General features: G+C 49.4%; 52 protein-coding genes and 2 pseudogenes (2 of these 54 running past the window's edge). 15 read left to right on the forward strand and 39 right to left on the reverse strand.

Annotation, left to right across the window (positions count from 1 at the left end; genetic code table 11):
- Positions 1-618, forward strand: partial view of an ROK family transcriptional regulator gene (locus LC508_RS11535; RefSeq protein ID WP_033141279.1) — the 3' portion only. 513 nt of this gene lie to the left of the window's left edge; the window shows 618 of its 1,131 coding nt (coding positions 514-1,131); its start codon lies beyond the left edge, outside the window; it ends in the stop codon at positions 616-618.
- Between the two features lie 44 nt (positions 619-662).
- Here the strand turns inward: LC508_RS11535 and LC508_RS11540 are convergent, their stop codons facing one another.
- Entirely contained in the window at positions 663-2,471 is a 1,809-nt protein-coding gene (locus tag LC508_RS11540) for a sensor domain-containing diguanylate cyclase (RefSeq protein ID WP_052099432.1), read from the reverse strand.
- A gap of 135 nt (positions 2,472-2,606) precedes the next feature.
- On the opposite strand from LC508_RS11540, the gene LC508_RS11545 reads away from it, so the two are divergent.
- Positions 2,607-3,668, forward strand: coding sequence for an endonuclease/exonuclease/phosphatase family protein (locus LC508_RS11545; RefSeq protein WP_033141280.1), 1,062 nt, complete (start codon positions 2,607-2,609; stop codon positions 3,666-3,668).
- A gap of 68 nt (positions 3,669-3,736) precedes the next feature.
- On the forward strand, positions 3,737-4,060 hold the full coding sequence (locus LC508_RS11550; RefSeq protein ID WP_052099434.1) for a hypothetical protein: 324 nt from the start codon (positions 3,737-3,739) through the stop codon (positions 4,058-4,060).
- 83 nt (positions 4,061-4,143) lie between these two features.
- Here the strand turns inward: LC508_RS11550 and LC508_RS11555 are convergent, their stop codons facing one another.
- The 8 genes from LC508_RS11555 to LC508_RS11590 all read right to left on the reverse strand — a co-directional run bounded on the left by LC508_RS11555 (position 4,144) and on the right by LC508_RS11590 (position 12,480).
- A complete protein-coding gene (locus tag LC508_RS11555; protein WP_054351848.1) occupies positions 4,144-5,073 on the reverse strand; it encodes a TDT family transporter in 930 nt (309 codons plus the stop codon).
- Positions 5,066-6,310, reverse strand: coding sequence for an NAD(P)/FAD-dependent oxidoreductase (locus tag LC508_RS11560; RefSeq protein ID WP_103731720.1), 1,245 nt, complete (start codon positions 6,308-6,310; stop codon positions 5,066-5,068). Before LC508_RS11560 ends, LC508_RS11555 begins: the two co-directional genes overlap by 8 nt.
- 3 nt (positions 6,311-6,313) lie before the next feature.
- Positions 6,314-6,736 carry a 4Fe-4S dicluster domain-containing protein gene (locus LC508_RS11565; protein WP_033141283.1) on the reverse strand — a complete coding sequence of 141 codons (423 nt, stop codon included), beginning with the start codon at positions 6,734-6,736 and terminating at the stop codon, positions 6,314-6,316.
- A gap of 12 nt (positions 6,737-6,748) precedes the next feature.
- The gene (locus tag LC508_RS11570; RefSeq protein ID WP_103731721.1) at positions 6,749-8,821 is read right to left on the reverse strand and encodes a molybdopterin oxidoreductase family protein; all 2,073 of its coding nucleotides are present in this window, start codon (positions 8,819-8,821) and stop codon (positions 6,749-6,751) included.
- Between the two features lie 110 nt (positions 8,822-8,931).
- The gene (locus tag LC508_RS11575; protein ID WP_081960307.1) at positions 8,932-9,618 is read right to left on the reverse strand and encodes a Crp/Fnr family transcriptional regulator; all 687 of its coding nucleotides are present in this window, start codon (positions 9,616-9,618) and stop codon (positions 8,932-8,934) included.
- Positions 9,619-9,701: 83 nt separating this feature from the next.
- Complete coding sequence (locus LC508_RS11580) at positions 9,702-10,016, reverse strand: hypothetical protein (RefSeq protein ID WP_146051683.1); 315 nt, start codon at positions 10,014-10,016, stop codon at positions 9,702-9,704.
- A 146-nt stretch (positions 10,017-10,162) separates the two neighbouring features.
- Positions 10,163-11,665 carry an FGGY-family carbohydrate kinase gene (locus LC508_RS11585; protein WP_103731723.1) on the reverse strand — a complete coding sequence of 501 codons (1,503 nt, stop codon included), beginning with the start codon at positions 11,663-11,665 and terminating at the stop codon, positions 10,163-10,165.
- A gap of 38 nt (positions 11,666-11,703) precedes the next feature.
- A complete protein-coding gene (locus LC508_RS11590) occupies positions 11,704-12,480 on the reverse strand; it encodes an SDR family oxidoreductase (RefSeq protein WP_103731724.1) in 777 nt (258 codons plus the stop codon).
- 289 nt (positions 12,481-12,769) lie between these two features.
- Between LC508_RS11590 and LC508_RS11595 the strand changes: the two genes are divergently transcribed.
- Positions 12,770-13,891: an ROK family transcriptional regulator gene (locus tag LC508_RS11595; protein WP_103731998.1), complete on the forward strand. Its 1,122-nt coding sequence runs from the start codon at positions 12,770-12,772 to the stop codon at positions 13,889-13,891.
- Between the two features lie 49 nt (positions 13,892-13,940).
- Here LC508_RS11595 and LC508_RS11600 read toward each other — a convergent pair whose 3' ends face one another.
- Entirely contained in the window at positions 13,941-14,882 is a 942-nt protein-coding gene (locus LC508_RS11600; RefSeq protein WP_033141289.1) for a DUF1848 domain-containing protein, read from the reverse strand.
- A gap of 174 nt (positions 14,883-15,056) precedes the next feature.
- Here LC508_RS11600 and LC508_RS11605 point away from each other — a divergent pair, with 174 nt between their 5' ends.
- Positions 15,057-17,000 (forward strand): right-handed parallel beta-helix repeat-containing protein, encoded by a 1,944-nt coding sequence (locus LC508_RS11605; RefSeq protein ID WP_054351845.1) that lies wholly within the window; start codon positions 15,057-15,059, stop codon positions 16,998-17,000.
- Positions 17,001-17,066: 66 nt separating this feature from the next.
- Here LC508_RS11605 and LC508_RS11610 read toward each other — a convergent pair whose 3' ends face one another.
- From LC508_RS11610 to LC508_RS11625, 4 genes are all read right to left on the reverse strand, one after another.
- Positions 17,067-19,769 (reverse strand): EAL domain-containing protein, encoded by a 2,703-nt coding sequence (locus LC508_RS11610; protein WP_033141292.1) that lies wholly within the window; start codon positions 19,767-19,769, stop codon positions 17,067-17,069.
- A 115-nt stretch (positions 19,770-19,884) separates the two neighbouring features.
- Entirely contained in the window at positions 19,885-20,679 is a 795-nt protein-coding gene (locus tag LC508_RS11615) for an EcsC family protein (RefSeq protein WP_033141293.1), read from the reverse strand.
- A gap of 36 nt (positions 20,680-20,715) precedes the next feature.
- Positions 20,716-22,815: an ATP-dependent helicase gene (locus LC508_RS11620; RefSeq protein ID WP_033141322.1), complete on the reverse strand. Its 2,100-nt coding sequence runs from the start codon at positions 22,813-22,815 to the stop codon at positions 20,716-20,718.
- A gap of 107 nt (positions 22,816-22,922) precedes the next feature.
- Positions 22,923-25,592 carry a DEAD/DEAH box helicase gene (locus LC508_RS11625; RefSeq protein ID WP_118594021.1) on the reverse strand — a complete coding sequence of 890 codons (2,670 nt, stop codon included), beginning with the start codon at positions 25,590-25,592 and terminating at the stop codon, positions 22,923-22,925.
- 422 nt (positions 25,593-26,014) lie between these two features.
- Here LC508_RS11625 and LC508_RS11630 point away from each other — a divergent pair, with 422 nt between their 5' ends.
- From LC508_RS11630 to LC508_RS11640, 3 genes are read left to right on the forward strand one after another with little or no spacing between them, the layout of a single operon-like run.
- The gene (locus LC508_RS11630; RefSeq protein ID WP_225305369.1) at positions 26,015-26,533 is read left to right on the forward strand and encodes a TetR-like C-terminal domain-containing protein; all 519 of its coding nucleotides are present in this window, start codon (positions 26,015-26,017) and stop codon (positions 26,531-26,533) included.
- Positions 26,517-27,209 carry an ABC transporter ATP-binding protein gene (locus LC508_RS11635; RefSeq protein ID WP_033141296.1) on the forward strand — a complete coding sequence of 231 codons (693 nt, stop codon included), beginning with the start codon at positions 26,517-26,519 and terminating at the stop codon, positions 27,207-27,209. Before LC508_RS11630 ends, LC508_RS11635 begins: the two co-directional genes overlap by 17 nt.
- 4 nt (positions 27,210-27,213) lie before the next feature.
- Entirely contained in the window at positions 27,214-28,368 is a 1,155-nt protein-coding gene (locus LC508_RS11640) for an ABC transporter permease (RefSeq protein ID WP_054351843.1), read from the forward strand.
- Here LC508_RS11640 and LC508_RS28575 read toward each other — a convergent pair.
- A pseudogene (locus tag LC508_RS28575) lies at positions 28,311-28,448 on the reverse strand (DUF6783 domain-containing protein); the annotation flags it as partial. The gene LC508_RS11640 and the pseudogene LC508_RS28575 overlap by 58 nt on opposite strands.
- On the opposite strand from LC508_RS28575, the pseudogene LC508_RS28580 reads away from it, so the two are divergent.
- The 4 genes and pseudogenes from LC508_RS28580 to LC508_RS11655 all read left to right on the forward strand — a co-directional run bounded on the left by LC508_RS28580 (position 28,386) and on the right by LC508_RS11655 (position 30,819).
- Positions 28,386-28,568: pseudogene (locus LC508_RS28580) on the forward strand (DUF6783 domain-containing protein). The pseudogenes LC508_RS28575 and LC508_RS28580 overlap by 63 nt on opposite strands.
- A gap of 39 nt (positions 28,569-28,607) precedes the next feature.
- A complete protein-coding gene (locus LC508_RS11645; RefSeq protein WP_054351842.1) occupies positions 28,608-29,414 on the forward strand; it encodes an MBL fold metallo-hydrolase in 807 nt (268 codons plus the stop codon).
- A 15-nt stretch (positions 29,415-29,429) separates the two neighbouring features.
- On the forward strand, positions 29,430-30,245 hold the full coding sequence (locus LC508_RS11650) for a MerR family transcriptional regulator (RefSeq protein ID WP_103732051.1): 816 nt from the start codon (positions 29,430-29,432) through the stop codon (positions 30,243-30,245).
- A 97-nt stretch (positions 30,246-30,342) separates the two neighbouring features.
- Positions 30,343-30,819, forward strand: a complete 477-nt coding sequence (locus tag LC508_RS11655) for an SAM-dependent methyltransferase (protein WP_054351841.1) — start codon at positions 30,343-30,345, stop codon at positions 30,817-30,819.
- A 387-nt stretch (positions 30,820-31,206) separates the two neighbouring features.
- Here LC508_RS11655 and LC508_RS11660 read toward each other — a convergent pair whose 3' ends face one another.
- From LC508_RS11660 to LC508_RS11675, 4 genes are all read right to left on the reverse strand, one after another.
- Complete coding sequence (locus tag LC508_RS11660) at positions 31,207-31,641, reverse strand: RbsD/FucU family protein (protein WP_103732050.1); 435 nt, start codon at positions 31,639-31,641, stop codon at positions 31,207-31,209.
- A gap of 120 nt (positions 31,642-31,761) precedes the next feature.
- The gene (locus LC508_RS11665) at positions 31,762-32,457 is read right to left on the reverse strand and encodes a class II aldolase/adducin family protein (protein WP_054351840.1); all 696 of its coding nucleotides are present in this window, start codon (positions 32,455-32,457) and stop codon (positions 31,762-31,764) included.
- A gap of 21 nt (positions 32,458-32,478) precedes the next feature.
- Positions 32,479-33,975, reverse strand: a complete 1,497-nt coding sequence (locus tag LC508_RS11670; protein WP_103732052.1) for a rhamnulokinase — start codon at positions 33,973-33,975, stop codon at positions 32,479-32,481.
- A gap of 14 nt (positions 33,976-33,989) precedes the next feature.
- On the reverse strand, positions 33,990-35,783 hold the full coding sequence (locus LC508_RS11675) for an L-fucose isomerase (RefSeq protein WP_103732049.1): 1,794 nt from the start codon (positions 35,781-35,783) through the stop codon (positions 33,990-33,992).
- A 140-nt stretch (positions 35,784-35,923) separates the two neighbouring features.
- On the opposite strand from LC508_RS11675, the gene LC508_RS11680 reads away from it, so the two are divergent.
- Complete coding sequence (locus LC508_RS11680; protein ID WP_054351839.1) at positions 35,924-36,781, forward strand: AraC family transcriptional regulator; 858 nt, start codon at positions 35,924-35,926, stop codon at positions 36,779-36,781.
- A 34-nt stretch (positions 36,782-36,815) separates the two neighbouring features.
- On the opposite strand, the gene LC508_RS11685 is transcribed toward LC508_RS11680, so the two are convergent.
- The 5 genes from LC508_RS11685 to LC508_RS11705 all read right to left on the reverse strand — a co-directional run bounded on the left by LC508_RS11685 (position 36,816) and on the right by LC508_RS11705 (position 41,507).
- The gene (locus tag LC508_RS11685; protein ID WP_054351838.1) at positions 36,816-38,330 is read right to left on the reverse strand and encodes an AMP-dependent synthetase/ligase; all 1,515 of its coding nucleotides are present in this window, start codon (positions 38,328-38,330) and stop codon (positions 36,816-36,818) included.
- Between the two features lie 15 nt (positions 38,331-38,345).
- Complete coding sequence (locus LC508_RS11690; RefSeq protein WP_033141307.1) at positions 38,346-38,573, reverse strand: acyl carrier protein; 228 nt, start codon at positions 38,571-38,573, stop codon at positions 38,346-38,348.
- Positions 38,574-38,595: 22 nt separating this feature from the next.
- Entirely contained in the window at positions 38,596-39,996 is a 1,401-nt protein-coding gene (locus LC508_RS11695; RefSeq protein WP_103732048.1) for a condensation domain-containing protein, read from the reverse strand.
- Positions 39,997-40,016: 20 nt separating this feature from the next.
- Positions 40,017-41,036, reverse strand: a complete 1,020-nt coding sequence (locus LC508_RS11700; RefSeq protein WP_103732047.1) for an alpha/beta hydrolase — start codon at positions 41,034-41,036, stop codon at positions 40,017-40,019.
- A 69-nt stretch (positions 41,037-41,105) separates the two neighbouring features.
- Positions 41,106-41,507 (reverse strand): SCP2 sterol-binding domain-containing protein, encoded by a 402-nt coding sequence (locus LC508_RS11705; RefSeq protein ID WP_118594020.1) that lies wholly within the window; start codon positions 41,505-41,507, stop codon positions 41,106-41,108.
- 146 nt (positions 41,508-41,653) lie between these two features.
- Here LC508_RS11705 and LC508_RS11710 point away from each other — a divergent pair, with 146 nt between their 5' ends.
- On the forward strand, positions 41,654-42,265 hold the full coding sequence (locus tag LC508_RS11710) for a TetR/AcrR family transcriptional regulator (RefSeq protein ID WP_033141310.1): 612 nt from the start codon (positions 41,654-41,656) through the stop codon (positions 42,263-42,265).
- 78 nt (positions 42,266-42,343) lie between these two features.
- Here LC508_RS11710 and LC508_RS11715 read toward each other — a convergent pair whose 3' ends face one another.
- The 4 genes from LC508_RS11715 to iolG all read right to left on the reverse strand — a co-directional run bounded on the left by LC508_RS11715 (position 42,344) and on the right by iolG (position 46,371).
- On the reverse strand, positions 42,344-43,057 hold the full coding sequence (locus LC508_RS11715) for a class I SAM-dependent methyltransferase (RefSeq protein ID WP_103731508.1): 714 nt from the start codon (positions 43,055-43,057) through the stop codon (positions 42,344-42,346).
- A gap of 116 nt (positions 43,058-43,173) precedes the next feature.
- On the reverse strand, positions 43,174-44,532 hold the full coding sequence (locus tag LC508_RS11720) for an MFS transporter (protein ID WP_103731507.1): 1,359 nt from the start codon (positions 44,530-44,532) through the stop codon (positions 43,174-43,176).
- 37 nt (positions 44,533-44,569) lie between these two features.
- The gene (locus LC508_RS11725) at positions 44,570-45,358 is read right to left on the reverse strand and encodes a hydroxypyruvate isomerase family protein (RefSeq protein ID WP_103731506.1); all 789 of its coding nucleotides are present in this window, start codon (positions 45,356-45,358) and stop codon (positions 44,570-44,572) included.
- Positions 45,355-46,371, reverse strand: coding sequence for an inositol 2-dehydrogenase (gene iolG, locus LC508_RS11730; RefSeq protein WP_103731505.1), 1,017 nt, complete (start codon positions 46,369-46,371; stop codon positions 45,355-45,357). The genes LC508_RS11725 and iolG overlap by 4 nt, the downstream gene beginning before the upstream one ends.
- A gap of 413 nt (positions 46,372-46,784) precedes the next feature.
- On the opposite strand from iolG, the gene LC508_RS11735 reads away from it, so the two are divergent.
- A complete protein-coding gene (locus LC508_RS11735) occupies positions 46,785-47,828 on the forward strand; it encodes a LacI family DNA-binding transcriptional regulator (RefSeq protein ID WP_225305370.1) in 1,044 nt (347 codons plus the stop codon).
- A gap of 146 nt (positions 47,829-47,974) precedes the next feature.
- On the opposite strand, the gene LC508_RS11740 is transcribed toward LC508_RS11735, so the two are convergent.
- The 11 genes from LC508_RS11740 to LC508_RS11790 form a co-directional block, all read right to left on the reverse strand.
- Entirely contained in the window at positions 47,975-49,321 is a 1,347-nt protein-coding gene (locus tag LC508_RS11740) for an MATE family efflux transporter (RefSeq protein ID WP_103731504.1), read from the reverse strand.
- Positions 49,322-49,566: 245 nt separating this feature from the next.
- Positions 49,567-50,691, reverse strand: a complete 1,125-nt coding sequence (locus LC508_RS11745) for a Gfo/Idh/MocA family protein (protein WP_103731503.1) — start codon at positions 50,689-50,691, stop codon at positions 49,567-49,569.
- Between the two features lie 28 nt (positions 50,692-50,719).
- Positions 50,720-51,553 carry a carbohydrate ABC transporter permease gene (locus tag LC508_RS11750; protein WP_033139032.1) on the reverse strand — a complete coding sequence of 278 codons (834 nt, stop codon included), beginning with the start codon at positions 51,551-51,553 and terminating at the stop codon, positions 50,720-50,722.
- Complete coding sequence (locus LC508_RS11755) at positions 51,553-52,440, reverse strand: carbohydrate ABC transporter permease (RefSeq protein WP_033139031.1); 888 nt, start codon at positions 52,438-52,440, stop codon at positions 51,553-51,555. The genes LC508_RS11750 and LC508_RS11755 overlap by 1 nt, the downstream gene beginning before the upstream one ends.
- A gap of 81 nt (positions 52,441-52,521) precedes the next feature.
- Positions 52,522-53,811 (reverse strand): ABC transporter substrate-binding protein, encoded by a 1,290-nt coding sequence (locus LC508_RS11760; protein WP_390426022.1) that lies wholly within the window; start codon positions 53,809-53,811, stop codon positions 52,522-52,524.
- A 189-nt stretch (positions 53,812-54,000) separates the two neighbouring features.
- Positions 54,001-54,858 carry an AraC family transcriptional regulator gene (locus LC508_RS11765; protein WP_081960094.1) on the reverse strand — a complete coding sequence of 286 codons (858 nt, stop codon included), beginning with the start codon at positions 54,856-54,858 and terminating at the stop codon, positions 54,001-54,003.
- A gap of 115 nt (positions 54,859-54,973) precedes the next feature.
- Complete coding sequence (locus LC508_RS11770; protein WP_103731502.1) at positions 54,974-55,426, reverse strand: YhcH/YjgK/YiaL family protein; 453 nt, start codon at positions 55,424-55,426, stop codon at positions 54,974-54,976.
- Between the two features lie 21 nt (positions 55,427-55,447).
- Positions 55,448-56,158 carry an SGNH/GDSL hydrolase family protein gene (locus tag LC508_RS11775; RefSeq protein ID WP_103731501.1) on the reverse strand — a complete coding sequence of 237 codons (711 nt, stop codon included), beginning with the start codon at positions 56,156-56,158 and terminating at the stop codon, positions 55,448-55,450.
- Positions 56,159-56,388: 230 nt separating this feature from the next.
- Positions 56,389-56,586 carry a hypothetical protein gene (locus tag LC508_RS11780; RefSeq protein ID WP_054351834.1) on the reverse strand — a complete coding sequence of 66 codons (198 nt, stop codon included), beginning with the start codon at positions 56,584-56,586 and terminating at the stop codon, positions 56,389-56,391.
- A gap of 11 nt (positions 56,587-56,597) precedes the next feature.
- Complete coding sequence (locus LC508_RS11785; protein WP_033139026.1) at positions 56,598-56,939, reverse strand: hydrogenase maturation nickel metallochaperone HypA; 342 nt, start codon at positions 56,937-56,939, stop codon at positions 56,598-56,600.
- A gap of 4 nt (positions 56,940-56,943) precedes the next feature.
- Positions 56,944-57,671: the end of an FAD-dependent oxidoreductase gene (locus LC508_RS11790; RefSeq protein ID WP_103731510.1), read on the reverse strand. Its footprint extends 1,960 nt past the window's final position; 728 of the gene's 2,688 nt are visible here — the last part of the coding sequence; its start codon lies off the right edge, out of view; its stop codon occupies positions 56,944-56,946.

A 57,671-nucleotide genomic window follows, 5' to 3' on the forward strand; every position in this document is an offset into this window, starting at 1 on the left:
ATGAAGCTCTCTGACTTCTCCCGCTATATCCCATACCCCTGCCGTCTGGAACACGACTCCAAGGCTGCCGCCTATCTGGAGACCTGGCATCAGGAAAAATTCCGGGATTCCATTGTAGTTCTTCTGAACCAAAACCTGGGCGGCGCGGTCATTATAAACGGAAAGGTCCACACAGGCCTTGGCATGCACAGCGGGTCCATTGAACACATGTGCATTCAGGCTGACGGCCCGCTCTGTTACTGCGGGGAACACGGCTGTCTGGAAACCTACTGTTCCGCGGACAGTCTGGAACGGGCGGCGCAGACGGATATCCCCTCCTTTTTCCGGGAGCTGCGCCGTGGAAATTCCGCGTTTGCAGACATATGGGAGGACTATCTGGACCACCTGGCCTTTGCCCTCTGCAACCTGAACGTTATACTTGACTGCCGCATCATCATCAGCGGCTACCTGGCTCCTTATATTACAGGGGAAGATGTGGTGCAACTTACCAAACGCATACAGGACAGCTCCCCGTACAGTCTCCCGGATGATTTTATCTTTTTGAGCACCCACGGACAGCTTGCTCCGCCGGTCGGCGCAGCACTTTCTTATATCGATCAGTTTCTGCAGACAATTTAAGGGTATGGGAACCGCATTCCTGCGCGGTTTCCATACCCTTTCCACTATTCCTCATAAAAACAGACCTGGTTCTTGCCTCTTTTCTTCGCCTCGTATAAAGCCTTATCTGACTTCCGGTACAGAACCGGCTGTGTGATACCGTCCTTCGGAACAGAGGCCACGCCTATACTGACAGACAGCTTACATCCGCTGAATTCTTTTGGCAGGCTGCTTTGGAAATTATCCATGAGCTGTTCTGCTTTTCTGCTTATCTTCTGGCGTTCATTAACATTTTTCATAAACACCACAAACTCATCGCCGCCCAGACGCCCGATAAAGTCATCGCCCCGGAAGGTATTTTTCAGACAGGCTGCGAAAAGCTGCAGCACTTTATCTCCGTTTGGATGACCGAAGGTATCATTCACATTCTTAAAATTATCCAGATCCATGATCATGAACGCTCCTGCGCTGCCGCTCTCCGCTATGACACTCTCCACTTCCTGTTCCAGAGCTCTTTTATTCTTCAGCCCTGTCAGCGGGTCCCTGCTGGCACTCTGCACAGCCTCCGAGAGCTGCTGCATCTGACGGCTGATATCAATAAAGGCGCACTGCACCACCAGAGCCCCCTCCTGCATCTGCACATCAAAATTTCCATAGGCCCATTTGCGCTGTCCGTCCCTGCACAGAATCAAAAATTCTCTGGAGATAAGTCCCTCTTTCAGCTTCAAAAACCATTCCCTGTCCTCCTCCTCTAAAACGGGCTGCAGGAATCTGCCGTATCTCTCCTCATAATCCTCCATAGTGTATTCCATAAACTGATAAAACCCGTCATTGGAATCCAGTATAGACAACTTATCGTCCAGACGGAAACGCACGATTGCACTGGGCACTGTCCGGTAAATGGAGCGGATATTCTCATATGCCCGTCTGATCTGTCTGTGGTTCTTGCGCCGGCCGTTCAGCATTCCGAATGCCATAAGCCCCAGCACCAGAAGAATGAACACGCAGTAAAAGGCTGTGCCGTCAATGACGTTCCGCGTCTTGACATCCACCACATTACACGGAACCACCAGCAGCAGATACCAGTCATTGATCCCTGTGGCAGTGTATTCCAGTATAAAATCCTCACCGCTTTTCTGATAGCGTATGTATCCGTTCTCTCCCTTCTGCATGTTGTCCGCAAATTTTTCCAGGTCCGGGGCGGTAAAATCCCTGCTGATCACATGCTTCAGATCCTCCAGCACATTCTGCCTGGCGTCCCCTTTGGCTGAGTGCACCAGGACCTCGCCTTTGGAGTCCGTGATATAATTGTACCCTTCCCCGTTGAAATAGCGAATGGACATGAGATGCTCCAGCTCATCCATGGTATACTGCCCGAGCACAAGCCCCTGTATCTCCCCGTCCCGGTAAATGGGCACACTGATGACCATGGTACGGCTGCTTCCGTCCTCAGCCACATAGCTCTCCACCGAGCTTTGGCCCTGAAGGGCCTTTTGAAAATACGCACGGTCCTTTACCAGGATCTGCTGTTCCATGCCGTTATAATACATGATGCCGTCCAAATCCACCACGGCAAGCCTTGTAAAGCGTGTAATGCCTGACTTCTGTTCCAGAATATCCAGGACCCTCTGAGAATGGATTGATGTTTTCTGGCCGCCTATGGAGTCTGAGATTCCTTCCAGATACAGATAGTCGTTGTCGACCCTCTCATTGATCAGCTTGATGCTCTGCTGGGCAAGCTCCTGCGCATAGGCGTTCGTCTCTTTTTCCAGAATGTCATGAATGTAAGTACCGTAATAAAAAGAGGCGCCGATAATGACCCCCACCGTCAGGATAAGGAGGCCGGCTGTTATCCATCTTTTTTTCTTCTGCATAACATTCCTTCTTCCCGATTATTACTTATATTATATATGACTCCGGTGTGCTCGTCAATTGAACAAAGAAACTCCTTTACAGTCTCCCGCACTGTCGATTATAATGGGAATATAGCTAAAAAGAGGAGGGATTTTATGAGTAAGGCAAAAACTGTTTTAAAAGGCTTCGGTATCCTGCTGCTTATACTTGCCGGTATTTTACTGCTTCTGCTGGTTTATCTGACTGTGCGGGAATATCGTCCGAAGGCGGAGGAATCCCTGGAGGGAAATTATAAGGACGGTGCGTTCATTTCTCTGCGCAGCCCCTTCTCAGTCATGAGCTACAATACGGGATATGCCGGCCTCAGCAAAGACGAGGACTTCTTCATGGACGGCGGTACGAAAGTAAAACCCGCTTCCAAAGCCCTGGTGGAAGAAAATATGGAAGGCATCACAAAGGTACTGCAGGATAATCCGGCTGACGCATACTTTTTACAGGAAGTGGATATAGACTCCACCCGCTCATACCATATAGATGAGCGCAGCGCTTACAGCAAAGCCCTTGAAAAAAACAGCTTCTTCGCGTATAACTTCAAATGCGATTATGTTCCTTATCCCCTCCCTCCCATTGGACATGTGGAGAGCGGGCTTGTAACGCTGACTGACAACTATGTGGCCGGTGCCAGCAGGATTTCCCTTCCGGAATCCTTCTCCTGGCCTATCAAGACCTGCAATCTGAAGCGCTGTCTTCTTGTCACCCGGTTTCCGCTTCAGGATTCGGAAAAAGAACTGGTGCTCATCAACTTCCACCTGGAAGCTTACGACAGCGGCGAGGGCAAAATCGCTCAGAGCAAAATGCTGGCGGACATTCTGGAAGCAGAATACGAAAAAGGGAACTATGTGATCGCCGGCGGTGATTTTAACCAGACCTTTGAGGGTGTGGACAAATATCCTGTCACCAATAAGGAAGACTGGGCGCCGGGCGTGATCGGAACCGATGACCTGCCGGATCACTTTTCCTTTGCCATTGATGACACCTATCCCACCTGCCGTCTTCTGAACGCCCCGTACACCGGTTCCTATGACACCTCACAGGTCTATGTCATCGACGGATTTATCGTGTCAGACAATCTGGCCGTCAGAAATGTGAACGTCATTGATGTGGGATTTGAACATACAGACCACCAGCCGGTGCGCCTGGAGGTGGCGTTTAAGTAGGAATACTGTTTTCCCGGCCTTTTGCATAGAGTATCTATAGAGGATATTCTGTGAAAAGGAGTATTTACATGAGGGAAATCAGCCATATCACACTGAAAAACCAGGGAGATTTCATTGTCCGTCCGGGCTTTGTCTACGTGGACGGCAAAGGCAGCCGTATCTGTGAGAAGGGACATATGATGGTAGCAGCGGGCAGTTCTGCCACCATCAGCCTGAAGGATCACGGGATACCGGAGGGCTCCTGTATCACCTTCTACGCGGAAGTTCCCCAGGGACCGGACCGGGAGGCTCATCAGATTTTTGTGTACGCGGAGGATTGCGGGAACACAGCCCATTACGTCATAAGCGGTACGGCAGCAAACAGTACACTGGGATTTCTGAAAGAAGTCTGAGGTATGTATCCTTAAAACATAAAAACAACGCCGGATACTCATGTATTTCCTACTGGTATCCGGCGTTGTTTTTCACTTATTTTCTATTTTGCCTCTGTCTTTATCAGCATCATAAAGAAACGGAGCAGTACATAACCGATGATCATGGTTGTGAGAAATGTCTGAAAGCCTGCAAGCTGGTTCACGGCACTGCCCAGTCCCTCCTGTCCCTGCGCGGTGAGAAACGCCCCCATTTTTGCGGAAGCCACGATTCCGATAGCCATGGGGAAGGTCATGCCCGCATAGCCCGGTGCAAAGGGAAAGGAAAAGAATTTCGGCAGCTTTATGACAATGAAAACCAGGGACGCAAGCACGCAGAGGTACAGAAGTGTTACCAGAATCCTGTTGGGGTCATCCAGCACATTCAGCACACTCACGACGCAGAGGCTGCAGGGCGCAAGCAGAACCGCCATGGTGTGATAGACTGCCGGTTTTACTTCCACCTTCATAAGCCTCCAGATCATGAAGGGCACCAGGATCACATAGATGGCGATTCCGTAATATGTGACCACGGTCAGTATCCCTTTGGCATTCATGGCTCCCCCTGTCACACAGCTCACCATAATACCATTGTATGTAACAAACCAGCTTGGCACAAAGGTGTTGATGTCGCGTTTCATGACCATATTTCGGACTGTAAACACGATCAAATGTACCGTATGGATGGCAAGGCCTGCGGCCCAGATGAACTTTCCGCCTGCAAATCCCAGTTCATAGAAATAACTTCCCAGTATCATGGTGACCATGGAAAATCCTGCGTAGAGGCTTGCCGGCACTACGTTCTTGTACTCCTCCAGGCATGTTTTGGGAAACCGTATGATCTTGACAATATAACAGACCATGACGATCAGGGCTGTCCACATCATAAAATGCCGCAGCCAGCTATAGCCGAATCCCGCATATACGTTGCTGAGAGTCAGTGCGCCTACAAATGTGGGCAGTATGGGCACAGGTAATTTTTCCAGTCTATTCATCTTTTATGTCCTCCTGATAATAGTATTCAAAGTTGTCACCCACATGGAAAAAGTCAGAGTAATCAATTTCAAAAATAGGTTTTTTCACCCTGGACACATCAATTCTCCTGGCTATGAGCTGCTGGAGTACTCCGCTGTAGGATAAATCCCCCTGGATGATAGCTCCCAATATCCGCCCGTTCTTGTGGATGATCTTCTTATATCCGTCTTTTCCCTCCTGTGTCTCCACCAGCTCCGTCTCATCCTGCGGTTCTGCCTGTCCCAGAGACATGGTGGGTATCCCGAAAAAATTCATGGTGGACTTGCTGGCAAAGAAGTCTGTCATCTTCCGCTTCCCACCTGCCATATTGCTGCCGGCAATAATGCCCTCCTTGACAGCTACAGGCCAGATAGGTGCCCTGCCGGATACATCCCCGGCCCCGTAGATCCCCGGCACGTTCGTCTCACCGGATTCGTCAAAGAGAAGGCCGAACCGGTCTGTCTCCACCTGACATTCCTCCAGAAACTCCACATTAGCCCGCACACCGGCTGTCACAATGAGGAGATCACAGGGGATTCTGCTGCCGTCTGACAAAAGCAGCTCCTTAACATTTCCCTCCCTGTCACAGAACAGCTCCTGCACACCGGTGCCGTAATACTGCCTGACTCCCTTTTCGCTCATGGCAGCCTCGTAGACGGCAGCGGCTTTTTTGTCAAGCTGTCTGCACAGCAGATGGTCTGCCAGTTCCACGACCACGGGCTTTACGTCATTTTCCAGCAGGCCCGAAACCGTATCCAGGCCTACAAGCCCGGCACCCATGACTACCACATGCTCTGTCCTTGGCAGGGCCTCTTTGATCCTGTCAATATCACACAGGTTCCTGAAGCCGATGACATTTCCCGCTTCCCTCATACCCTTTACAGGGGGGATAAAGGTGTGGGAGCCTGTGGCAATGAGAAGCCTGTCAAATCCTACACGCTCTCCGTCTGCCAGCAAAACGGTGCGCTCTTCACAGTTAACGGAAACCGCCTCCCTGCCTTTCATAAACCGGACCCTGTATTTTTCCGTAAAATCAGGCTCTGTGAAATCAAGCTGCTGTACTGTCCTTATATTTCCCAGATAATGGTGGAGGATACACCTGGAATAAATGATCTCATCCCTGGAGATCATGAGGATCTCCCCGTCCTCGTCCACTCTGCGGATCTCTTTTGCCGCATTGACACCGGCTGCGGAGGAACCCAGAATCACATATTTCATAGCCTACACCTCCTCAAATGTAATCGCCTGCATGGGACATTTCTCCACACACATAGGGGCGCCTTTTTTATCACTGCTTCTGTGCACACACATGTTGCACTTCATGATCTCCTTGTGCTTGTGGCTGTCACTTTTCAAAATGCCGAAGGGACATGACATGATGCACATATAGCAGCTTGCACAGCGGTCCTTGTCGTATTCCACATATCCTGTCTCGGGATTCTTGCTCATGGCTCCTGTCATGCAGGTATAAACACACTCCGGCCGTTCGCAGTGCCGGCAGAATATGGGAGCCGGTTTTGTCTCACTGTCAATCACCACGCGGTTTCTGGAATCCCCGCTGTCCGTCTCATGGCTGACCACGCAGGCGGTGACACAGGTCAGGCAGCCGATACATTTGCTGCGGTCTATTTTAATCCGATACATCTTCGTTCCCCCTTATCTTTTTTCAAAGCGGACAGCCGCTGATTTGTAGGATGGTTCTTTGGAATAGGAATCATATATGGATGGCGTGAGCTTATTGCACTCAATATAATGAATGGGCGCGTACAGCTCGTCTTCCCTGACATGGTCCGTGATCTTCACAGCGAACTCAGCGTTCTGTCCATTGGCGGAATACACACAGATTCTGTCATTTTCTTTTACACCGTGATGCTTTGCAGTGGCGGGATGCATGTAGAGATATGCCTTTTTCAGAGAGACATCTTCCACAAACTTCACTTCCTTTGTCCTGCTCTGAGTATGCCACTGGCCCACAGAGCCACGCCCGGTGTTGAACACATATGGGAATTCCTCTGTTGTGGGCATAGGGTTTTCTATGGGTGTTTCAAATATAAACTGCGCTTTTTTGGACGGTGTAAAGAATCTGCCGTCTTCATAAAGCCTTCTCTGGTCCTCTTTCAGGGTTTCCCCTTCCCGGAACGGCCACTGGATTCCATGGGAATTCTCAAGTCCCTCCCATGTCACCCCTGTAATGTCGCAGGGCATTCCCCTGGAACATTCCCGCATAAGTGCAAAGCAGTCCTTTGGCGTCTCCCATCCCTTCAAAAGTTCTCCCATGCCCAGGGCTTTTCCCACTCCGAGGATGGCTTCGTAGTCGGATATTTCATTTTCCTCCCTTGGAAGCACCTGCCGCATAGCGGAGAGCCTGCGTTCCAGATTGATATAGGTTCCCTCTTTCTTCATGCCGGATACCACAGGGAAGAATACCGTGGCGCCCTCAGCGCTTTCAATGGTGTCATAGATATCCTGCACCACATAGAGCTCCAGCTTCTTCACAGCTTCGGCAAAAGTTTCATTGTTGGTCCAGCTATGTCTTGGGTTGGTGCAGAGGATCCACAGTCCCTTGATCTCTCCTGCATTGATCCCCTCGATGATCTGGTTATAGGTCTTCGTGGGCTTTTCCGCCAACACGCTCTCCTCCACACCCAGCGCCTCCGCCACCCTTGCTCTTCTGGCAGGATTGGTGAAGTCACCGCCTGCATAGAGTACAGCGGTGTTGCTGTAGGAACGGGAACCCATGGCATTGCACTGGCCTGTAATGGAGTTGGCACCTGTTCCGGGACGCCCGATATTTCCTGTCATCAAAGCCAGGTTGATGACAGCCTGGGCTGTACGGACAGCCTCATACCCCTGATTCACGCCCATGGTCCACCAGAATGAAACACGCTTTCCTGTGTGGATCAGCTCCACAAGCTCCAGGATCTGCCCCTCGGAAAGGCCCGTCTTCTCCGCAGCCCCGCTCAAAGTATAGTCTTTTACAAATGCCTTGAATTCCCGGAACTTTTCCGTGTGCGCTTCTATGTATTTCTTATCAATATAATCTTTCTCGATCAGAAGATTGGCAATGGCATAATACAGGTACAGATCGCTCTTGTGCTTCAGGCCGTACCAGTAATCCGCGTTTCTCGCACTCTCTGATTTTCTCGGGTCAATGACGATCAGCTTCTTGTTGTGGTTGTCCTTGATCTTCCCCCACACGATGGGATGTGTCACCACCGGGTTGGCTCCTATGAGGATGATGGTGTCGGACAGCTCCAGGTCCTTCAGCGTATATCCGGGAGCGTCAAAACCGTAGCTCTGTTTATGTGCAACCACTGCTGTGGCCATACAGAGACGGGTATTGCCGTCCACGTTTGTCTTCAGATAGTTGCGCATCACATGGCCGAACAGTGCGAATTCCTCCATGGTAAGCTGTCCGGTGCTGATGCCTGCCACGCTCTCCGTTCCGTATTTTGCCTGGAGCTCTTTGAGCTTGTCAGCTACATACTGAAAGCCCTCCTCCCAGGGCACTTCCTTCATGGTCCCGTCCGCCTGTCTGATCTTCGGCAGAGGAGACGGCTTTTTCACTGTGAGCTGCTTGTCCAGAGACAGCCCTTTGATACAGCAGAATCCGTCATTGACCGGATAGCCTTTTGTGGGGACAACCTTCATAATCCTGTTGTCCTCCACATAAAAATCCAGATTACAGTCTATGGCACAGTAATTGCAGGTGGATTGTATTTTCTTCATGACTTCCTCCTATTTTCCTGAAATATCACGATTTCTTCCGTGTTTTCTTCTATTTAAAAGGATAACTCCACACATACAAAAAAACCGTGACAAAAATCACGGTTTTCTGCTTATTCTTTGAAGTAACTGTTTAATGCATCCGGTTCCGGTATCACAAAGGTATTCTTATCATAACGGACAAGGTCCTGTTCCACCAGAACTTTGAGCTGGCGGGAGGCTGTCTCCCTTTTCGTCCCCAGCATATCCGCAAGCTGGGTCACCGTCAGTTTCAGACAGATGCGGACACCGTCCTTCTCCCTCTTCCCATAGTCGCGGGCCAGTTTCCACAGCTTGGCTGCCATCTTCTTTTCCCCTCTGGTGGCATTGGTGGTGTTCTTTAACTGGCGGTACAGTCTGCGGACCTTATGGGACTGGGAGGAAAACAGAAAGCGCATGAGCCTTGCGTCTGTCTCCATCAGTGCCAGAAGCTGCTTTCTGGGGACTGCCAGTATCAGGGCCTCCTCCATGATCTCGCAGCTCACAGGCTCCGGCAGGTCCTGAAGGATCTCCTCATTTAACAGGCTTCCCCTTCCCAGAACGAAAATCACCTTTTTTTCGCCCATGGCATTCATCTTATATAACGCGGCAGTGCCGCTCACTACGGCATATACTGTGACAATCTCTTCTCTCTCCCGATACAGGTGCTGCCCCTTTTTCATCCGCAGCAGCACACTGTAGCGTGCCAGATGTTCCAGGCTGGACTGCCGTATGTCATCTGCTCCGAAAATGATTCCCAGTGATTCTTCTGTATCCGTCACCCTCACGCTCCCATCTTCATATATTCCCGGTCTTTCCCAGCCGCTGCTGACATTATACCGTAATAAGTGACGAATATCTACATTTAATTGCAGGATGTATGTAAAGACGTCAATTCTATATATAGGTTATAAAAATATCCGATTCCCACAAACAGCATCAGTAAAACTCCCAGAAACAGCATGAGATAATACTGGTTTTCACTCCGCATAACGCTCAGCTTGTAATTCATGCACCAGGTCTTCACAAACTCTGTGCTTCCCAGCAGGAGAAGGGCTGCCTGTATAGCAGGAAACACAAAGATCTGGGTATCTCCCTTCAGCATAAAAAACGCAGGAACACTGAGGACCAGTGTCACGGCAAAAATCACCCATGCCTTTTTATTATTCAGAAATATCATATCACATTCTCCTTTTGCTTTTCTTTCCCGCATCTTATGACTCTTTTGGAAGAATGTCAATATCATACTCACAATATCAGGCTTTTCCTGCACGAAATACATTTCCCCCACAGGCTCTAGCCGGCGTTCAGGGAACGTCTTCTTCTCTATTCTGCCAGTTTTGTCAGCTTCTTCATGTCTGTTTTCAAATTCCGGTAGACAGAGTGGTACAGCTCAAAATACTCATTATATTTTTCATGGTTCTTCTCATCCGGCATGATCTTTTCATCCAGCACCTGCCACTCTTTCACCTTTTCATAGGAAAGAATGCCGGTGCCGATGCCTGCCAGGATCACATCCCCCATGTTCGCCTCCACATCCTGCTTGGGGCAGACCACAGGATAACCGGTCACATCCGCGAAAATGTGTCTCCAAACCCGGGACTTTGTGACCCCTCCGGCCAGGAGAATATACTCGCCCAAATCCTCCCCGGTGGCTTCCATGGCGTCCCTCAGAGAATAGGCAACCGCCTCTAAAAATGCCCGGTACAGATGCCCTTTCGTATGTGCCAGGGAAAGTCCCACAATGGTGCCCTTGGCGTCAGAATCCCAGACCGGACTTCTCTCTCCCATGAAATAAGGAAGGACCACAAGTCCCTCACTGCCCGCCGGGATTTTCTCCGCCATGGCATTCAGCACATCATAGGAATTATTCTCTTCCCCGCCAAACGTATTCCGGAACCATTTTACAATGGCCCCCGCTGTGGCTCCCCCGGCAAAATAATAGGAGAGCTTTTTGGCATCGTACAGATACGGCCACACGATAAGCCCGTTCCCTTTTACGGGTTTATCAGAAATCAAAGCCGCGCACATGGATGTCCCGATGGCCGCTGCGTAGATGCCGGATTCCAGCACACCCAGGCCGATATTGGCAGCGCCGCAGTCAATGCCCCCTGCAATGACCGGCATTCCCTCCATAAGTCCCAGGCTCTCTGCCGCCTCCTTTGTCAGGCCGCCTGCAATATCCGTGGATTCCACCAGCTTTGCAGGCATTTTCTCCATGGGGATTCCCATGGCCTCCATCATTTCCTCTGACCAGGTTCTGGTGCGCATATCGAATATGCCGCCGATATTGCCCGCAGAAGAATAGTCAATGACGATTTCTCCTGTCAGATGGTAGATCACATAATCATTGGGCGGAAGAAAAAGCTTTGTCCTCTCCCAGTTTTCATGCTCATGGTTCTTGATCCAGAGCATCTTCGTGTAGCCGTAGTATGGGTCAGCGCCGTTCTGGGTGATCTCCAGAAGCTTTTCTTCCCCAATATGGGAAAGTACCCAGTCGCTTTCCTCCTGTGCCCTCCTGTCCATCCAAATCAGACAGGGGCGCACCGGCCGCATTTCCTCATCCAGAGGGATTCCGGAACCGCCGTAGAGCCCGCTGACAGCCAGGCCCCTTATGTCCTCTTTCGCGATGCCTGATTTCAGCACGGTTTCCCTGATAGAACTGCGGGCCGCTTCAAGCCACACATCCGGCCACTGCTCTGCCCATAAAGGGCGCGGTGTCAGCACATCGTACTCCACCAGATGCTTTGCGATTAAATTCCCCTCTGTGTCCATTAAAATGGTCTTTGTACCGGATGTGCCGATATCTGTACCTAATAAATATTCCATTCCTGTTCTCCTTCAGCAGACATTTTTTCAGGTGTTTTTTAGAAACAGGTGAACGCTCCGTCCACAATAAAATCAGAACCTGTGGTAAAGCTGCTGGTATCTCCTGCCAGATAGACGGCGATGGACTGCAGCTCTTCCGGACGGCCCATACGGCCCATAGGAGCCATGGCATTCCACTGTTCAATCAGGGGTTTCAGGCTGGGGGAGTTGAGGGTCAGCTCTGTTCCCATGTATCCCGGGCTGATGCAGTTTACTCTCACGCCGCGTTTTGCGAACTCAATGGCCATGGATTTTGTAAGCTGGATCACACCGGCCTTGGAGGCATTGTAGGAGCACTGGGGCTGCGGTACATTTACAATGTGGGCTGACATGGAGGCTGTGTTGATGATGGAGCCGTATCCCTGTTTCAGCATCTGCTTTGCCGCTGCCTGGGCGGTTAAGAATACGCCGCTCAGATTGATATCAATCACTTTCTTCCACTGCTCGTAGGTCATCTCCTCACAGGGGATATTCATGCAGATGCCTGCGTTGCAGAACGCTGCGTCCAGCTTGCCGAATGTGTTCACGATCTCTTCCATCATGGCATTTACTTCCTCCGGCTTTGTGACATCCGTCTTGATGGCAATGGTCTTCACGCCGTTTTCCTCAGCAATGCTACCTGCTGTCTTCTCTGCCTCCTCAATATCCACGTCCACGATTGCCACATCACTGCCGGCCTCTGCAAGGGCGATTGCGATCTGTTTCCCGATACCTCTGGCGCCTCCTGTTACGAAAGATACTTTCCCGTCCAGTCTCATTTTCTCGATAATTCCCATGTTTTTTTCTCCTTTTCAAAGTGGATTTGTTTTTGTGATTCTATTTTGTAAAATCATTTTGTAAAATCTATTTATATAATAATCCCCGGATATCAATTCGTCAATATGTATAACTATCCAAATATGGATGGGGATTTTTATGAATTTCTACCAAAGGTGTTTGCCGGCTGTTTGTGCTATACTCTATTGTATAAAGTTTTTTTATAAATATCCTTTACAAATCTCCGGGCCAATGTGTCTGCCGGGTCGGAATCATGGTATAGATTTTCACAGAGAAAGGAAAAGAAACATGGGAAATATTACATTGACGGATATAAAGAAAAACAATTATTCTTTAATTTACAACCTGCTGTATGAGCAGGAAAAGCTCTCCAAGCAGGAGATTGCCAACCAGCTTCATCTCAGCCTGCCCACGGTCACACAGAATCTGGTTGCTCTGGAGGATGCCGGCCTGATTGAAAAGGGAGGACAGTTTGCATCCCAGGTGGGGAGAAAAGCCGTTGCCTACACACTCTGCCTGCAGGCAGGGATCGGAATCGGTGTGGAGATTTTAAAGAAGCAGATTCGGATTCTGGCCGTTGACTTGAAGGGGCAGATCTGCGGATGTATGGAATATGAGTTATTGTACAGAAATGATGATGCCTACTATAAAGAGATCGCCGGATATGTCAGCACCTTTATTGAGGACAGCGGATTTACGAAGAAACAGATTCTGGGTATCGGCTTTGCTGTACAGGGTCTGACAACAGCCGACGGACAGGAGATCATCTTTGGCAAGACCCTGGGTTATACAGGGCTTAAGATCACTGCCCTTTCCGGATACCTTCCATATCCCTGTATGTTCCTGCACGATGCCAAATGTGCCGCTGCCACAGAGCTGTGGAACCGCAGGGATCTGACCGACGCCATTTATCTCTCCATCGGCAAGCATCTGGGCGGTGCGGTGATCATCGGCGGACAGACCGTGATGGGAAAACAGGACCACGGCGGCGCGGTGGAGCATATGACCCTGATTCCCGGCGGCAGGCAGTGCTACTGCGGCAAATCCGGCTGCATGGAGACATACTGTTCTGTCAATGCTCTGCTTTTGGAGGATGAGAGCCTGGAAGAATTCTTTGACGGACTCAGGAATGGAAAGGAAGAGAACAAGGTACGTTTTGAGGAGTATCTGGAGAATCTTTCCACGGCGGTAAATAACCTGCATATGGTGATGGACTGCGATGTGATCCTCGGCGGGCATATGGCGCCTTATCTGACAGAGGAGGATCTGGCTGCGCTCCATAAAAAAGTGAAGGAAAAATCCGCGTTTCCGGATGAGGCGGATTTTATCTTTTTGTCCGAGGCCGCAAGGGATTCGGTGCCGGTGGGGGCAGCGCTTGCATATGTGAAAGGGTTTTTAGAAGAGATTTAGATAGATAAAACACCAGTTTTTCGCTGCCGATCTGTGGCACGGCCGCAGCCTAAATAAGAATCCAGCTCTCCTGCATCCTCTTCAGGGACTTGACCTTCCGCTCTGTCACTTTATCCTCCGGCAGTATCTCACTGCACAGGATAGGGGATTCTGCCGTGTATCTCCTTCGCCCGGCTGCGGCGGCCCGGCTGCTTTGGTTGGCATAGCAGTACAGGCATCCGTGGGGACAGGTATCATAGGCACCGATATCTATACTCTCCACACAGCCGCATTCGCTTCTCTGGTTTTTGTCTTTTTTCACATCCAGGCTGCAGCCGCACAGACGCCGGATCAGTTCCCCGTCCACACAGCTTCCGTGGGCGATCCCGTATTTCTGCAGGTCTGCTTTTTCCGCGCAGGTCACGATCTCCATACCGTGAACATGGGCAGTGCGGGCCAGCTCCCCGGCGAATCTGCCCAGGCTTTCCTCCTCCAAATTCTCACATTCCAGCATTTCCAGGTTCTTTTTTATCTTCGGATAGTAGTCAAGAAAACTGATCACCACCCGCTCTGTATAACCCTCCAGCGCCTCTGCGATTCCGGAAAATGCCCGCAGATGATATTGCGGTGTATAGCGGGCATTAAAGAAAACCGGGTCATAGCGCCACACCACCCGTTCTGCCCCTATAGTCTCTGCCAGTGTTTGGAACGCGGGAATCAAAACCTGTTTCTTATCCGGCAGCCCGGGCTCCACATCCCTTCCGTACCCGGTCAGAGTAAACTGAAAATAATACATATACGGATCAAGAAGCGGCAGCTTCTCAAACATAGGGACCGGATTCTTGGTCCAGAACACAATACAGTCCACCACCTCCGGCTTAAGGGATATCCTGCTCACCTGATGAAAGTTAAAAGGATTGCGGACACAGGCATATCCCTCCTCAATCCTTTTAAAAAACCAGTCCCGGTAATAGGCCGGTATATCTGTCCTTCGGCTCACACTCAATATCATTCACGCCACCTCTTTTTCGAAAATATGTTCGTTTTTCTGATTATACACCTTTTTTTCACCGGACACAACTGTGACACAAATTTCAAGGAAAATCCCCCAAAATTCGTCTTGTCCCTTCCCTCCCCATTGTCTATACTTATAGACATGAAAAGGTTTATGACAGGAGGAAAAATCATGAACAGAGAATACCATGTAGCCGTCACCGGCTCTGACTATGCAAAGGGGACGAAAGAGGATCCCTTCCGAACCATACAAAGGGCAGCCAAAGCCGCCGAGACAGGAGACAAAGTCATTGTACATGAGGGCGAGTACCGGGAATGGGTCAAGCCGGAACACAGCGGCTACAGCGACATCAGCCGTATTGTATACGAGGCAGCCGAGGGAGAAAAGGTCGTGATAAAAGGCTCCGAACGGATCCAAAACTGGGAGAATACAGAGGGGACCGTTTGGAAAGCAGTGATTCCAAACACTGTTTTCGGTGACTACAATCCCTACAAAGAGCCGCTCTGGGGTGACTGGTTCATCTATCCGGATGACAATTCCGTCCATGCAGGAGATGTCTACTTAAACGGCAAATCTTTCTACGAAGCAAAATCCCTGGATGAGGTGAGAAATCCCCAGATCCGCACAGAGGGATACAACCCGCCGTGGACCAAACACCCGGAACCCATCAAAGATAAAGAGTGGACCATTTATCAGTGGTATGCTGAGACAGACCATGAAAATACATATATTTACGCCAATTTCCAGGGAGCTGATCCCAACAAAGAGCTGACCGAGATCAATGTGCGTAAGTGCTGCTTCTACCCTGAAAAAACTGGCATGAATTATATCACCGTGCGCGGCTTTGAGATGGCACAGGCTGCCTGCCCCTGGACACCGCCTACTGCTGACCAGCCGGGCCTTCTGGGTGCTAACTGGAGCAAGGGCTGGATCATTGAAAACAATATGATACATGATGCGAAATGCAGCGGCATCAGCATTGGCAAGGAGGCCTCCACAGGCCATAACCTCTGCACCAGAAGACACAGAAAACCGGGATACCAGTATCAGATGGAGGCAGTGTTCCGCGCCCTGAAGATTGGCTGGAGCAAGGAAAAGATCGGTTCCCACATTATCCGCAACAACGTCATCTATGACTGCGGACAGAATGGTATCGTAGGCCATATGGGCTGTGTGTTCAGCCAGATCTACAACAACCATATCTATAATATTGCCGTAAAACACGAGTATTTCGGCTATGAGATCGCAGGCATCAAGCTGCACGCAGCCATTGACGTACAGATCCACGACAACAATATCCATGACTGTACTCTGGGCACCTGGCTTGACTGGCAGGCACAGGGCACGCGCGTCAGCAAAAACCTGTACTATAACAACGACCGTGACCTGATGGTGGAAGTGACTCACGGGCCTTATATGGTAGACAACAACATCTTTGCCTCTGCCTACAACTTCGACAATATCGCCCAGGGCGGTGCATATATCCACAACCTGTGCTGCGGAACCATGAGAAGAGAGGATGTCCTGAACCGATCCACTCCCTATCACTTCCCGCACAGCACGGAAGTTGCCGGCACCACACCTGTATACGGCGGAGATGACCGTCTGTACAACAACATTTTCGTGGGCAGCGTGGATGCCTATACGGAGCAGTCCTTATGCGGAACCATAGGCTACAACGGCTCCACCAAAACCCTGGAGGAATATATGGAAACCGTTGCTTCCATGGGAAATGAGGACCTGGAAATGTTTGAACAGGTAAAACAGCCTGCCTACATCAATCACAACGCTTATCTGAAAAATGCCCCGGCATTTGACGCGGAGAAAGAGAACTACACAAGTGCTGCTGATCCCCAGGTAAAAATCTCCGTGGAGGGAGAGGAAACCTATCTGGAAATCCATGCAGAAAAAGAGATGCTTCATATGCCCGCCGGAATCATCTCCACAGAAACACTGGGTATGGTCCGCATTCCGGAAGCCCCCTTTGATGGCCCTGACGGTGAATCCATTGTTCTGGATACTGACTATAACGGTGCCGTACGCTGTGAAACACCGGCTGTTGGACCTTTAGAAGGACTGAAAGAAGGATATAATAAAATAAAAGTCTGGGGATAACCCAGAACCTCAGAACGGGACACCCCATAACAGGGTGTCCCGTCTTTCTTTGCAGCAGAGCTATTTTTATTTATCTAAATACCGTTTCTCGTATTCATCCACAGAAATGGGTTTGCTGAACAGAAATCCCTGGGCCAGCTCCACACCACAGGTCCGGAGAACCTCAAGCTGTTCCTCCGTCTCAATTCCCTCCGCCACGATCTGAATGCCCATCTTTTGCCCCATATCCACAATGGAGCTGACAATAGCCTGGGCCTTGGGATTACTCACCACATCGTCTACCATGCTTTTATCCAGCTTCAAAACGTCGAACTCCACCGCGGATAAAAGGGCCAGATTGGCATATTCCGTGCCGAAATCATCAATCGTCACAATGAATCCCGCCTCTCTGAGGCTTTCTATCAGGACACAGATATCTATGTCATTGCCACTTCTCACAGTCTCCGTAATCTCAATTTCCAGACATGTCGGTGATATCCGGTATTTATCGCAGATGGAAAGAAGATGCTCAATAAAATGCGGCTGTGTCAGGGAATACCTTGAAAAATTCACAGATACAGGGAAGCCCTTTTTCCCTTCCCAGCTCCATGCCTTAATCTTGGAACAGATAAATTCAAACACAAAGAAATCAATCTGGCTGACTGTCCGTGACTCCTCCAGCAGAGGCAGAAAATTTCCCGGAAGGACCAGGGAGCCATCCCTTGACTGGTACCGGATCAGTGCCTCCGCTCCCACTGCCGTCCGGTCCGCTGAGGAAATCTTCGGCTGCAGATAGACCACAAACTGGTTTCTGCTGATTTCCTGCCTGAGGATTTCCGGATCAGTCAGATAGAGCAGCTCATCGCTGTGATGGCGGTACCTCTTGGAAGCCGGGTTATTTCTGTAGAATTCCTTTTTGTCCTCGTACATCTGCGCATCCGCGTTTGCCACGACCTGTCCCACATCCACTAATTTCTCTGTCCACTGGGAGCCGATAGCAGCTTTGCACAGTGCATCCCGCTTAAATGCAGCCCTCAGCTCATTGACCCTTTGGCAGAATCGTTCCTTTGGCACATCATGGCAGATGATCACAAACTCATCGCCTCCCACACGATAAAAACTACCCTCCTGAAAGACCTGTTTCATGCGTTCCGCGCATACTGTGAGTATTTTATCCCCAAAGGCATGGCCGTACCGGTCATTGATGTCCTTAAGTCCATTGACATCCAGATAAACGATGCCCACGCTTCCCTCTTTGCCGGTCATCCTCTGCATGTCCTCAATATAACGGTTTCTGTTATAAAAGGAGGTCAGAGTATCGTAGTAACTGAGATGGGCTAACTGCTGCTCATCCTCTGCCCTCCGGTAGGCAAGCAGGATAAAGTAGCAGATAGTCTGAAGGATAGAACCAATGTTCATCAGACGGTCCTCCGGAAGATTGTCCACCCCCAGACAGCCCATCAGCACATCATCTATCTCCAGAGTGGAGATTGCCACATTGCGGATATTCCGTTCTCTGGCAATCGCTTCACTTCCCTGAAATATTGTCATGAATTCTTCCGCGTCTTTCATGACAATACAGCCTTTTTGATTCAGAACCCTGCGCCACTCCTCCAGTTGTGCAGCGGATATATCCTTCAGAGCCTCATGCCGGGAACCCGCGTTCTCGGCACACCATTCATAGTCATTGTGCAGAAATCCCTCACGCAGATTAAACATATAGGTTCTCTCTGCCTTTAAAAACGTTCCGATTTCCCGCAGTACATCTCCCACTGCCTCTTTCATATCTTTTTTACAGTACAGTGTCCTGACACACTCCATCACCATCTGCTCTGAGCTCAGAGCGTATTTCAGTTTTTCTTTCTCCTGCTCCGCGTCAGTGGTGTCAAAGGCCAGCTCCAGCCGTGCCCGTCTTCCTTCCCACTCGATCAGGCGGTCTTTCAGAAGATAATGGCGGCCTGTAATGGGATTGGTAATCTCCCAGGTATAGTTCTCCCCGCTCTTTAAAAATCTGTTGGTACAGAATGGACAGGGACTATCTCTTCCCTGAAGGACACGGTAACAGATCTTCCCCTCAATATCGTCCAAATGAAAGCTTCGTTTTCCTGCGTCGTTGATAAATAACAGCTCATATGTATCCATATCTGAGACGTATAGGAGCTCCGATATTTCGTTCATGGGAGCCTGCAGGTCCTGCGTCATTCTGGAGAGCTTACGGCTCTTTTCCAGATTGGCGTTTTCCATCATTTCCACTTCTCTGCGCCGCTGTTCCTGCTTTCTCATATAGACAGCCAGCAGAATCGCCGCAGCCGTACATATCAAAGTCAGCGCAGCAAAGCAAATCTGTGCCATACGGACATAGCGCTCCGCGTACTGCTCCGCAGTACCCACACTCTCATCTGCCAGTTCAAAAAAATCTTCGCTCAGATTATAAAGCCTTTGGCTGTCCGCGCCCTCCCGCACCTTCCGGATTTCCTGCTTCATCTCTTCCCAGCGTTCCTGCATGAGCGCCACCATTTCCTGGTACTCATCGTCCTTCAGCCTGACCAGCCTGTTCTCGCCTTCTCCTGTGCGCAGTTCTTCTATGATGCCGTCCAGTTTTGAAATCAGGGCATCATCCCGGCGTCCCTCCAATTCTTCTTTAACAAGTCTCTGGGTTGCTCCGCGAACAACTCCGGTGTAATTGATGACCCTTGCATTTCCCTGAAGATTCCCCATAGAATACAGGGACAGGAGTCCCGACAATACAAGAACGACCAGCAGGAAAATGGTCATCATCCTCTTCTGCATATTTATTTGCCCTCAAACTTTCTCACAGACAGCCACACAGTTTCCCAACCGGACGGCAGTATTCCGTTAATCTCTAAACCACTTTTCTTAAGTATAGAATGTATTCTGCTGCAAGTCAATTGGCTTTGTCTTTGTCTGTTAGAAACCTTTTTCTGTACTTTATTTTCACATAATCCAGTATTCTTCTTAAATAGATGGAGTCATAGGCTCCACCGATCACTCCGGCCACGGGGATCCCCTGCAGGAATTTCATATACAGAAGCTCTCCGGAAAGGACAGCGGATGTCTCCTTTATCTGTTCCCTGCTGTCATATCCTTTAGGGACAACAGGTTCCAGAATATATCTGTCTGCTTTGGCGTTCATCTGTTCCAGTGCCTCTGCGTAGGACAGTGACCCCTGTATAAGCAAAAGTATGAAATACTTTTCCTCCTCCGTATCATATGGGTATCCGTAGTGAAGCGCTGTCTCATAGATACTTTTCAGTATCATCCCCGTAAAAAGCGGGATATCCGGAAGACCGATTCCCAGGACACCGAGTCCCACCCCTTCCACACCGGCCAGAAGCAGATTTCTGTTCCCTGCAGCCTGCGCTTTTTTCGTAAATGTGCGCAGTGTCTTTTTGTTCTCCATCAGTCCCGCAGCGTAGGCGTCCACTTTATAATTGTGCTCTATCTTCTCCCTGGAATATGTCTTCTCTATAAAATCCGTACCTTTTTCAAAAATAAGGCCGAATGCCTTTTCAAATGCTTTATCCAGCGTCTCCTGCAGCCTGGCCGGAACTTTCTCCTCCAAAGTCCGGTCCAGAAAAGATGCCTTCTTCTCCGCGTTTTTCTTCAGAAATGCCTGCTCCTTTTTCAGGACAGCCTCCATCTCCGCACGCAGCGGTGATTTTTTATTTCTCTTGATCATGGTACCACCTTTCCGGAAAATTCCTGCCTCACTCTTCTATATATATTCCAGTTCGCTGAACGCTTTTATAAATTCTTTCGTTCCATAACCCTCGAATTCTGCCTCCAGCATGGTTTCATCCTCCCGCACAACCACACCTGTTCCGTATCTGGGATGCCGGACACGCTTTGTTGGGGCTGGCTCCTGTTCCCGCAGACTTCGCTTCTGTTCCTGCAGACTTCGCTTCTGTTCCTGCAGACTCCGCTCCTGTTCCTGCGTTCTCTGTTCCTGCACCTGGCGTTTCAGCTCCTGCAGGCTGACAGCGGGTCCCCGCTCTTCCTCCCCTTCCAGAAGGCGCGGCGGAATCATGCGGATGTATCGGCTCTCCCCCGGCATGGCCCTCTCACCGGGATTTGTATAATAAGACAGCTCCAGTCTGTCTTTTGCCCTGGTGATTCCAACGAAAAACAGCCTGCGTTCTTCCTCTTCTCCATCCATGTCTCTGGTTTTAAGGGGAATCAGGCCATAATTTACCCCTGTGATAAACACACAAGAAAACTCCAGCCCCTTTGATGCGTGCAGTGTCATAAGCTTCACACTGTCTTTCTCTTCGCTGATCTCCTCCCTCAGCACATCCAGCCCGTAGAGAGAGGAGGAATTGATAAACGCCCGCATTCCCGCCTCCTGGTTCTCTTGCTGCTCCTTCACATAGTCAAACATGATCTGAAACAGCCTGTGCACGGCATCCCTGTCCTCCATGTAAGAAGCAGACACAGGATTCAGATACCGCTCCAGTTCAAAATAGGAAAACAGTGCTTCCTCATCTCCGAGTTCCTCACAGATTCGGCTGAATCCGCACATCTTATCAAACAGAAGACTGGCTCCCGGCTTACTGTTGCAGACAATCTCTTTTGCCTTCTTCTCACTGATTCCCTCCCCGTACTCCCGGCTGGCGAGCACATAGATGCCGGATGGGGTATCTTTTTTATTCAGTGAAAAGCGCAGCAGGCGGATGCACCACCGAAGCACAGGCACATCCCCCACCGTTCTTTTTAATGAGACCTCAAAGGGAATCCCCTCTCTGGAAAACACATCCTCAAACATTCCGGACTGGCTCTGCAGGCGGTAAAAAACAGCCATCTCCCCGTATGGCGTGCCCTCCCTATGCAGCTTTTTTATTCTTCCCGCAAGATAGCAGGCATCCTGAAAAGCATCATACTGCCGTTTCACGATTATTTTATTCCCCGGCTCCCGCACGCCTGTAAGGGGGCTGCCGTTCTGCAGAAAGCACCGGGCAGCCTCCAGGATAGAGGAGCTGGAACGGTAATTGATGGGGAGGGTCAACTCTTTTGCCCGGTATTTATGTTTCAGGGTATAAAAAATTTGAAACGCACTGCCCCTCCAGCTATAGATCACCTGATTGGGATCTCCCACGGCAAAAAGATTGGCGCCTCTGCTGACCAGCCGGTCAAGGAAAACAAGCTGCTGGCTGTCACTGTCCTGGACCTCGTCTACAATGACCCATTTGGGAGACGGAGAATTTCCAATCTCCTCCCTCAAAAGAAGATTGGCATTTTCCAGCAGGTCAAAAAAGGTCATTTTGTCCTGACTGGCCTTTTCCTCCCGCAGCAGACGGACCAGATCAAAGATATCGTCCTGATATTTTGAAACTTTTTTCTCCTCCCCGCGGACAGCCATTGCCGACTCCAGTCTTTTCTTCAGGCGGTTCTTATATTTTATTTTCAGTTTGTGCTGCCGGATCAGATCAAGTGCCAGCTCCAGCTCTTCCTCAGGGTCTATGACCAGAAAATCTCTGGTATATCCCAGCTTTTCCACCGGAAGATATTCCCGCAGATAATACAGGGCTGTGCTGTGAAAAGTACCGAATCCTCTGAGCTTTTCCACAGGCAGCTCCGGTTCTGCGGCCAGAAGCCTGGACTTTATCTCATCTGCGGCTTTATTTGTAAAAGTAAGGACCGTCATCTCCTCATAATTCACCTTTTTCACATGGTGGAGATACTGCACTTTGGATATCAGCACTGTGGTCTTGCCGCTCCCCACATTTGCATTTACTATGCAGGCAGGGCTTTCATCCAGAACTGCCTCTTTCTGATAGGGATTCAGTCTGTCCAGCTCTTTTTCATTGTATAATTCCATATTTTCATCCTCGCCCGCAGCCGTACGGTTCAAATCACTGAACTGTTGTCCTGCTGTTTGTTACTGCATTTTGACTGGGGAGTATTCGCCCCATCGCAAAACAATTTTTATTTGGTATCATTTAGATGGGAATACCTTCGCCTGATTTTTTCTTCTGTATCTTTCCTGTTTTCTGTTCCTTCCGCCAGACGCACCTCCAGGCGCAGGGACGGGGGTGCATCCGTATAGAAGGAAATGATGTTTTTCAGGCTTAACCTGTTAGACGGTTCCAGGATCCAGGCCTGGTAAAAAGTACTGGACGTGGGAAGAAACAGGGTGTCTCCCTCAATGCTTACCTGCTCCACGGTATTGAAAAACGCAGCCATGGTTTCCCCTTTCCGGCCTAAAAAGACGCAGAACTCCTTCCATTTACGGGGCAGTTCCTCAAAGGAAAAGGGCTTCTGCATATAAGTGGAAGGTGTATGTTCCGGCAGTTTCATGCCCATAGGGGAATCCAGCTCTAAAAGCAGGTTTTCCAGGCCCCAATAGACAATCTTCTTATCCAGACGGTAATCTCCCACACAGGCAGCGCAGCCATCCTTACATTTGCAGCCTCCCACCATTTCCATGGCATGTTCTATGATCTTCGGCATCAATTCATAGGCTTTCTCCGCGTAGCCCAGACCGCCCACATACTCGTCAAAAATGTACAGGCACACTTCCTCCTGAAGCCCTGCGCCCAGATCCAGTGCATTGCCGGACATAGTGACACCTATGTCCTCCTGTTCTGTCATGGTCGCCATGCGGGCCGCGTTTCTGATGGCATAGCAGATACCGTCAAAATGGTTATTTCTCAAAATCTGTCCGTTTCCCGATTCCCTTATAAGACTCCGGTACACCTGCACAACGTTTTTAGGAATGGTGATCCAAGTACTCTCCGTGTCAAAATCTTTTGACAAAGGACGTGTAAGCTGCCCGTAACCCAAGTTCTGGTGGTTGTGAAACTGCAGCTTTTTATACATGTAGACAGATTCTTTTACATTTACATCGCCGAAAAAAACTTTTGTCCTTTTGTATTCCTTTTCCGCATTTCCGTGTATGACCCGGATGGTGGTGCTGCTGCCCGGCATAGTGTAATAATTTCCACGGAAAGGAACCGCGTAGGAGGTCTTTGTCTCCTTATCCATGCGGACCACTTCATACTGGGCACCTCCGTGCATGTACACAGCGCCCTCATGGATTTCACGGAACGCCTGCATCTCATCCATCTCTGTTATGATTCTGGCATTTTCCTGGTCCACCAGTTTATATCTGACTTTATCGATATTCCTCAGGCTGAAATCTCCTGCCGGAAAGGTGTCTCCGCACCAGGAAAATCTGCCGTCCTGGGCGCTCAGCTCTTTGACTCTCAGCAGCACCGGGATCGTCTCACCCAAATCGGGAAAGACAGCGATATCATCAAGGGTGAGAGGCAGCTCCGCCGCCGCTGCCCGGATGTGGGCAAGCTCAATCAGCAGGTTGTCCCGGTCCACCACTGCACTTTCGCTCTCCCCGTCGAACAGCCAGTCCGGATTAATGGAAATGTACTGGTCAAAGGGCAGGTTATCCAGGATCAAATAGTTGGAACATGCCCTGCCGCTCCTTCCGGCCCTGCCGGTCTGCTGCCAGAAGGAAGCCTTGGTTCCCGGGTATCCGGCGAGTACGGTTGTGTCTATCTTGCCGATATCAATGCCCAGCTCCAGAGCGTTGGTGGAAATCAGGCCGCAAAGCTCTCCTGTGGTCATTTTGCGCTCAATCTCTTTTCGCTCCTTTGGGGTATAGCCTCCCCGGTAGCCGGAGATCCGGTCAGCAGGCCCTGTACCGGATATATCCTCCCCGTCCAGCATGTCCCGGGCTTCTTTTAAGATGACCTCCACATTTCTGCGGGATTTTGCAAAGGTGAGAAAACTCTGTCCTTCCTCGGCAAGCTGTGCCGTCATGGCTGCTGCCACAGCGGTACTCTGTACCTGGCCGTAGTATTGGTTGTCTTTTCCGTAAATCTTTGGCGGCTGGAGAAAGAAATACCGCTTTTCAGGTGCCGGAGAACCGTCCCTGTCAATGCGGATGAATTCTCTCTGGCACACTGCCCGGGCAAGTTCCACGGGGTTTGCTATGGTAGCGGAACTGCAGAGGAACCTGGGTGATGCGTGATAGTATCTGCAGATTCTGGAAAGACGGCGGAACACATTGGCAAGATGGGAGCCAAAGGCGCCGCGGTAGGTGTGGAGTTCATCTATGACAATGTATTTTAAGTTGGAGAATATGAAGTCAAAGCCGGCTTTGCTGTGGTTTGGGAGAAAAGCGCTGTTGAGCATTTCCGGGTTGGTCAGGATAATGTTGGCATTCTTCCTGATACGGCTGCGCTCCGTGGGCGGCGTATCACCGTCGTACACCCCTGCCGACAGTCTGTGTTCTCCAAATGTCTCGATCCAGGGGCGGATGGCACGGTACTGGTCGCTTGCCAGGGCTTTTGTGGGGTAGAGGAAAATGGCTCTTGACTGAGGATTAGAGAGGATTTCCTGTACGACCGGGAGGAGGAAACCCAGGGTTTTGCCGCTGGCGGTGGAGGTTGTGATGACGATGTTTTTGCCCTGGGTGGCCTGGGTGAACATTTCGGCCTGGTGGGTGTAGAGGCTGGGGATGCCGTGGGTGGACAGGTGGGTGCGGATTTCCTCTGACAGGGTCTGGGGGTAGGGGGCGTACTGCGGGGGGATGGAAGGGGTTGTTTTTTGGTAGGTGATGAGGTTTTCTATTTGCATGGTTTTGACTCCTGGGGTGATTTTTTGTTTATAGGAACGTTTGTTCTTAGTTTAGCATTTTTTTTTGGGGGATGCAATGGGGTTGTGGCTTCGATTGTGGCTCACGGACGGGACCATCAGAGGGCCGGGGGCGGGAGGGCAGAGGCCCTCTGATGGTCCCTGACGGTGAAGTGCGGATGTAAAAGTAAACAGAGCAGTTTTTAGATTAATTGAGGATTTGCGGATTGACATTTGGGGTGGATGTGGTATTATGGAAACAAGTGTTTTAAATCGTATGTTTTAAATCAGATGATTTAAATTATATTTTGCTGAATATCTATGTGTATATTATGAGAATGGAGGGGTTTGGGATGCCGCCTAGGGCTAAGTTTACGAGGGAAGAGATTGTGGATGCGGGGTTGAGGATTGTTCGGAGACGGGGGATGGGGGGTGTTACGGCCAGGGAATTGGGGGCGGAGCTGGGGAGTTCTGCAAGGCCGGTGTTTACGGTGTTTCAAAGTATGGAAGAGGTGCAGGCGGAGATTGTGAAGGCTGCCAGGGAGGTTTATAACAGGAGTGTGAAGCGGGGGCTTAAGCAGGATATGGCTTTCCGGAGTGTGGGGATGGAGTATATCCGGTTTGCACAAAGGGAACCTCAGCTTTTTCGGCTTTTGTTTATGACGGAGAGGGAGGAAATGCCTGATGTGAAGGATGTGCTCTTCGCTATTGATGATAACCATGAGGAGATTCTGCAGTCGGTTCGGGAGCAGTATGGACTGAGTGATGAGGATGCGTGGACTTTGTACCGGCATTTGTGGGTCTATACTCATGGGATCGCTGCTCTCTGCGCTACCAATGTGTGCAGTTTTGAGGAGAAGGAGACTGAGGAAATGATGACTGAGGTTTTTACAGGAGTATTGAAAAATATAAAGGCAGGTGAACGGCATGATCAGAGCTTGTGATCTTTTTAAGTCTTATGGGAGTGCCGATAATCCGTTTCCGGTGCTTCGGGGGATTTCCCTGGATATTGAGGACGGGGAGTTTGCCGTTATTTTAGGGGCTTCCGGGTCCGGGAAGTCTACGCTGCTGAATGTTTTGTCGGGATTGGAGACGCCGGATCAGGGGGATGTCTATTATGAGGAGAAAAAGATCACCGGGCTCAGTGAAAGTGAACTGACACGGTTTCGGAGGGAACAGGTGGGGTTTATTTTCCAGCAGTATTACCTGCTGCCTCATATGAATGTGGATAAGAATGTGAAAATGGGGGCAGACCTGTCCGGTAATAAGGATTACCGGGAGGTGATCGAAGCTGTGGGGCTTGGGGATAAGCTGGAAAAGCTGCCCGGGGAGCTGAGCGGCGGGGAACAGCAGCGTGTCTCCGTGGCAAGGGCACTGGCGAAAAAGCCCAGGGTGCTGTTTCTGGATGAGCCGACAGGCGCTCTTGATGAGGCTACCGGAAGACTGGTGCTTGACTATATCTGCAGGCTGCAGAAAATGTATCATTTTACGGTTGTGATGGTTACGCATAATCAGAATATTGCGCAGATGGCCCACAAGGTCATTCTTATGAACAGCGGTAAGATCAGGGATCTGTACAGAAATGACACACAGAAAACAGCTTATGAGATAGGATGGTGATGGTATGGTAGTGGAACTCAAGGATGCCGCTAAATTTACCGGAATTTTTATTATATCCTGCTGTGCAGTGTTTGTCTGTACCCTGTTTTTGAACTTTAATATGGATATGGCAGGGATACGGGATGAGATTGCGCCCGGGCCTGTCACTGTGTTTTATGAGGCTCAGGTCTCCTCCGGCAAAATGATAAGCTACGTGAGCGGAGGGTGCCTTCTGCTCACCTCTGTGATCATGCTGTTCTTTTATATTAAGCATTATATTGACAGTCACAGAAAAGAACTGGGGATTTTAAAAGCTCTGGGGTATTCTGATTTTAAGATCGCGCGCGGGTTCTGGGTGTTTGGGTTCAGTGTGCTGGTTGGAACCGGTGTTGGATTCGGGGGAGCTTTTCTCTTGATGCCCAGATTTTACAGGGTGATGAATGAAGAGAATATCCTGCCGGATATTGCCGTACAGTTTCATTTCTCACTGCTTGTCTGCCTGGTTCTGATTCCTGCTGCATCCTTTTCCGCTCTCGCTGTCCTTTACGGATGCCGAAAGCTGGGAAGCCCTGTGCTGACACTTCTCAGCGGGAAACAGGGCGGGATCTTCAAGATAAGACGACAGAAAAAAAGCGGCAGAAAGAATCTTTCCTTTCTGCAGGATTTAAGGCAGAGCACGGCCAGAAGCCGGATCTCACTTGTGTTTTTCATTGGATTTGCTTCTTTTTGTTATTCTTCTATGATGCAGATGACTTTCGGTATGGATGAACTGGCAAGTCCTATGTTCACGGCGATCATATTTGTGATCGGGATTGTACTTTCTTTTACCACACTTCTTCTGTCTGTCACAACCGTTGTTGACTCCAATACCAAGACCATTGCCATGATGCGGGTATTTGGGTATTCGCAGAAAGACTGCAGAAAAGCCATTCTGGACGGGTACAGACCTGTGGCTTACACAGGATTTGCCATCGGCACCGCGTATCAGTACGGGCTGGTGAAAGGCATGGTTTCCATTATTTTTAAGGATGTGCCTGAAGTTCCCGATTACACCTTTAACTGGCAGGCGCTTTTTATCACTCTGCTCTCCTTTGCTGTGGTATATGAGTGTATGATGCTTTGTTATTCTGTGCGGATCAAAAACATTTCTTTAAAGGAAATCATGCTAGAGCGTGTTTGAAAATTGCTTTCGGCAAGCTGTGCGTCACAGTTTGTGGGAGATTTGACCCCGATGAAGGAGGCGTAGCGGGCTACGCTGACTGAATTGGGGGCAAATATCCCGCAAAGTGGGGCGTGCAGATTGTCGGAATGAATTTTCAAACAGGCTCTAGACTGACCATTCTTCTCACTGCTGCATTTTCCCTTGCATACTTTTCATAAAATGCGTATGATATACAAAAGTAAACCAGGAGGTTTCATATGAAATTAACCGTTCTAGTGGACAACAACACGTATATCGACCAATATTATGCAGGGGAACCGGCAGTCAGCTACTACATCGAAACCGATGATATAAAAATTCTCTTTGACACCGGGTATTCGGATATCTTTATTAAAAATGCGTGCTCCATGGGCATTGACTTAGATTCCCTCACGCATATTGTTCTCTCCCACGGCCACAATGACCACAGCAGAGGATTAAAATATCTGCGGCATCACTATGATCTGCCGGATATCCGGCTTATCGCACATCCCCTGTGTTTCCAACCAAAATACTACGAAAATGAATACATAGGCTCCCCCTATTCTTTGGAAGAGATCACTGAAAACTTCCGATTTGAGCCTGCCGAATCACCTGTTTTTCTCTCCGAAAACTGCCTTTTTCTCGGCCGGATCCCCGATCTGCATGACTTTGAAAAACGCAGCCCCATCGGTACAGCCACAACAAACGGTCAGAAAACAGAGGATCTCTGCCCGGATGATTCCGCCTTGGTATGCAGGACAGACAAAGGGCTTTTCATCGTCACCGGCTGCTCCCACAGCGGAATCTGCAATATCACGGACTATGCGCGCAGTGTCTGCCGGGAACAGAGGGTTGCAGGCATCATAGGCGGATTCCATCTCTTTGATACAGACACACGGCTTGCCCGTACCATTGAATATCTGAAGGCTCTGTCCCCGGATATCCTGTATCCCTGCCACTGTGTTTCCCTTAAGGCTAAAGCCGAAATGCTGAAATATATGGACATCGAAGAGGTCGGCGTGGGCCTTACCATAGAATTGTAGACAACAGGTGAAAAAATGTTTAAAATAGGAGAATTTTCAAAACTGACGCAGGTATCCATCCGGATGCTGCGCTATTACGACGAAGCCGGCCTTCTGAAACCGACCAGCACAGACCCCTGGACCGGCTACCGTATGTACTCTGCCGACCAGATTCCCACCCTGAATAAGATCATTTATCTGCGCGACAGCGGTTTCCAGGTCTCGGAGATCGCCGCTGCTCTTGCAGCAGAAAATGAGACTTCCCTCCTGGAACAACTGGATCGGAAATACAGGGAAATCCGGGAAACCATTCAGTCAGAACAGGACAAACTTCAAAAGATCGAACTGATCAAAAAAGATATCCTGCACGGAAAAAATGAAATGCAGTATCAGGTCTTCATAAAATCCATCCCCGCCTGCCAGGTCCTCTCCCTCAGACGAGTTCTGCCGGATTACTATGCCGAGGGCCTTCTGTGGAAGGAAATGTCCCGCTTCGCACAGAAAAACCGGATACAGGTTTCCTCTGACACCTTTTCCATTTACCACGACAGGGAATACAAAGAGACCGACGTGGACGTGGAAATATGTGCACCGGTAAAAAAGCCCGGCAAAAGTACGGAAGATTTCGTTTTCCGCCTTACAGAACCAGTCCCTTCCATGGCGTGTACAATGGTTTACGGCCCGTTTTCCAACATCGCCGGCGCCTACCTCTCCTTTGCGGACTGGCTGCAGAAAAACGTCCGCTTCCAAATGGCAGGGCAAAGCAGACAGATTGTCCACCGCGGCCCATGGAACGAAGAGGATCCCAAAAACTATCTGACAGAGATACAGATACCCTTAGAGAGTGCCTGAACAATCATTCCGGCCTCCATATAAAAAGCAGCTTGACTCTCACACCGTGTCAGGGTCTACATTGACCTTACAAATAAATTATATGGAGGAACACATTATGACAACATACCAGTTACATCCCATCGGAACCATCCACAACAACGGAGAGGACATGTTTATAACCCTCAGCCCGGAATACATCCCGGCTCTGCAGGCCTTAGACGGCTTCAGCCACCTACAGGTACTCTGGTGGTTCAGCGACTTTGACACCAAAGAGGCCCGGGCCGTACTGGAAACAGAACAGCCCTACAAAAATGCCCCTGCCGTCATGGGCATCTTCGCCACAAGGTCCCCCATCCGTCCAAACCCCATAGCCCTCACGACAGCGCCTGTCACATACATTGACTACGAAAACGGTGTCATCCATATTGCTTACATGGATGCCAACGACAACACCCCTGTCCTGGATATCAAGCCCTACACCCCCAGCATGGACCGCATAGAATCCCCAGCCGTCCCCGCCTGGTGCAGCCACTGGCCCATAAGCCAGGAGGAATCCGCTGACTTCCCCTGGGAAGACCAGTTCAATTTTTAAACAAAAGTTATAATGTAGTTTGGAAAATATTCTTGAATAAATTGATGAAATCTGCTATGATATAGATATGAAAAGGAACAACCGCCCACAAGTTGGGTTGGCCTGTAAAAAATGGATAGAAAAACCACCCTGTGACTGGTCAAGTTTTCGGGTGGTTTTTCTATTTTAAGTTAGTGACAAATCAAATAAATGAATGTCAGCAACGCTAAAATAAACATTCCAAAGGCCATTAGGTCTTTAAAGTCGAAATGTTTCATAGACATCACCTCCATTCTATGTAGAATGAAGGCCAACGCCACCCTGCAACACGGTTGTTCCATTTTCAAAGTATAGCATACTTTTTGCACATTCTCAATAAGCAATCATCACATATTGTCGGCCCAAATCCTAGATTACTCCCTTTTGCAGCATCACATTGGCGTAGACCGCCCCTTCCCCTGTCGCCACGATCGCATACGCCTTCCTGGCTTCCTCATAGAAAGCAAACCTTTCCACATTCCGGATCACTTTGTCCCCCCGTTCTTCATACTTCCTCACGATTTCCCTGTAAGTATCCCAGATAGGCGTCTTGGCATCATCTCCGGGCATAACCTCCATAAGACTCATTGGATGCTCCACATACCCGTCAAGCGGGATCAGACTGAGCACTGCGTCCAGCACCTCCGGCACTCCGTGTCCGTCCATTCTTATAACGATACAGTCCTTTCCCATACTCTCCGCAGGAAAATTCCCGTCTGCGATCACGATCCTGTCACTGTGCCCCATCTCCGCCAGCACTTTCAAAAGCTCCGGCGATATAATTTTCGGAATTCCTTTTAACATCTCATTCACCTTTTATCCTTCACATATATTTTTCACTGCCCAAAACAAAACACGCCCCATCTGCTCCCGGCATAATTCCCGGCACCATATGAGGCGCGCCTCTAACCGCTGTTTACCGGCCTATCTGTCCTCTTCGGAATACTTCTTATATCCGGGATGCCTTCCCGTCACACCGTATCCCTTCCGCATGGAAATCAGCCTGTCGATATTTTCCCGGGAAATTTCCTTTGCCCCGCCGAGCAGGTGGGCATTCAGACTGATCTGCGCGAAAAGCTCCAGGGTCTCCATCCGGTAATACGCGGTGATCACATTCGCTCCAACCGTCAAAGCCCCATGGTTCTGCAGAAGCACAGCGTCGTGCTCTCCCAGATAAGGAGCAATAGCCTCCGGCACCTCGTAAGTGGAGGGTGTCCCATATGGAGTCACCGGCACAGAGCCAAGAGCAATCACGGTCTCTATCATGGAATACTCATCCAGAGGCTTATTTGCCACTGCAAATCCTGTGGCCACCGGCGGATGTGCATGGAGGACAGCCCCCACATCCTCCCGTTCCTGATAGCAGCGCAGATGCATCTTGATCTCTGAAGAAGGGCGGCACCCTTCCTCTGCTTCCAGAATATTTCCGTCTCCGTCAATGTGCACCAGCTTTTCCGGGGTGATAAAGCTTTTGCTCATTCCCGTGGGGGTTGCCAGAAATGTCCCGTCCTCCAGTTTCACGGAAACATTTCCGTCGTTTGCTGCCACCCAGCCCTTCTGCCACATTTTATGGCACACATCGCAAATCTGTTCCCTGAGCTCCATATAACTTAATTCCATTTCATTTCCTCCATATTTGTGTCACCGGACAAATGCTCTGTACTGTCCGTAAGCTTCCTGCCACAGCTCTGCATCCTGCGGCTCATACACTTTCATATTTTCTGAATTCCGGATGATGCTGCGAACCTCTTTCAAATCCTTTACTTCCCCTGCCGCCACAAGCTGCATGGCCAGGTTTCCGTAGACAGTTGCCTCCACAGGCCCTGCGATCACGGGAATGCCGCAGGCATTTGCGGTCATCTGGCACAGAAGGGCACTCTGGGCCCCGCCGCCAACCAGATGGACCGCCTGATATGACCTGCCCGTACACGCGCAGATTTCATCCAGCACCATCCTGTATTTCAGAGCGAGACTTTCGTCAATGCAGCGCACCACCTCACCCACACGCTCCGGAACCTTCTGCCCTGTACGTCTGCAGAATTCCCGGATACGGCGCGGGATATTTCCCGAAGGCACGAACTCCGGCGCGTCCGGGTCTATAAAGGAGACAAAGGGCGCCGCGTCTCGGGCCATGGATTCCAGATGCCCGAAACTGTACTCGCAGCCCTCGCGCATCCACTGTCTTCTGCTCTCCTGGATCAGCCAGAGACCGATGATGTTTTTCAAGAAAGATGTCTTGCCGCCGCATCCGCCTTCATTTGTCATATTGCAGGCAAATGATCTCCCGTCAATCTGAGGCACGTCAAGCTCTGTTCCAAACAGCGACCAGGTACCGCAGCTTAAGAACAGAAAATCATCCGTTTCTGCCGGCACAGCTGCCATGGCACTCTGCGTATCATGTCCTGCCACTGCTATGACATCCATAGGACCAATGCCCAGCTCCCGGCATATTTCATCTCTCAGACTTCCCAGCCGTGTTCCCGGCATGAGCACGGGTTTTAATATCCGGGAAGGAAGTCCCAGACCTTCCAGCACCTCCCCGGACCAGTCCTTTTTGACAGCATCCAGCATCTGGGTGGTTGACGCAATGGTATACTCACTTCCCATTTCCCCTGACAGAAAATAGGAGAACAGATCCGGCATTAAAAGCATACTCTCTGCCTGCTCCAAAAGCTCTTCTCTGTATTCCTGCTCTGCCATAAGCTGAAATGCCGTATTGATCTCCATGAACTGGCTGCCTGTGATCTCATAGAGTCTTTCCCTGTCCATGCGTGAGAAAGCCTTTTTCAGCATTCCCTCTGTTCTGGAATCCCGGTAGTGGACCGGGCTTGATAAAAGCATACCGTCTCTGCCAAGCAGTCCGTAATCCACACCCCAGGTGTCCACGCCGATGCTGCTGATATCCGCCCCTGACCTGCCCTGCATGATCCCTGCCCTTGTGATTCCGGTCTTAAGCTCATGAAACAATCGTAGGAAATCCCAGTACATGGTACTTCTGTCTTTTCCGTTTAAGATCACAGGCTCATTGGCAAAACGGTGCATCTCCCCAAGAGAGATTTTTTCACCGTCAAAGCTGCCCAGCATCACTCTGCCGCCGGAGGCTCCGTAATCTGCTGCCAGCATCTGTTTTCCCAGCATTTCCATCTTCCTTCCTATTTATATAGCGGACCGTAAGCTGCACATGCCCTGTAGTCCTGTCCTTCTTTGTCCATACCAAACGCGTTCCATGCAGCGGGACGGAAGATTTTTTCCTCCGGTACGTTGTGCATGGCAACAGGGATTCTCAACATGGAACACAGAGTGATCAGATCTGCACCGATGTGGCCATAGCTGATGGCGCCGTGGTTGGCTCCCCAGTTGTTCATCACATCATACGCGGTCTTAAAGGCGCCCTCACCGCTCACTCTCGGAGCAAACCATGTACACGGCCAGGTGTAGTCCGTGCGTTTCCAGATCGTGTCTGACACCTCAGCCGGAAGCTTGATGGTCCAGCCCTCTGCAATCTGCAGCACCGGTCCCAGCCCCTTGACCAGATTCAGACGGATCATAGTCACAGGCATCTCCGCATCTGTCAGGAATCTGGATGAATAACCGCCTCCCCGGAAATATCCGAAATCCGCGGCATTCCAGGTAGTTGCCTTCATAATGGCATCCTGGTCCTCCTCGGTCACGTCAAACCATGGTTTGATCACACTGTTTCCGTTTTCATCCTTTGCCTCCCCGCAGGCATCCAGACAGGCTGCGCCGGAGTTGATCAGATGAATGAAACCGCCGGCCTGTGCTGCTTTGCCCTCCAGAGTATAGCCGGTAGCTTCTTTCACAGCCTCCGGGCTCCAGTATGTACGCACATCCGCAAAAATCTGCGCCCGGTTGGTGAGCAGCTTCATGAACATCATGCCAAGGCCGTTGAGCACATCGTTCTCTGTGGCCAGGATATACGGCTCTCTGGCTCCGTTCCAGTCAAAGGATGTATTTAACATGGCTTCTGCAAAGTCTGCATTGGGATAAAAGTCTGTCCACTGTCTCTGTCCCTGGAAACCTGCTGCCAGGGCATTGTGTCCCACTTTTTCTTCCTCGCATCCCTCCGGAAGGTTTGCATTTCCGTTCATCAGATCTTTAATGATGCACATCATCTTCACAACGAATTCCCAGTCTGCGTCCTTCTGCTCTCTTGTCTTCTGCACCGCCTCCGGATTCTTGTCAAATCCCTCTATGCAATGTTCCTTTGTCCATGAGAGCGCTTTTTTAAACTCTTCCTCATCATAGATGCCCTCTGTCATGCGGCGGATCAGCTCCACTTCATCTACCGATTCCACCCGCATTCCCAGATAGGATTCAATGAAATCCGGGTCAATGATGGAACCGCCGATTCCCATGGTCACAGAACCGATCTGCAGATAGGATTTGCCTCTCATGGATGCTGCCGCTACTGCCGCACGTCCGAACCGCAGCAGTTTTTCCCTGACATCATTGGGGATTTCCGTGGCATCCGCTGCCTGTACATCATGGCCGTAGATTCCAAAAGCGGGAAGTCCCTTCTGTGCATGGGTTGCCAGCACACTTGCCAGATATACGGCACCCGGGCGCTCTGTTCCGTTAAATCCCCAGACTGCTTTTATGGTCTGGGGGTCCATATCCATGGTCTCTGCCCCATAGCACCAGCACGGTGTCACAGTCAGGGTAATATCCACGCCCTCTCTTCTGAATTTGTCCGCGCAGGCCGCTGCCTCCGCCACACGTCCTATGGTGGTGTCCGCAAGGACTACCTTGACCGGCTCGCCGTTTGAGTATTTCAGGTTCTCCTCAAAAAGACGCGCTGCGGATCTTGCCATATTCATGGTCTGTTCTTCCAGGGATTCCCTTACCTTCAGGTATCCTCTTCTTCCGTCAATCGTGGGTCTGATCCCGATCACAGGATATGTTCCGATCAATCTGCTCTCTGCCATTTTTCGTACCTCCATACATTTAAAGTTTTTAACAGTTTTCTTATATTCCCATCCTAATCTTGTTTCAAACATATTTCCTGTGATATAATGGCAAAAAACAGGACAATATTCACCTTTTTACAAATAGTCAGGAGGCAGCTATGCACTATCTGGATTACAACGAAAAACAGGCCCACGGCACGGCGGATTTTCCCCTTGCCTATTATTATGTGGATGAGCATCATCCGCGTTACCACATGCCCTTTCACTGGCACAAGGAGACAGAACTGCTCCGGGTCGTGGAGGGACAGCTCCGGCTCAGTCTGGATGACCGGGAGTATGTGGTGAGTGCAGGAGAACTGATCTATATCGGGGAAGGCGTCATCCACGGCGGAGAGCCGGAAAACTGCATCTATGAATGCGCCGTTTTTGACCCAAAGCCTCTGCTCATGCACACACACGCCATCCGCCGCTATCTCTATCGAATTCAGCGCCGCCAGATCCAGATTCTCATGCGCTTTACCCAAAAGCAGCCGGAGATCCTAACCCGCGCGGAAACCCTGTATGGTTCCCTGCGCAAAAAAAGCCCCGGATGGGAAATGACTTCCCTCGGAGCACTTTTTGAACTATATGGTATGATTTTTGACAGGGAATATTACACGCCCTGCGCCTCCGGCGACCATACACAGGGAAAACTAAAGCAGCTAAAACCTGTGCTGGAATATATAGAGCTGAATTATCAAAGCCCCATAACCCTGGAGGACCTGTCCAGGCTGGCCGGCATGTCCTCCAAATATTTCTGCCGCTTCTTCCGTGCAGTCATCCACAGGACACCTATTGATTATCTGAATTATTACCGCATTGAGCGGGCCTGTTATCTCATGGCCGCAGAGGACATTTCTGTTACGGAGGCTGCCTACCGGTGCGGATTCAATGACAGCAGCTATTTTGTCAGGGCCTTTAAAAAATACAAAAATGTGACACCCAGACAGTATATGCAGCGCCTGGAAAAGTCGTAACTGTTCACTGCGTGCACAGTAACAGAAAGTCCGCTTAATATCTCTTTATTTTCTTGGAAGGCGTCTTTTCAAATTCTTCCTCCCTGATCTTCAGGCCGTGAATCTTTTTATAGGGAGGAAGGCCTTTGTTAAAGTTGTCGATCACTTCCTGAAGCTTTTCCCTGACATCCCTGATCCTCTTTTTAGAGGCATATTCATAGTCCGGGAATATCTCAGCTTCAATGACGGATTCTGTCTCCCTGACAATGACCTCTTTTACCAGAGGAGATCTGCTGATCTCATTTTCCAATTCCTCCGGGGATACATTTTCTCCGTTTTTCAGGATGATCAGGTTCTTCTTCCGCCCTGTGATGAACACAAAATCATCCTCATCCACATAGCCCAGATCCCCTGTTTTCAGCCAGCCGTCCTCCAAAGCTTTTTCTGTCTCCTCAGGCATCTTGTAATATCCCATCATGACGCTGGAACCCCGTACCCAGATTTCCTCATCCACAACCTTGGCCTCACAGTTTGGAAGGAGTTTTCCCACAGACCCCTCTTTGGAATCCCATTCCAGATTGGTGCTGATGACAGGGGAACATTCTGTCATGCCGTACCCCTGAAGAATGGTGATGCCGTACTCAGCAAACGCTCCCACCATTTCTGGGGGAAGATAGGCCCCGCCGCTGCAGATGGTCTTTAAACTGCCGCCGAAAGCAGCCTTTGCCACCATTTTTTTCGGCAGGATACCTGTGGATTCCTTCAGTTTCTTGTATATGGATTCAATGACCATGGGGACTAAAAGCACGATCTCCGGCTTGAACAGCTTCATATTTTTTGACACATGCATGATAGAGTCATTGATGCAGATGACCATGCCGATGTAGATTCCTTTCAGGATATCCATGGTAAAGCAGTAGGCATGATGGATGGGAAGCAGGGTCATGGATACCGTACCTGCAGGTATCTTCATATCCAGGCAGGATGCATTGTCAGCCAGATTGCGGTGTGTGAGCATTACCCCCTTGCTTTTGCCTGTTGTGCCTGAGGTAAATAAGATGGCACACAGTTTGTCCGGGTCCAGTTCACAGGAAAAGCTCCCTGCATGGTTTTTCAGAAGGACATCCAGGGATTTTGCCTGTTCGGTATCCTCTTTTGCCTGCATGGAAACCATGCACTTGATCTCCGGACATTTCTCCCCTGCCAGTTCCACCACATCCCTGCGCAGTTCATCATAGACGAGTACACTGATATCAGCCCTGTTCAAAAGCTCGCACACATCCGCTGCCGGAAGCTGAGCATCCAGGGGCACAATCACGCATCCGCTGTCCGCCGCTCCGAAATAAGAAATGATCCACTCATATGTAGTCGGCCCGATGACCGCCACGTGTTTTCCCAGCATTCCCATGCCCTCCAGGGCTCTGCTGAAGGCCTCACTGTCCCTTTTTAAGTCCAGATACGTCTTTGTTACCACTTCTTTTCTCACTTTATAACGGATGGCCGGATTTTCCCCGTAGGTCTTGGCTGCATAGCCGATAATATCCTTCATGGTGTTGATCTGACTGCTCATATTTCCCCTCCTGCTCTAGTCCTGAAGACTCTCGATGTAGTGTACCGCTTCGCCTACGGTTCTGATCTCCGCAACCTGGCGCTCCTCCACCTCAATGTCAAATTCATCCTCCAACTCCCCTACCATACTCATAAAATCATAGGAGGTGAAACCAAGGTCCTCCACGAACCTGGAATTCTCCGTAACCGCATTTTTATCCACTTCCACATATTCACAGATCATGTCTTTTAATTTTTCTAACATTTCTCATTTCCTCCCAAAAATATTATACAGATTCGATAATCTCTCCCACTGTCATGTCCGGATTCTCCACGCCTTTGAAGATGATCCGGCACAGATAGTAATACAGATACTGCAGGTCCTCAAAATGCACCACTCCGGTCTGGTGTTCAAAATTAAAGTTCATGCCATTGTCCTCTGCTCTGTGCATAACCGTCAGATAAAGGGCATGGGCTGCCGCGCCGTTACTGTACCATGCAGATTTATATTGAATGTTCTGCAGACGCTCCAGCCCTTTTCCCTGAAGTGTCAGAGGCTGGTAGGTCAGGCTCAGAGGCTCATACGTCTGCCCTGACTTTAATTTATAATATTTGTTCCTGTATGCATAATAGGCCGTCGGGTCATAGTTTGCATGGCGGAAAATCTGGTTCTGCCCATCCCAGATCTTTTTCAGGCCTTCCATAAACGTATCCTTTTTCTCCACCACTGTGCGGAAAGGAAAACAGTGAATCCTGGTGCCGCCGCATTTCTTTTCAGCCAAAGTGGCTCTTCTGGCAACTGTGGTGTTGATGGAGACATCATCGTTGCCGTTCACCTTCTGCAGATACGTGCGGAGCCCCATCATCAGCAGGCACACCATGGAAATATGGTGTGCCTCGCAGAACTGCATCAGCCTCCTGGATGGATCTGCCTCTAACTGGAAGGTGATAATATTGGCATCCACATTGTCCGAGACGTTGGTGACTGCCCTTAACTCGGGATTCTTCTCTTTTTCCCGCTCAGCTTCCAGCTTGCCGGGACCGAAAATGCTGTTGAAGACAGGTTCTGAGGAGGAGATCATCTTCTCAAAGAACTCTGTGTCCCGTTTCTTTGCCTTGGAATCCGCCTCATACTCCAGGTCCTTTTCAAGCTGCGCTATGTAGGATTTCATCTCCTTTGGATATTCCATGCCCTCATATTTCATGTTGGCATAGATCTCTATCACATCCTTGAGAAACAGGATCAGAGACTGGGCATCCATGGTCATGTGGTCCACCAGCAGGTAGATGCCCTGAAAACCATCCGGCGTAATGATCATGACTACCCGGTTTAAGGGGGAATCGAACCGTTCAAAGGGAATGGAGGTCCATTCCTTCATCTTATCCACAGCATGGCACTCCTGCCATCCGGTAAAATCAAAGAACTCAATCTCCCTCTCCTCCCTGTCAGCAATGTACTGATACACGCTGCCGTCCTCGTCCTGTGTAAAACGAAGGCGCATGGACTCACATCTGGCGTATGCCTTATAGACAGCCTCCTTCAGCGCGCCAAAATCCAGGCTCTGCTGAATGGTCAGGCTGGTGCCGATATTGAGCACCTGCTTTTTCGGACAGTATTTCTGATAGAAAAAGTGCAGCTTCTGTGCTGCGGTCAGCGGATACAGTGGTTTGCCAAACTTCTCTTTCATATGTTAAACTCCTCTCATTTTCAAACGGGAACGGATTCCCCGCTGTTTCCCTCTCCGGTTACATCTGATACATAAATGCTCTTTCCCGCAGGCGCCCAGGCCTCCCCTGCCGTCTCCAGAAATTCCGTCAGCTTCTGTTCATACAGCACCTGCTCTTTGTAAAAAGCTTCCACATGGCCCGCTCCGTGTACTATGAGCATGTTCTTCTTAGATGCGCAGTTTTCATATATCTCAAAGCACATACTGCAGGGAACAAAGGTGTCCGCATCCCCGTGGATAAAAAGGATGGGAACCTTTGCCTTCTTCACTTCCAGAGCCGCACTGCACTGCTTCAGCCCATATCCCGCCTTTTCCCTGCACATGCGGTCCGATATCTTAAGAATGGGATAGGAGGGCAGATGGTACTGGTCCTTCAGCACATGGGCAAACACGTCCCAGGCGGTGGTAAAGGCGCAGTCCGAGACGATTCCCTTCACCTGCGGCGAAAGTTTTAGTCCGCTTGCCATGAGAACCGTGGAGGCCCCCATGGAGGTGCCGTGAAGCCAGATCTCACAGCCGCTGCCAAAACGCTTTGCCGCATACTCGATCCAGAGAAGCGCATCCTCCCTGTCCAGGCAGCCAAATCCGATGTATGTGCCTTCGCTGTCCCCGTGTGCCCGCTCATCCACCAGAAGCATCTTAAATCCTTTCGGCAGATAATAATTGGATAGTCCAATGTAATCACTCATTCCTCTGCTGGTATAACCGTGAAAACAGATCACCAGCTTTTTGCCTCCCTGCCCCGGAAAATATGTCCCGTGGAGCTTCAGCCCATCGCCGGACGTGATGTACACATCCTCCCGTTCCTGCTCCATCATCCACGCTTTCATCTTCTTGATCTTCGGCATATACAGATCCCAGTTTGTCCCTGCCATATCCATGGTCCTTTTGGTCTCCGCCTTCTGCCGGAGCATGGTGCGCCTGAAAAAATAAGACGCAATTCCGTATTCCCCCGCAGCAGCCAGCGCCCCTGCTCCCAGTAACAAGCTCCATCCGTTCATAGATACTCCTCCCGTCTCCGCGGCTGCCTGCGCATCCGCGGTGCATCACTCTCAGTTCCCGGAATGTGTTTATTTTTTCAGAATTTTTCTGACTGTCCTCTTAGGTGTCTTATCTTCTGTCTTTACCTGTTTCTTTTTTTCTTTTCCGGCCTGCTTGGAGAAACTCTGAAGCATCAGTGCTTTGTCAAAGCTGCCTTCCACCTGCAGTTTTCCCTGTGTGAATGCCGCGACAGCATCCATGGTGCCCCCTGCAATGCCCAGAAGTGTCTCGGCTGTGGTTGTAAACAGCACATCCCTGTCGAAATATTCATATGGCTCTATGTACAGCTTCCCCTCTGATACTTCCGCGTAAAAGGCTCCCTCGGCCTCTCCCCTGATATTAAACTGATAGGCAATGTGCTCCTTGATCCCGCTTACATCCGCCTGCATAAAAAGGTCTCTGATCTCACTCACTAATTCCTGATACGTCATTTATTTTTCCTCCAAACATATTTCGCCATTTTTCGACCACCGGTCGAATTTAGGTTGTAAACAAGATACCACTTTTTCGACCGATAGTCAAGTTTACATTTTTATGCTATCATGTTACTATCAAAGAAAAACGGAGAATGGTATTTATGCAAAACAATAGAAAAAAGGATATGATCCTGGATGCCATGCAGAGATTGATGAACCAAAACAGCGCCCAGTCCATATCTGTCAGCGATGTTGCCAAAGAAGCGGGCATCGGGAAGGGAAGTATCTACTATTATTTCAAATCCAAGGAAGAAATTCTGGAAGCTGTCATCGAACGCTCCTATTCCGCTGCCATAGAAAAAGCCAAAAATCTGCTGGAAGCCCCTGATATGGATGCCCTGACCAAGATGGAGATCATATTCCGCACCTGCCGGGAATCCTCCATGGAGCTTCTCCGCCAGGAGTCCAACAATTTTTTCGAGCTGCAGCAGAGCGCTCTTCTGCATCAGCAGTATATCCGCATTATGGTGAGAAACCTGCGCCCGATCTTGTCAGACATTATCCGCCAGGGCAACCGGGAGGGGTCTATGCACTGCAAATCCCCTGAGGAGGTTTCCGAGATTGTCCTCATTATCCTGACCATTAAGCTGGACAACCATCTCACAAGAGACAGCAGGGAGCACACCAGAAAGACCCTGGATGTATTCTCCTATATGCTGGAGACCAGCTTTCACATTGAAAAAGGAAAACTGGATTATCTGTGGGAGGATTGAACCTGCCGGACCTGCGCGCCGGAATACGGTTTTTCGGCACAAAAAATGCAGCCGGATTTTGTTCCCGGCTGCACGCGCTTATTTTACTGCTTCTATAAATGTTGCCCCGTCAATACATTCCAACCCCGCTGCATTTGCAAATCCCACGCTCTTTAAAAGCTCAGTCTCATGCTCCAGGGTCAGAGGAATGTCAAAGTGTACAAACTGATCCTCTGAGATCCCTCCTGCCTTTCGTTTTCTCCGGCATTCCAGCCGCAGGAGATTTTCCTCCTCCTCACAGCAGGCAATGTAATCCCCTTCCAGGAATCGTCCTCCCGGCTTCAGAGCTTTTTCGATCTTTGCAAAGAGTTTCCTCTTTTTCTCAGGCAGAAAATGATGCAGGGATTCAAAGGAGATCACCATGTCATAACAGGACTCCCCAAAAGGCTCCTGAAAATAATCCCCGCATATCAGTGTGATATCCTTTCCCCGGTATTTCCGTCTCAGCTTCTCCAGCATAGTACCGCACAGATCGATCCCTGTCACATGGATATGGGGATATTTCCGGAAAATGGATTCCAGTTCCAGCCCCGTCCCGCAGCCCAGATCCAGCATCCTTTTCGTATCCCCGCCGATCCAGCCGGCGATTTTTTCATAGGCTGCCTTCCAGGTCTGCATCTTCTCCTCATATGTATCAATACGCCTGTGAAAAAAATCAGCCATCTCCTCAAGCGGCACATCTCTTTCCTGTTCCAGCCAGTCCCGCAGCTCCTGCATGTACTGCTCCCTGTCTTCTCTTATAACAACCGGCATTTTTCATTCCCCCTGTACATTTCTTCTGTTTTCTTCTATTGTACAGGTCAGCATGTGGAAAATCCACCTCATAAATGATTCTACTTAAAATTGCTCCTCTCTCCAGATCCTCTTTTTCACTCTGCCTTCATTTCCCGCTCCAGCAAATCCCGTTCAATCTGCGGATACATCTTATCCAGCTTGTACACCAGCAAAATCAACACCGCCGCACCCCAGACAATGACCGGGCCGAACTTATAGATATTTCCAATGGTTCTGACAGCGGATTCCGGCTGTACCACCTGCGCTCCGGTTGAGCTGATATAGCCGCTTACGGTCATGAGTCCTGTCATGACAGCACTTGTGATACCCGTTCCCACCTTGAATCCCAGGCTTGCGCCGCCGAATACGAGGCTTTCCTGGCGGAACCCGTTTTTCCAGCAGCCGTATTCCACCACATCCCCCAGCATGCCGAAGATGGTGGCTGACAACTGGGATGCACCTATAGAACGGATAAGTGTCACAAAAAACAGCCATTGGAAGTTATAAGGGTTGACCAGCACCAGAAGCTGGGAGCCCACCGCAATGAGGCAGCCCGCCAGCGTAACATTCCTCTTTCCCCATCTTTTGATCAGAAACGGGCAGGCCACTGCGCCGCCGATCATGCACACAGTTTCCAGAAAATACAGGGTGCTGTACATCCACGTATCATTTCCGAAAATATATTTACAGTAATAGGGCAGATCCGTTCCCACAATTGTCATATGGATGACCTGGATCGACCACAGCCCGAGCACGCACCAGAAATACTTGTTCGTTACAAGAGCCTTGATGTTCACGCCCACAGAACGCTTCTCTTCTTTTTTTGTCTCTGTTACCACAGTCTCCTCACACCGGAAGAAGCAGAACAGCAGCAGAACCACAGCGATCACCACCCAGATGCACATGGTCTTGATCCATGCAGACTGGTCATTTCCGAATATTTTCACAAGAGGCATGGTAAAGGTCACGGAAATAATGCGTCCCACCGGGGACAGGATCATCCGGAAAATGGACAGCAGATCCTGCTGGTAAGAATCCCTGGTCATCATGGTGGACAGTGAACCGTAAGGTACATTGATAGCTGTGTAGATAACCGTTGTGGTCAGATTATAGGTGACGAATATGTATATCCCTTTCAGAAAATCTGTGGTGTGCGGCACTGTGAACATAAGAATCGCCGCTATGGCATAAGGAATCGTCATCCACAAAATCCAAGGTCTTGATTTTCCCCATTTAGACCTGGTTCTGTCTACCAAAAATCCCATGATCAGATCTGAACTGCCGTCAAATACTCTGGACACCAGCATGACAATACCGATGGTCACCGGTGAAATCCCCACATAATCCGTGTAAAACAGCGTCAGCAGTGTGGATATCATCCCGTACACGATATTACAGGCTGTATCCCCGCATCCATATGCTACCCTTGTCCCAAAGGTTATTTTCTTCTTCATAATGACCTCCCCGCCACATAATTTCTCAATTCGTTTTTCAGCACGCTTCCATAATCGCCTTCACAGCACTCTCTGTATCTGCAAGCGGAAACAGCTCATAACCCACATATCCTGTATACCCGCATGCCTCCAGATGACGCAGCACCTTTTTATAATTGATTTCCCCCGTCCCCGGCTCATGACGCCCCGGAGCATCCGCCACATGGATGTGTCCAAACTGGTCTGCGTAATGGGAAATGGTATCACAGATACAGCCTTCATTGATCTGCATATGATACACATCGTAGAGAAGCTTCAGCCTGGGTGACCCGATCAGGCGGCATATCTCCGCTCCCATCTGTGTATTCTCAAGAAAATTTCCCACATGGTCTGTGGTAATATTCAGGGCCTCCAGGTTCAGGTTGATCCCTTCTCTCTCCGCTGTCTCCACACAGTCCAAAAGTGTACGGTACATGGAGCAGAGCTTCACCGTATGGGAAAGGTTATCATAGTGGTCCACCACAACTCCTCCCTCACCCAGGGCATTGGAGTGAATGGTCACACTGCCTGCGCCCACGGCTTTTGCTGCCCGGATGGATTCCTCCAGATATTTCACGTACTTTTCTCTGTGCTCCGGGTCAACCAGGGAATAATCCGCGTCCCCGTTAAATCCGCTGATCGCAATGCCGGCCTCGCAAGCCGCCCTCTTTGTGGCTTCCAGATCCCGGATTCTCCAGTCCCAGAATTCCACCGCGTCAAATCCGTCCTTCTTTGCCGCCAGGAATCTTTCCTCCCAGGGCAGCTCTGTGTACAGGGTGTCAATACATGCGCATTTTCTCAGACTCATCTTCCTTCTACCTCCTCAATTTTTACAGGCCTTCCCTCTTTCAGAGATTTTGTGGCAGCGGCTGCCATCAGTACCGGATACAGCCCGTCCATTCCGGTTACAGGTGTCTCCCTGTCGTTCTCCACGGCATCTGCAAATGCCTGGATTTCTGAGACAAAGGCACCGGTATAACGATCCCACATTACCTTATATGTATTTTCACAGCTGGTCCTCTCGGCATCTGAGAGCACAACCGTATTCGGCACATCATTTTCATTGCGCACACAGCCCTCGGAGCCAAATACCTCCACTCTCTGGTCATATCCATAGACGGCCTTCCTGCTGTTGTCAATGGTGGCAATTATGCCATTGTCAAACTTCAGCATCACAACAGCGGTATCCACATCCCCCGCCTCCCCGATAGCCGGGTCGATCAGCACAGAGCCGGCAGCCACAACCTCAGTCACCTCAGCCCCTCCTGCCAGAAAGCGTGCCATGTCAAAATCATGGATCATCATATCATAGAAAATACCACCGGAAACCTTCACATATTCAATAGCCGGCGGCTCCGGATCCCTGGAACTGATTTTGATCATCTGCACCTTCCCGATCCTTCCTGACTGCACCATATCATAGACGCCTCTGTGATTGTGGTCAAATCTGCGGCAGAATCCGATCTGCAGCTTCACACCGGCGTCCTCTGCCGTCTGAATGGCTTCCCTCACCTTGCCCAGATCATAATCTATCGGTTTTTCACAAAAAATATGCTTTCCTGCCCTGGCAGCCTCAATAATATACTTGGAATGCGTGTCCGTGGAGGAACAGATCAGAACCGCGTCTATCTCCTCATCCTGCAGAATATCCTCCGCGTCCTTTGTCACATTATGCACACCGCATTTTCTCAGAAATTTCTCTGTCTCTTCATTCATAAAAGGGTCTGCAACCGTCTTGATCTCCACCTCCGGCACAAACATAGAAATATTCTTTGCATGCACCTTTCCGATTCTACCTGCTCCAATAATTCCTGCTTTCATCTCAATACGCTCCTTTACTCTCCGCTATTTTGTTTTTGCCCACCCGCTCCAGTCCCCCCGGCATTGCACCCCGCATTGCGAAGCCCGGCCTTTTTGACCCCCTCCGGCGTCTGGCTGTGAACTGTTTTTCTTTGTGCTTTTACACTTTATGTGCTTTTGCACTTATAATTATAGAAAAGCCTTCCGGTTTTGTCAACATCTCTGCCCTTTCTTTTTCATTTTTAGCTACATTTCACAATATTGTGCTTTTGAACATACCATTTTATCAGCCCTCACTTCTTCTCCTTTTGTTAAACTTAACCAATCCCCCTATTTACAACCCCCTTCTCCATATGATAGAATTTAATCATAAGATGCCCAGAGCAAAAATACCATCCCCGTGCAATAGCACGTGCACATAAACAGGAGGAATCATGATAAACAAAAAACCAACCATACAGATGGTCGCTGACAAAGCGGGCGTGTCCCGTGGAACGGTAGACCGTGTTCTCAACAACCGTTCCCATGTAAGCCCGGACGTTTACGAAAGGGTCATGGCAGCCATTCAGGAGACCGGCTACCTTACCCCCCGCAGCACCTACCAGAAAACCTTGTTTGGTCAGGGCTTTCCGCCGATCAAGCTTGGTGTGCTTCTGCCCAACTGGACCGGCCATTTCCGCTGGGAGATCATGCGCGGCATTGAAGCTGCCCAGGCCGAGCTCACTGATTTCCATGTAAAGATCCTGGTAGAAGAATGCGAAACCGACATCCCGGAGGAAAGCATCGAAAAACTGGACGCGCTTTTAGAGGCGGGCATTCAGGGCGCTGCTGTCTGCACCATGAACGACCCATCCATTGAGGAGAAGATCCGTTCCCTCACCCAAAAAGACATCCCGGTCATCACCTTCAACAGTGATCTGCCCGGCACCGACAGACTCTGCTTCATCGGTCAGGACTACAATAAAAGCGGCCGCATTGCCGCCGAACTCATCAGCAAATGCATCCCCTCCACCGGCAGAATCCTTGCCGCGGCGGGCAACCTGGAATTCGACGGCCACCGTGCCCGTCTGGACGGCTTCTGCACCCGCATGTCTGAGATTGGCTTCCCCCGGGACCAGATCCAGGTCATAGAGACCTACAACAACTACCAGCTCACCTACAAAAAAGTCCTCAGCGCCCTTCAGGAAGACCCGGCCATAAAAGCCATTTACATGGCCAACCGCAGCGTAGCCGGCTGTACCAAAGCCGTGGAGACGGCACAAAAAAAAGGAGAGATCCGCATCATCTGCCATGACATGTCAGAACACACGAAATCTCTCCTTCTGGATGGAACCATAGACTTTTCCATCTCCCAGGACCTCCACCGCCAGGGCTACCTCCCCCTGATCTACCTAAGAGACTACCTTCACAAACAAAAACTCCCCCCAACCCAGGACACCGCCGCCAACATCTCCATCCTCTGCTCCCAAAACCTGTAAAAAGCTCCGGTCCTGGATTCACCACCACAGCCCCCCATACACCTCCGCTCCTCCCGCTTCCACAACCAGTCGGCATGGAGAGGAGACCGTATGGGCCGGCGGGCCATTACCGGTCTCCTATCCATACCGACGTCCGTGAGCCACCATCACACGACCGCCCTACTCCCCTTCCGATTCACCCAAAAGAAATACCCCACACACAAAACAATCTGCACCCCCGAAGAACAAGGCGTCGCCAGCCCCACCCCAAACAAGGAAACCGGCACCATCCGGCTCATCAGAAACGATACTGGAATCCTCACTCCGAAAGCACCGACGATTCCCTGCACCATCACAAACAAAGTCTTCCCACACCCATTAAAATACCCGATCATACAAAACATCACCGAAACCAGCAGACAGTCAATGGCATACGCCTTCAAATACTCCGCCGAAGCCGCAATAACCTCCCCATCCCTGGCAAAGATCCCCGACAGGATATCCCCGTGGAAAAATGCCCCATAAGCCATCAAAACACCCACAGCCAGCGACATCCCAATTCCGCACAGCAGCGCCTTCTTCGCCCTTCCGGCCTCCCCGGCCCCCATATTCTGTGAGACAAACGCTGCCATGGACTGATTAAAAGCAGACGGCACAAGCATAATAAACCCACACAGCTTTTCCGCAACCCCTACTCCCGCGGAGGGAATCACTCCCAGAGAGTTGACGATGGCAGTGATCGCCAGAAACGAAATACCTACCAGCACATCCTGAAACGCGATTGGAAATCCCAGCCGGAACACTTCCCCCATCCGTTTTCTGTCAAATGCAATATCCTTTCTGTGAAAAACAAATGGAAACTTCCTCTTCCGGATGATCTGCAGCGAGATCACCACACTCAGCACCTGAGCAAGCACTGTGGCAATGGCCGCCCCCGCAGTGGCAAGCCCGAAAACACCCACCAGCAGTAAATCCCCGACAATATTAAACACACAGGCGATCGCCACCGTAAGAAGCGGCATCCTGGAATCTCCAAGTCCCCTGAAAATACTTCCGATCACATTATACGCCACAATAAACACAGCCCCTGCGGAACAGATCCTCACATAAGAGACCGTGGCATCAAATGCTTCCGGCGGTGTCTGCATGATCCTGGCAATGGGCACCGCAAACGCTTCCATGATAACGGTTATCACGACACCTATGATGATGAACAGCATGATACTGGCTCCGATGATCCTGCCGCCTTCCTCTGCTCTCCCCTCACCGATTTTTCTTCCCAGAAGAATCGTAGTACCCATGGCGATTCCCACCACAAAAGCCGTCACAAGCTGCATCAGCCAGCTCCCCGTGGATACTGCCGACACGTCTGCCGCCTGGGCAAACTGTCCCACAACCAGCATGTCCACTGCTCCATACATGGTCTGCAGAAAAATAGCCGCCAGCACCGGCAGGGCAAATTTAACAAGCGGCATCAAGATTTTTCCTTTTGTAAAATTCTGTCCTTGACTCATACTCTCATTTTTCTCCTTTTGCTCGTAATGTACATTTCACGGAGGTTTCATACTATAAAAGGCTCTAAACCCACACAAAAAACCGGATAAGAAGCAGGCATCTCAGCCAGCATCTTATCCGGTTACCATTTCTGTCAGAATGGTTCACCCTCCGATGAACGCTGTCATTATATAACATGACTTTTTATTTGTCAAGATTCTTCCGAAGCTGTCAGAGAAAAAATGCGGTGTATATTACCCTGAATCTATTCTTCGCTCTTTTCTCCTAACACTTCGCGCAGCTGCACTTTGCGGTTCTCATACCTGGACATGGTACATGCATCGGCTGTTGCTATGGCTGCCCTTGCTGCCTCTCCTGTGAGCAGAGGCCTGAATTCATCATCTGCCTTTGCTCCGTGCATAATGCCGTTTAAGTATTTCATTTCATTTTTCATAATACTGTGAAGCCACATAGGTGGTTTTTTCCCCGGTTTTCCGTACATAATGGCTCCGTCCATCTCGGTGCCGTGGTATATTCTGGTACGGTCATCATCCTCCTCCTGGGACTCATGGACAAGAAAATGCTCCTCTTTTCCATCCACCTTTAACGTGCCCCCGCAGTCACACATATCAATACGGATGGCACCCTTTGTCCCCTGAATCAGCACATAGTGCTCAGGCCAGTGGAAGGCAGACCCCCACTCCAAAACCGCATAACGGTTGTCAGAAAATTCCATGTTTACAAACAGCATGTCATCCTCGTCACCGAACTCATCCCCCTGGTGCGCAACATTTCCCCCTGTCATGGTCACTGTTTCCGGCATCCCGCCCATGAGGAACTGTACACAGTCCAGTTCATGAATGTGATGATACAGATGTCCTCCTGATTTTTCCCTGATCTTTTTCCAGGAGATCGACGGCTGCGGTTCTTCCCATCCGTTTCTGGCCGAATGACAGTACAGAACTTTTCCGATCACTCCGTCATTGATCAATTTTTTCGCATGACGCACACCCCGGAAGAAATTCATGACATGGCCTGCCATAAAGGTAACACCGTGCTGCTGACATGCTTTTACCATCTCGTCGCAGTCCTTATAACTCAGCGCGATAGGCTTTTCGCAAAAAACATTTACCCCGTGCTCTGCCGCCTTTATGACCGGTTCCTTGTGCAGGTAATTAGGTGTTGCCACAATCACAGCCTCCACATCTTCCCGGCTGTACAAGGTATCTAAATCTGTTTCCACGTCACATCCCAGTTCCTCTGCAACGGTTTGGGCGTTTTCCGGGTCAAGGACAGCCACGATCCTGGCCCCTTCCTGCTCCTTCATAATACGTCCAAGCTCCGCGCCGAAATAACCGGTACCCACAATTGCATATCCTATTGTCTTCATATTCTATTACCTCCAAATATATCCAAAGTTATTTTACTGCTCCGTCAGTCATGCCGCCTGCAATCTTATTCTGTATAAACATAAAGAATATTACGGACGGTACCACCACCAGGGCAGATGCTGCCATCATATCTCCCCAGTTCAGGATTTCCGAACCCTGAAGAGATTTTAAAGCCACAGACACTGTCATCTTATCTGTGCTGTTGATCAGGATCAAAGAGTATAAAAATTCATTCCACGCATTGATAAATGTATAAATGGCTGTTGCCACGATCCCCGGCATGACCAGGGGCAGTACAATCCTCACAAAAGTCTGGAGTTTATTGGCTCCGTCCACTCTTGCCGCTTCCTCGATTCCCAGCGGCACTGTCTTGAAAAAGCCTACCAGCATCCATACAGCATAAGGTACGCTGAAGGAGAGATACACTATGACAAGTCCGACCCTGGTATTGACAAATCCCAGCTTTGCCATGACCATCGAATAGGGAATCGCCAGAAGGATGGGAGGAAACATGTAAGTTGCCACCAGAACCTTTGACATAATGGAACCCAGCTTCGGAAAAAATCTTACGATTCCATATGCCGCCATGGATGATACCACAATGGCGATGCAGGTAGTTGATATTGCAATGATCAAACTGTTGCTGATATTCCCTGCAAATCCCAGGTCCTGAATCACATGGGTAAAGTTTTCCAGTGTAAAGTGCTTTGGCAGAAATCGGGTTGGATTTGCGGTCAGCTCTCCCGAAGATTTTACGGAACACAGTAAAACCCATACCAGCGGGAAAAAAGCAATCACGGACAAAATGATCAAATATACATGGCAGAGTCCATTGCCGATCTTTTCTTTTTGATTTGTCATCACTTGTCCTCCTTTTCCCATTTTCCAATGATCGTAAAGTAAACCAAACAAACCAGCAGCAGGAATGCCAGCAAAAGCACAGTGACTGCAGATGACCTGCCCAGAAGTTTTGTTCCCCAGCCCATATTATACGCATAGACAGGAACTGTGGTCGTGGCGTTGGCAGGGCCGCCGCCTGTAAGAAGATAAATAATATCAAAGTTATTGAATACCCAGATGGTACGAAGCACTACCAGCAGGCCGACTACGACTTTAATATGCGGTACTGTTATATGCCAGAACTGCTGGAATTTGGAAGCACCGTCAATCTGAGCTGCCTCATACTGGTCCTGGGGAATGGTCTGCAGTGCAGACAGCACATTTACCATGATCATCGGCGCACCAAACCAGACATTAATAAAAATCAATGTCAGAAATACCAGACTGCTGTCACTTAAAAACTGCGGAAGTTCGCTGCTGATGCCCAACTGGACAAGAATATTCGGGAGGAAACCTGAAACACCGTTCAGTATCCATTTCCAGGAAAGTGCGATTACAATAGAGGGGAATGCCCAGGGGATGATCATCAGGGTTCTGTAAATTCCCTTTCCGATCTTCACCCGATTAATGGCCAGTGCTGCTGTAAATCCGATGAACAACTGTCCTAACAATGAACCCACGGTCCAGAGTATGGAGGTCAAAAATGCCTTATAAAAATTAGAGTCTGATAAAACCGCTTTATAATTTTCCAATCCTATAAAATCATAGGAAGCCTTGATCAGATGCTTGGTCGTCATACTGTAATATAAACTGGAAAAGATAGGATATACCAACAGTATCCCCACAACCAGCAGTGCAGGAAGTACGAAAATCCAGCGGGCATAATCAAATTTTACTTTTCTTTTCACAAAAATGCCGCCTTTCTGAGGGATGGGACTGCCCTTCGTGGTGGTTCGGGCAGCCCCTGGTAACAGGTTATGTATTCAAAATCACTGTACAGTGCTGAATACCTCATTCAGTTTGTCTTCTGCTGTCTGTGCAGCTTTTTCCACATCCGTTCCGTTTGTGATAATATCCTGGAACATACTCTCTATGATTCCCTGAGATGTGAGAAGACCGGCCTGAACACTGGGGCCTTTTTCAAATCCTATGGCAGTACCCATATCCATGGTTTTTGTGATTACATCTACCGCATTGGAGAACTTCTGTACGGTTTCGTTCTCTTTGTATTCCGGTGTGTCCGAAATACCTGTAATGGAAGGCAGCATACCTACCGGTGTTGCTTCCAGGAATTTGATATAGGTATCTTTCTCGTATAATTTTTTGATAAATTCCTTGCATATTTCCGGGTGTTCTGAGTTCTCCCATACCACCATCGGAATATTGGAAGTTTCCGCTCCGTATTCCGGGTCATCCGCATTTATCTTCGGAAGAGGCGCACAGTCAATCTGATCCACCAAATCAGGGGAGTTCGTTTCAACGCCGCCGATCTGGAAACCGGAGTTAAAGTCAAAGGCTGTCTTTCCCTGATAGAACAGGGTTGCCTGATCTAATACTGCATAATTTACAGAATCCTTCGGAGAACAATTCTCATAAATGTCCAGCCAGTAACGAATGCCGTCAAGTGCCAGATCACTTGTCAGATCTGCTTTCAGATCATCTGTAAGAAGGCTCCCGCCGCCGCTTCTTACATAGAAGTTTAAGAAACGTGTTCCCATAAGGTCATTGGAACCGCAGGGGAAGGAACATCCGTAAACCCCGTCTTTTGTCAGGGTTTTTGCCGCATCGGCAAATTCATCCCATGTCTTGGGGACTTCAAGGCCTGCTGCATCCAGCAGATCCTTTCTGTACCACATGACCTGTGCATGGGAATACAATGGCAGGGAATAGCAGGTGCCGTCCTTTTCTCCTTCCGACAGGGCAGTTTTTGAAAACTTATCTCTACCTATGTCATCGATCAGATCATCCAGGGGAACCAGGGCCTCTGCGTCCATCATCTCTACCACATGACCGGGAAGCGCAGTGCTCATATCCGGCACATTCCCGGATGCAAGACCGGTGGTCCATTTCGTATAAAAATCCCCCCAGGAAAACGTCTCTATGGTTATATTTACATCCGGGTTATCCTTCATAAACTGGTCCGCGGTCTCCTGTATCACCTCCAGACGCGGCCCCTGTGTAAAGGAATGCCAAAATGTAATGTCACCTTTTAATTCTCCTGTTTCCGCTGCTGTCTGTTTGCTTTCTGTATTCCCGTTCTGTCCGCATCCTGCAAGCATGGCGGAACCTATCATGGTACCCACCAGCAAAACTGCTAATTTTCTTCTCATAAAGCTCTCCTCTCTGTTCACTTTTTACTGTTCCCCGATATCGGCCGTATCGATTTGTTTATTGTAAGTTTATTTTACCTATTTTCTTTGTGTACATCTACTAACCAAACGCTCAATAATAGCACTAGACTCTTATTCTTATTCTCTTGCCACCCTCCGGTACTGATTCGGTGTAAACCCGAAAGCTGCTTTAAACTCTCTGATAAAATAATTGGCGTCCTCATATCCCACCTCGTAGGCAATATCATTGACATTATCATTGCTCACCAAAAGAGCCCTTGCCGCAGTGGTAAGCCGGATCTCCCTCACGTATTCCATGGGTGTTTTTCCCATATTCTCCTTAAAAAGACTGCTGAACCTCTGCTTGCTCAGTTCCGCCATATTTGCCATTTTTTCAGGCGTATATTTTTCTTTTGGATGGAGAACGATATAATCCGCCACGATCTGTACCCTGGGATCGATCTGCTTCTTCGTTTTCATGGCTCTTTTTTTGATTCTCTCCAAATCATACTCTTCTGTTTTGATTTCTCCTTTCACCCTGTCTATCTTCTCTCCTCTGACTGCAAGAGAGCCTATGAGCAGGTCCAGGTATCCCCGCACAAAACATTTCTTCGCGATATGCTCTGTCTTCACCCACCTGTAGATCTCTTTGAAATAATTATCTTCTCCCATACTCTGTGTAACCCTTGGTATTCCATAGTATTCTCTTAACACATCTTCACCTTCATAAAAAACAGAGGTGGTAAAACGGATACTGAAAAATTCAAATGTATCGCTGAGTGCATGGCAGGACATTCTGCACCCGCTGGGTATGTACACGATCTGGTTCTCCTCCACCAGAATCTCTTCGCTGTCAATACAGAACTCTGCCTTTCCCTTCACTATGTACCGAAAAATGTTATATGGTATGACTGATTCCGGATATACCCATGTCCTTCCCATGGAATACAGATCAATATAGAGAAATGTAAAACGTATATTGTCAATCACTGACATGAAGGAATCCTCCTTATAAATTTTTTATGCAGCTTTCAGCAATAAATAAGGCAGCTATCCGTGAAGATACACCTGTCGATCTACACTTTATAGCTGCCCCGCCCGCTCTTACTGACTACTGTACTTTTATTTTAACTACTACTTTTTCTATATTTTCCGGCTTATTTTCCATGATTGCCACCATGTGGGCATCGCTGGGGTAACACACCATAAAATCACCCGGTTTCAACAGATAACGGCCAAATGCACTGCCTTTATAAAAGGCAATATCCCTGTCCGCATTGTATGGGACTGACGCAGTCAGGGATTTGACATCCGCTGTGGCGATTCCCTCTCTGCCTGACACAATGTAGTGTAAATCTATATATTTTTTGTGTGCTTCATAAATACAGGCATCTTCCGGTTTTGATGTCAGAGAAACAGGATTACAGAAAGCGCGGTTCTCACAGATCACCGTATCCGGCAGAGGAAGCTCTCCCTGCTTCAGCCCCTCCAAATAGCATAGTATCTGATAAAGTGTTTCGTACTCCCTGTAATTTTCTTTGTTTTGAATGGAATCAAAGATCATTGTATTTTTCCTCCTGATTGATCACAGATCGATCTTGTACTGGTGCAGTGTATTCTTCAAAACGGCTGCCATAATTTCATACCCCTTTGCATTGGGATGCAGACCGTCATAGGTAATGCCATCCAGCAGCTTTTCGGTTCCCGGAAATGTGGTGGTATTATAATAGTTTACAAAAATCAGCTTATTCTTTCTCGCTGTCTGCGCCAGCCATGCATTCATCTCTTTAATATACCTTTTGCGAACCGCTTCATTTAACAGAATGGGAATATGTATCGGCAGAAGAGAGGTCAGAATTAAAGTGGTATCTGTATTTTCTGCCTGGCATATTATATTGCTGATATTGTTCTGAGCTGTTGTCAGGACCTCCTCATAAGGCTTCGGCTCCAGTCTTTTCCAATAATCCCCCTCCAGTTCAATGGAATCATTGATTCCAATGCCCATTATGCAGTATCTTGGCTTTAACTGCAGAGCATCCGCATAAAACCGCCTTTTTAAGAATTCTGTTGTGTCACCGCCGATTCCCCGGTTCACGATCAACTGTCCCGGCAGATTAAAATATGCATTTAACTCCCAGTAATGGGTAATAGAATCTCCGATAAACAGAAAATCCGGCTTCTGCTCCGTATAAATAAGAGAATGATTCTTAATGTCGAATTCCTTTCTTCTGCTGTCCGCTGCCGCAATGCTGGAAAAATATTCTGCTCTTGCATATCCCTCCTTTGTTGAAATCATGCGTCATCCCTCCTCCCTGCCGCTGTACAGACCGCTGATACGGTTGTCCACTCGCAGCCGTCTGTGATTTAATATTTTTTCTAATTATAACAAATCCTTCCCTGTTTCGATATGGAACACGCGCTCAAAAATAGCACAATATGCTTATTTTGCAGTACACAAAAAAAGGCTGCCCAAAAGGTTTTCCCAAGAACCTTTTTGGGCAGTCTTCCAATTTCCGGACACGCCTGTTATTCTGTTGCTTCTAAATAAAGGACTGCGTTCATCCTGCCTATTTTGCCAGTGTCTTTATTTTCTGATAGGACGCCAAGTCTGAATACAACTCTGTCCTGTAGGGATTGCGTTTTGTCTTTCTTATATGAAGGATCATATAGATAAATACCGGGTTCCGCCAGTGCTGTGGGAACGCCCTCGTAAAATGCAAACATACCCATTCCCCCTATTTACATAGAATTTCCTTGATCATCAGATCATTTCCTGAAAGAATTTCCATCTGCTGTCCCTCACACTTCGGACAGCGCATGTCATACTCCATGGCGTTGAAGATTCTGCCGCAGTCCCGGCACTTTACAATGCCGGGCACTACGCATACTTCCAGTTCTGTCTCCTCCATGGAGGTTTTGTATCTGGCTGCCGGCCAGCACTCCTCCAGATATCTGGGTACGACACCGGAGAGCTCTCCCACATCCAATACGATTCGTTCCACCTCTTCGGCTCCTTCTTCCCGCACCACATCCTCAATGGTGTGGATCATGGCGTCCAGGATTCCAAGTTCATGCATAGGATCAGTCCTTTCTGCGGGTAGTTTTCACAGATGAGGCGGCAATTTTTCCGCTTCTCTTCACTGCATTTGCCGCGATTTTCACCGGAAGCTTCTCATACAGATCCGGTTTGGAATGACCGGTACGTTTCAGATGAATGGCATCAAATTTACATTTTGTGGTGCACATACCGCAGCCCACACACATATAGGAATCCACCTGTACGGCACCGCAGCCCAGGCATCTCTCCGTCTCTTTTTTCATCTGTTCCTCTGTAAATGTCATCCTGTCATCCCGGAAAGTGCCCTTCTTCTCCTGTGCATGGGCAGGGCGCTGTCTCGGTGTATTGTCAAAACTCTGCAGATCCACAGCCACGTTATTTTTATCAAAGGCGTGGTATTCTCTTCTGTCGCGGCCCAAGGTCAGAGTCTGTCCCGGCTGCACATATCTGTGGATGGAAATTGCTCCTTCCTTGCCGGCTGCGATGGCGTGAATAGCAAATTTCGGACCGGTACAGCAGTCGCCGCCCACAAACACGTCTTTTTCTCCGGTCTGATAAGTAAGGCTGTCAGCCTGCGCAGTGTTTCCGCGGCCCAGTTTCACTTTGCTGCCTTCCAGCAGGCTGCCCCACTCGATAGACTGCCCAATGGAGAGAAGAACCGTATCAGCCGGAACCGTAATGGTATCCTCCTCATCGTATTTCGGTGCAAAACGGTGCATCTCATCAAAGACAGAGACACAGCGCATAAATT

This window comes from Blautia parvula, assembly GCF_020215665.1.
Taxonomy (GTDB): Bacteria; Bacillota; Clostridia; order Lachnospirales; family Lachnospiraceae; genus Blautia; species Blautia celeris.

Coding starts and splice junctions, on each gene's coding strand:
- LC508_RS11540 (WP_052099432.1), bottom strand. CDS start 2,471: ATGCAGAAGAAAAAAAGATGGATAACAGCCGGCCTCCTTATCCTGACG.
- LC508_RS11545 (WP_033141280.1), top strand. CDS start 2,607: ATGAGTAAGGCAAAAACTGTTTTAAAAGGCTTCGGTATCCTGCTGCTT.
- LC508_RS11550 (WP_052099434.1), top strand. CDS start 3,737: ATGAGGGAAATCAGCCATATCACACTGAAAAACCAGGGAGATTTCATT.
- LC508_RS11555 (WP_054351848.1), bottom strand. CDS start 5,073: ATGAATAGACTGGAAAAATTACCTGTGCCCATACTGCCCACATTTGTA.
- LC508_RS11560 (WP_103731720.1), bottom strand. CDS start 6,310: ATGAAATATGTGATTCTGGGTTCCTCCGCAGCCGGTGTCAATGCGGCA.
- LC508_RS11565 (WP_033141283.1), bottom strand. CDS start 6,736: ATGTATCGGATTAAAATAGACCGCAGCAAATGTATCGGCTGCCTGACC.
- LC508_RS11570 (WP_103731721.1), bottom strand. CDS start 8,821: ATGAAGAAAATACAATCCACCTGCAATTACTGTGCCATAGACTGTAAT.
- LC508_RS11580 (WP_146051683.1), bottom strand. CDS start 10,016: ATGATATTTCTGAATAATAAAAAGGCATGGGTGATTTTTGCCGTGACA.
- LC508_RS11585 (WP_103731723.1), bottom strand. CDS start 11,665: ATGGAATATTTATTAGGTACAGATATCGGCACATCCGGTACAAAGACC.
- LC508_RS11590 (WP_103731724.1), bottom strand. CDS start 12,480: ATGGGAATTATCGAGAAAATGAGACTGGACGGGAAAGTATCTTTCGTA.
- LC508_RS11595 (WP_103731998.1), top strand. CDS start 12,770: ATGGGAAATATTACATTGACGGATATAAAGAAAAACAATTATTCTTTA.
- LC508_RS11600 (WP_033141289.1), bottom strand. CDS start 14,882: ATGATATTGAGTGTGAGCCGAAGGACAGATATACCGGCCTATTACCGG.
- LC508_RS11605 (WP_054351845.1), top strand. CDS start 15,057: ATGAACAGAGAATACCATGTAGCCGTCACCGGCTCTGACTATGCAAAG.
- LC508_RS11610 (WP_033141292.1), bottom strand. CDS start 19,769: ATGCAGAAGAGGATGATGACCATTTTCCTGCTGGTCGTTCTTGTATTG.
- LC508_RS11615 (WP_033141293.1), bottom strand. CDS start 20,679: ATGATCAAGAGAAATAAAAAATCACCGCTGCGTGCGGAGATGGAGGCT.
- LC508_RS11620 (WP_033141322.1), bottom strand. CDS start 22,815: ATGGAATTATACAATGAAAAAGAGCTGGACAGACTGAATCCCTATCAG.
- LC508_RS11625 (WP_118594021.1), bottom strand. CDS start 25,592: ATGCAAATAGAAAACCTCATCACCTACCAAAAAACAACCCCTTCCATC.
- LC508_RS11630 (WP_225305369.1), top strand. CDS start 26,015: ATGGGGGGTGTTACGGCCAGGGAATTGGGGGCGGAGCTGGGGAGTTCT.
- LC508_RS11635 (WP_033141296.1), top strand. CDS start 26,517: ATGATCAGAGCTTGTGATCTTTTTAAGTCTTATGGGAGTGCCGATAAT.
- LC508_RS11640 (WP_054351843.1), top strand. CDS start 27,214: ATGGTAGTGGAACTCAAGGATGCCGCTAAATTTACCGGAATTTTTATT.
- LC508_RS11645 (WP_054351842.1), top strand. CDS start 28,608: ATGAAATTAACCGTTCTAGTGGACAACAACACGTATATCGACCAATAT.
- LC508_RS11650 (WP_103732051.1), top strand. CDS start 29,430: ATGTTTAAAATAGGAGAATTTTCAAAACTGACGCAGGTATCCATCCGG.
- LC508_RS11655 (WP_054351841.1), top strand. CDS start 30,343: ATGACAACATACCAGTTACATCCCATCGGAACCATCCACAACAACGGA.
- LC508_RS11660 (WP_103732050.1), bottom strand. CDS start 31,641: ATGTTAAAAGGAATTCCGAAAATTATATCGCCGGAGCTTTTGAAAGTG.
- LC508_RS11665 (WP_054351840.1), bottom strand. CDS start 32,457: ATGGAATTAAGTTATATGGAGCTCAGGGAACAGATTTGCGATGTGTGC.
- LC508_RS11670 (WP_103732052.1), bottom strand. CDS start 33,975: ATGCTGGGAAAACAGATGCTGGCAGCAGATTACGGAGCCTCCGGCGGC.
- LC508_RS11675 (WP_103732049.1), bottom strand. CDS start 35,783: ATGGCAGAGAGCAGATTGATCGGAACATATCCTGTGATCGGGATCAGA.
- LC508_RS11680 (WP_054351839.1), top strand. CDS start 35,924: ATGCACTATCTGGATTACAACGAAAAACAGGCCCACGGCACGGCGGAT.
- LC508_RS11685 (WP_054351838.1), bottom strand. CDS start 38,330: ATGAGCAGTCAGATCAACACCATGAAGGATATTATCGGCTATGCAGCC.
- LC508_RS11690 (WP_033141307.1), bottom strand. CDS start 38,573: ATGTTAGAAAAATTAAAAGACATGATCTGTGAATATGTGGAAGTGGAT.
- LC508_RS11695 (WP_103732048.1), bottom strand. CDS start 39,996: ATGAAAGAGAAGTTTGGCAAACCACTGTATCCGCTGACCGCAGCACAG.
- LC508_RS11700 (WP_103732047.1), bottom strand. CDS start 41,036: ATGAACGGATGGAGCTTGTTACTGGGAGCAGGGGCGCTGGCTGCTGCG.
- LC508_RS11705 (WP_118594020.1), bottom strand. CDS start 41,507: ATGACGTATCAGGAATTAGTGAGTGAGATCAGAGACCTTTTTATGCAG.
- LC508_RS11710 (WP_033141310.1), top strand. CDS start 41,654: ATGCAAAACAATAGAAAAAAGGATATGATCCTGGATGCCATGCAGAGA.
- LC508_RS11715 (WP_103731508.1), bottom strand. CDS start 43,057: ATGCCGGTTGTTATAAGAGAAGACAGGGAGCAGTACATGCAGGAGCTG.
- LC508_RS11720 (WP_103731507.1), bottom strand. CDS start 44,532: ATGAAGAAGAAAATAACCTTTGGGACAAGGGTAGCATATGGATGCGGG.
- LC508_RS11725 (WP_103731506.1), bottom strand. CDS start 45,358: ATGAGTCTGAGAAAATGCGCATGTATTGACACCCTGTACACAGAGCTG.
- iolG (WP_103731505.1), bottom strand. CDS start 46,371: ATGAAAGCAGGAATTATTGGAGCAGGTAGAATCGGAAAGGTGCATGCA.
- LC508_RS11735 (WP_225305370.1), top strand. CDS start 46,785: ATGATAAACAAAAAACCAACCATACAGATGGTCGCTGACAAAGCGGGC.
- LC508_RS11740 (WP_103731504.1), bottom strand. CDS start 49,321: ATGAGTCAAGGACAGAATTTTACAAAAGGAAAAATCTTGATGCCGCTT.
- LC508_RS11745 (WP_103731503.1), bottom strand. CDS start 50,691: ATGAAGACAATAGGATATGCAATTGTGGGTACCGGTTATTTCGGCGCG.
- LC508_RS11750 (WP_033139032.1), bottom strand. CDS start 51,553: ATGACAAATCAAAAAGAAAAGATCGGCAATGGACTCTGCCATGTATAT.
- LC508_RS11760 (WP_390426022.1), bottom strand. CDS start 53,811: ATGCTTGCAGGATGCGGACAGAACGGGAATACAGAAAGCAAACAGACA.
- LC508_RS11765 (WP_081960094.1), bottom strand. CDS start 54,858: ATGTCAGTGATTGACAATATACGTTTTACATTTCTCTATATTGATCTG.
- LC508_RS11770 (WP_103731502.1), bottom strand. CDS start 55,426: ATGATCTTTGATTCCATTCAAAACAAAGAAAATTACAGGGAGTACGAA.
- LC508_RS11775 (WP_103731501.1), bottom strand. CDS start 56,158: ATGATTTCAACAAAGGAGGGATATGCAAGAGCAGAATATTTTTCCAGC.
- LC508_RS11780 (WP_054351834.1), bottom strand. CDS start 56,586: ATGTTTGCATTTTACGAGGGCGTTCCCACAGCACTGGCGGAACCCGGT.
- LC508_RS11785 (WP_033139026.1), bottom strand. CDS start 56,939: ATGCATGAACTTGGAATCCTGGACGCCATGATCCACACCATTGAGGAT.